The following is a 57,671-nucleotide window of genomic DNA, read 5'->3' on the forward strand; positions in this document are numbered from 1 at the left end:
TTTACCTAGCTTTTCGCCCTGAATGTACTTTTGCGTAAGTACGGTGCCTTTGCACAGCTTGTGCCACCGAATAACAATCGCCTTATCATTAAGCCTATTCGCTTTTTTATTATCAACATACAGTACTAAATGGGTATGGTTACTCATTTCGGCATAAGCGCACACATCAATACAAAATATCTTGGCTAATTCAAGTAGCTTATCTTCAACCCAGCCTCGTCGATGCGCGTAAGATTGACCTGTAATGTGGTCTTCGCCACACAGAAAAGCACGTCGAACACAGCGCGAGACACAGTGGTAATATTTTGTATCAACCAAACTTACTTGTCGCTTTCTTGCAATTGCCATAAGACACACTACTTGTTTTTTATACTGATGAAAGCCTAGTACTACGTTTGCTAAACTGCAAAATTAAGATGGGTGTCTTGTTTATTCATTCCCTAAACTGCAAAATTAAGATGGGTGTCTTGTTTATTCATTCCCTTCACTTCAAAAACATGTACTAATCACCACACTCGTTGATAAAAAGCTCTACAGCGTTAATTTAGAAAATGGCCAATTCACCCAATTGCATATCTTTCCAGAAGCACCAAGACGATTAAGAGACGTGTATATCACAGCCGAAGGTAACGTAGCGGTATTAATGGATGGAAAAGATGCTGAGCTGATGTTGTTTAGAGAAAATTAATTTAAATGAAATAACCAACAATAAAGCTAATGGTAAAAAGAAAGACCTGACCCCATTATTTTTTGTCTCTATATTTTTTTAACCAAGCATTATATTTTCTTTTGTTTTTGTATTTTACTTCTAACATATCAGCAGAAATCATTGCCTGACCAAGTGTGGCTAATGCTTGGCCACATCTATTTAAATGGACAGATTCATCATCACCTTGATCATGGTGCTTGACTAAATTTCTAGCGCTATTTCTAATTTTACGAAATTTACCTCTAGGTATTTTTTGATGACCTTCCTCCGCTAAATCGTAGTTCATTAACTCATGTATCAAGTTAAAAGAGTTCTTACCAAGCTTTGCATCAGCCAAAGCAGTAAAGACTTCTTCAGCCGCACCAGCTAGAGTTAAGCAAGATATATATCTTCCATTTACTAGCATATCTATCGCATCTTCTAATTGCTCTTTAGCCAAATTTATTTTTTTACTATGGTTAGCCAATTAAAACCTCACAGTCGATAGATTGAATAGACACATAACGCCTGAATAATATGTGAGCTAGTTTGGCAGTTTTATTGCGGTGTTTGCAACTAAAAATGACAAACTAAAGTGAATCCCTATTTATTCTCTTGTTATGTTTTTTTGTACAAATAATACCTAAACTAAAAAGCTTGAAGCAATGCTGCTAAGCCTAATATTTGAGGGGTGTTATTAAATAAGCCAGCAACCACAACTGTTAATGATATTGCGATATAAAAAGCATAAAAGCCGCTAGTGTATTTTTTACAAACCAATGAACTGAAAAGCCAACCACTACTCAACCAACGATTGAAATTAGTAGATAAACGCTAATATAAAGTAAAAAAGTAACGGCAGTCCAAATATATCATCAAGTTATGAAGGTGCCAGTCCATTAAATAAAAACCAAACGGCGATTCCTATACCAACATAGCCAATACTTTTTATTACAGCACTATCCCAGTTACTTGAACTCAACTACGACTCCCTGAAAACATAACGCTTTTTATAAACGGCGCTTTTTTTTGCGCGTCCAGTGAAGGCCGTTTTTTTGGCCGTAATGATGTTTACATTGCATTATTTTTTAACAGTAAATGAGACAATAACAGTGGCAGTAAATTCTCAATTAATTGAGAATTTCTTTCGCTAGTTTTATCTAATAAAACCCAACCATCAGTTCCCAAAACTTCGATTGATTTAAGGGTTATACTTTCAACTTTAGGACTTTTAAAGCACCAATCACCTGATACCCGAAAGATTCCAAAATCTGTATTTATGCGGCTAATATTAAATAATTGCACAAACCCTCTGTGTAAATATAACATTGCGTTAAGCAGACAAAAATAGCTCGCTATTAACATGTTAGATGCTCGTTTATAGCTAAACATTGCTAGTAAAGCGAACACTGTAAACAAAACTACATACAAGAAACCTTCAAAACTACTATTTAAAAAACTGTCGTCTATTTTTTTGTCCGACAAACTGAGAAAGCGTAGCTGAAAGTTGAAAATTAATAGATACAGCCCCCAAAAAGAGCCTATTATCCATTTGTAGAACTTCACTCTAGCGTTAATACGTTGTTCGACTTTCTCAAGGTTATTTTCTAAAAGTTTTATGTCTGACTCACTTTGCACTCCATTTTTATCAAGTATATCGACAATTTTATTAACACTAACCTCAGTCGCTCCATAAAATGCGTAACTACTAGGTGTTGAAAAAGTTTTTAATAACAATATCCCCCATATGCACATATTGAATAATATGAGAAATACCTCTTGAGGCATTTCCATGTTCGATGAAAACAGTGTCAATAGCATCATTAATGCAAAGCTTGTAAAAGACCACACAGCCATAGGTTTGGTAAAGTCACCGAAGCCTACCTTTAGATAGGCTAAAGGATAAACAAAAAGTCGTTGAACTGGTTTCAGCAAACTTCGATTTACAGAAAATCCTAATAAAGCGGATTCTGAAGCTTCTAATATTTCTTTTGTTTTTATAAACACTTGACCAAATCCTATTACAGCTTAACGCCTACTTAAGCGGAAAAATATAGTTGGCTAAAATGTTGAACGGAGTGAAAACAGCCAACTGTATTTTTTCCGTTAGAAGTTCTTGTTAGCATTTATTTGCACTGAATTTCGGCTTTTAACCAAGGATGATCTATCGAAGTGATACCACCAAGGAAAATACCGCCATCCGTTTTTCCTTTATCTTCACTTACAACATCATAACCATTAGGACACAATTCTGAAGCACGTTTACTCCAAAACGTTTTAAGCATTTCGGTTGAAGTTGTGCCATTCCCATAGTACTCAACCATGTAATTGTTTTCGCCTAGTTCTTTATCTTTGTAACCACCAGACCAAGTATGTGCTTGATAGCCTGTTGCACATCCAGTTAATAATAAACATCCTGTAATTAGGGCTAAATATTTCATTTTTACTCCATACTCGATTTGAATGCTAACAACTTTGTATCCGACATTTGTCGCTTTATAAACCGACAAATGTCCAAATATTACGAAGTATCTAATTTAACCAGCGAATAGACACATGTAAACAACTAGTTAGCTGTCATTTAAATTTACTAGATGTGGGAAAACACCAAAATGGTAGAGATCAGTAATATTGAACAAAAGAGTAATGTACTAATAAATAACAAAACATAGATTTTTTCTTTCCCCATTAACCTCGAACCTTTACTTTTACCCATAACAAAAAGCCGCTGTTCGTTTAAAACAGCGGCTTTTCTACTTAAAGCTGATAGCTAAAAACTGACAGCTTGTATTTTAAGCTTTACCAATCACTTCAAGCCCACCCATGTATGGCCGTAATACTTCTGGTACGACTACTGAACCATCTGCTTGTTGGTAGTTTTCTAGTATGGCGACTAGTGTACGACCAACCGCTAAACCTGAACCATTTAGTGTATGGAGTAACTCTGGTTTTTTAGCGCCTTCACGGCGAAAACGTGCCTGCATACGGCGCGCTTGGAAATCGACCATGTTTGAACAAGACGAAATTTCGCGGTAAGTATCTTGCGCCGGTAACCATACTTCTAAGTCGTATGTTTTAGCTGCGCCAAAGCCCATGTCGCCCATACATAAAATTACTTTACGGTATGGTAGTTCTAGTGCTTGTAGTATTTGCTCTGCGTGGCCTGTTAGCTCTTCAAGCGCTTGCATTGAATCTTCAGGTTTTACTAGTTGTACTAGTTCAACTTTATCAAACTGGTGCTGGCGAATTAAGCCGCGTGTATCGCGACCGTAGCTACCTGCTTCACTTCTAAAACATGGCGTGTGCGCAGTTAAGCGAATTGGTAAATCACTTTCTTCGTAAATTTCGTCGCGTGCGCTGTTTGTAAGCGGTACTTCTGCTGTAGGGATTAAGCTAAAGCCAGCTTGTTGTTCGCCGTCGTCGTTTACTAGGCCTAATGTATGGAATAAATCGCCTGCAAACTTAGGTAATTGGCTTGTGCCGTAAAGGCTTGCGCTATTTACTAAGTACGGTACATACATTTCTGTATAGCCGTTTTTGTCTGTGTGGGTATCTAGCATGTATTGCGTAAGTGCACGGTGCATACGCGCTACTTGGCCACGCATTACTGTAAAGCGTGCGCCACTAATTTTAACGCCCATTTCAAAGTCTAGGCCGTTTAGGTCTTGGCCTACGTCTACGTGATCTTTTACTTCAAAGTCGTACTTTTTAGGCGTGCCCCAAGTAAGTATTTCAACGTTGTCGTCTTCATCAGCGCCTTCTGGTACTGATTCGTCTGGCAAGTTTGGAATTGCTAATGCAATGTCGTTAATGGCGTTTAATACTTCGTCTTGCGCTTTTTTAGTTGCGTCTAATTCGCTACCTAAATTTGCCACTGCGTCTAATAGTGGCTGTGCGTCTTCGCCTTTCGCTTTTGCTTGACCAATGGCTTTAGCACTGGCGTTACGTTGACTTTGAAGCTCTTGCGTTTTTACTTGTAATGTTTTGCGTTGCTCTTCAAGTTCTGTCACTTTTGCAACATCAAGCTCGTAGCCACGAGCCGCTAGGCGTGCTGCAGTTTGCTCAACGTCTTGTCGTAAATATTTAGAATCTAACATGTTAGTTTTTAACCTTTTTGCATTACCAGCTGAAGGCCCAGCCAAGCCATAAAAATACAGATCATCACATTTAAGATGATATTGAGGGCCATTTTAATAAAGTGACCTTGTTGTAACAACAACAACGAGTCCATTGAGAATGTTGAGAAGGTGGTTAACGCACCTAAAAAGCCAATACCAATAAGGGTTTTAGCGGGGCTTGCGGTGATAATTTCTTTATCTATCAAACCGTACAAAATGCCCATTAACAATGAACCCAGAATATTAACCGTCAACGTGCCAAAAGGGAATCCCCTACCGAGGAGTTTTAGCATGCTTTCGCTAATAAAAAACCGTAAACACGCACCTGAGGCTCCGCCAAGGGCGATCATCATATAAAGTTTAATCATTTTCGTATCGTTTATGTGGGCTTTGCGCATCGCGCTCTTTTAGGTAAGCGAGTTTTTGTTTAATTTTTTGCTCAAGGCCGCGCTCGCTCGGTAAGTAATATTTCTTACCTTCCATTTCTGGTGGTAAGTATTTTTCACCTGCGGCAAAGGCGCCCTCTTCGTTATGCGCATAACGATACTCGGCGCCATAGCCTAAATCTTTCATTAGGTTTGTAGGCGCGTTTCGTAAATGCTCAGGCACTGGGTAACTTGGCTCATTTTTGGCATCTGCCTTTGCTTGGTTAAACGCCATATAAACGGCATTACTTTTAGGTGCGCTGGCTAAATATAAGGTAGCTTGTGCAATGGCGCGCTCGCCCTCACTTGGGCCTACACGCTGAAATATATCCCATGCGTTTAACGCCACTTCCATTGCCCGCGGGTCGGCGTTCCCTATGTCTTCTGTGGCAATGGCAAGTAAACGCCGTGCTACATAAAGTGGGTCACCGCCGCCGGCTAAAATACGGCAATACCAATACAGCGCGCCATCGGGTGAGCTGCCTCGTACTGATTTATGAAAAGCCGATATTAAATCGTAAAATTCATCGCCGCCTTTATCGTATTTAGCTAAATGGGTTGGCAGTACTTGGCTTAATACGTGCTCATCTACGTTGTATGTGCCGTTTTGCTCACTCGTTAAATCAACCGCTTGCTCAAGTAAGTTTAATACTTTACGGGCATCGCCGCCGCTTGCTTGGCAAAGCGCCTGTTTGGCGTTATCGGCAATAACAATGTTTTTTTGGTTTAGTTGCTCATCTTGCTTAAGTGCGCGCTCTATCACAGTGTATAAGTCGGTATCGGCTAGCGACTTTAAAACATACACGCGTGCACGCGACAAAATAGCGTTGTTAAGTGCAAATGAGGGGTTTTCGGTTGTCGCGCCTACAAATATAAAAGTGCCGTCTTCTATGTGAGGTAAAAATGCATCTTGCTGCGATTTATTAAAACGGTGTACTTCGTCAACAAACATAAGCGTGCGCTGCCCGCGGCTTTGTAGGTTATCGTGCGCTTGCGTTACGCTGTCGCGAATATCTTTTACGCCTGCGGTCACAGCCGACATTTGTATAAGTTCGGCATCGGCGTGGTTTGAAATAATTTGCGCAAGGGTGGTTTTACCTACCCCAGGCGGCCCCCACAAAATTAAGCTGTGGCAACGCCCTGCAACAATGGCTTGGTGCAAGGGCTTGTCGCTACTTAGTAAATGCTGCTGACCTATGTATTCGTCAAGCGTTGTTGGGCGCATACGCGCCGCAAGTGGGCGTACATCGGGCCCAAAGTTAAAGCCTAAATTACTCACCGTTACTCTGATCGTCTATTTCTACACCCTCTGGTGGGGTAAATTCAAAGGTGCTTGTATCAAGCGCGGTATTTACTTGTGCATTGTTAAAACTAAACGATGAAAGCTGACCAGAATTATCCGTCACAACTAACTTAGCAAGGCCTTGCTCGTTACCTGCAAAGGTAATATCAAGTTGCTCTACTTGGCTTTCTACGCCTTTATTTGGCGTTACACTAAAGCCAGAGTCTGTGGCTTGAACACTGTATTTTTCCCATTGTGCAGGGTCTTTTGAGGTAAGCAATACAAACGGTGTTGAGTCTATAAGGCTGTGGGTATCCATAATAGTTACTTGCTCAGCAAAGCTGTCGAAGTAATAGGTTTTGTCGCCATTTGATACAAATAAGGTATCATCTGGGTTTGTTTGCTGCCAGCGGATCATCATTGGCTGTTTAAGGGCAATTGTGCCCTCGCCTTGCATAACCGATTGGCCTTGCGAGTCGGTTACGTTTTGAGAAAACTGCGCTTTAAAACTTTTAAGGGTGGCGAGTTTGTCTTGCAGTGCTTGGCTGTCGTCAGCAAAGCTAGGCGTGGTAATTAAACTGCCAAGCACTAATAATAAACTGTTTAATTTTTTCATTAATTTGCTCCATTAGGTACTAATACATCGCGAGCGCCGTTGTGGCCAGGCGAACTCACGATACCCGATGTTTCCATTTGTTCTACTAGTCGTGCTGCACGGTTATAGCCAACACGCAATTTACGTTGTACTGACGATACCGATACTTTGCCAGTTTCGATTACAAACGCAACGGCTTCGTCGTAAAGTGGATCTGATTCGTCATCTGCGTTTTCATTGGTTTCACCTGGTAATAAAACATCTTCTGTTGCATCACCATTTAAAATTTCATCAATGTAATTAGGTTTACCACGTGCTTTCCAATCGTTAACTACCGCATGTACTTCATGGTCGTCAACAAATGCGCCATGCACACGTTCAGGTACGCTTGTGCCTGGCGGTAAATAAAGCATGTCACCCATACCTAATAGGTTTTCGGCGCCTTGCTGGTCGAGTATGGTACGCGAGTCTATTTTACTCGACACCTGAAATGCCATTCTCGTAGGTATATTGGCTTTAATTAAGCCGGTAATTACATCTACCGATGGGCGCTGTGTTGCCAGTACTAAGTGTATACCTGCGGCACGTGCTTTTTGCGCAATACGGGCAATTAGCTCTTCAACTTTTTTACCTACAATCATCATCATGTCGGCAAATTCGTCAATAACCACCACTATACTCGGTAGTTTGTCTAGCTCGTCAGGGCCTTCTTTCATGCCGTCGGTGTCTTTGAATAATGGGTCAAGGATTGGGTAACCCGCCTCTTTGGCTTCCATCACTTTTTGGTTGTAACCTTTTAAGTTACGCACGCCCAGCGCCGACATTAACTTATAACGGCGCTCCATTTCGCCTACACACCAACGCAGCGCGTTGGCCGCTTCTTTCATATCGGTAACAACTTCACACAATAGGTGCGGAATACCTTCATAAACCGAAAGCTCAAGCATTTTCGGGTCAATCATGATCATCCGAACATCATCAGGGCCCGATTTGTACAGTAAGCTTAATATCATTACATTAACGCCCACTGACTTACCTGAACCTGTGGTACCCGCTACCAGTAAGTGGGGCATTTTACCTAAATCGGCACACACAGGTTGCCCTGCAATATCTTTACCTAATACCATGGTTAGAGGCGATGGATTTTGCTCAAATTTAGGGGCGTTAATGACCTCAGATAAACGTACGATTTCGCGGTATTTATTAGGCAGCTCTATCCCTATATATGTTTTACCCGGGATCACCTCAACCACACGTACGCTAATAGCAGAAAGCGAACGGGCTAAATCTTTTGATAAGCCCGTAATTTTAGACACCTTAATACCTGGCGCTAAATCAAGCTCAAAACGTGTTACAACTGGCCCTGGGTACACCCCTACTACAGTGGCTTGTACGTTAAAGTCGAGTAATTTTGTTTCAACCAGGCGCGATACACTTTCAAGCTCTTCTTGTGATATCGGGTTTTTTGCTTTGTCGGGTCTGTCGAGTAAATCAAGCGACGGTAATGGCCCTGGCGGTGGCTCTTTATCAAGTAACTCTTCAAATTTTTCTTTGGCTGTTGGCGGTGGCTGATACGCAGGTTTTGGCTTAGGCATTGGCCTTGCTGGCGATACCACCGTGGTAACTGGTTTTTCAGGCTCAACAACTTGGCTTTGATCCAGTGCATTTAACGCAGCCGCTGTATCCATCGGCTCATCGTCTATGGCGCTAAAGCCAATTTCTTGGTCGAGTATATCGTCTAGCTCATCAAATGGGCTGTAGTCATCACTAATTTGCGGCTCGCTAAAGGTAGGCTGCTCTTTAGTAATAGCTTTTTGTTTAGCTGGTTTTTTACTTTTAGCAAGCTCTTGTTCAAATTCTGATGATTGCTCGTGTGTGGTATCGCTTTGCTCATAATCGTCAGGGTCATCATTAAATTGGGCATCGGCCTGTACAGGGCTTGCCGCAATGCGCTCTCGTTGCATCCAACCTTGGGCGTAATTAAAAGCATAGCGGTAGCCTCTAACCACTAAATCACCAAGGTAGTCTACAAATTCAACCCATGACACGCCGGTTAATAAGGTAAGCCCAGCAAAAAAGAAGCACAATAATAAAATAGAGGTACCGGTAAAGTTAAATGCTGGCATCATGGCCGATGCAATCACATCACCCACTACCCCACCGGATGAAAAGTTATAAATATCATCGAAGTTAATGCTGCTAATTGCCGTTGCCGAGGTAATAAATAATGCAAAGCCAATAACACGCAAGGCAAGTGTGGTGTAATCGAGCTGTAAAATACGATGAGGTTGCTTAAACAGTAAATAGCCAAACAGCTGAATAGCGGCCGGCACTAAATAAGCAAGCCAGCCAAATGAAAGTAATAATATATCGGCCACCCAAGCACCAGCAGTGCCTGTAATATTTTTTACGTTTCTAAATTCACCCGTTTGCGACCACGCAGGGTCAGCGGGATCAAAGCTGATTAAAGCACATAAAATGAATATTGCCGCAAAGGTGCTGATGATCAGCCCTGTTTCTAATAGTCTTTGCACACCGTTTAGGCGCATAACTTCCTATCCCTCTTTATTGTTCTATTGGCACTTGCTTGCAATCAAATACCTTAGCAGGAAATGCAATTTGATGCACTTTATCTTAATGTGTATGGCCTGATTATGAACAAGTTTTTATAAATTAGAGTGTGTTTATCTTTTGCGGTTAAATTTACGCAATGTAAGGGCGAATAATTACGCCGTCTTCACCTTTTACTTCTTCCATTACTACATAGGTGCGGCTTTCACTCACGTTTGGCAGCTTTAAAAGAATGTCGCCTAGTACACCGCGGTATTCTGACATATCGTTTACGCGTGTTTTTAATAAAAAATCAAAATTACCCGATACCAAGTGACACTCTATTATCTCTTCGTGCTGTTTAACCGCCGCACTAAACTCATCAAATACGTCGGGCGATGTTTTGGTAATGGTTACCTCAACATACACCGATAAGCCTTGGCCAAGCTTTGCCGGATCTACCACTGCTTTGTAGCCAAGTATGTAGCCTTCACGTTCTAACTTTTTTACGCGCTCCAGACAGGGCGTGGCGCTCAGGCCAACTCGTCGGGCCAGTTCTACATTAGAAAGGCGTCCATCGTGCTGTAATTCCATTAAAATTTTACGGTCAATTCTATCTAATAACTGATGCATACACCCAACTAGTTTAATATTCTGTTTATTTTTATTATTTAGATAATAACACTGGTTACCCTTTTAAAAAAGGTGAGACACACTGCCTTATGATGAATATAATAGTGAAAAATGTTAATCCGTTCTTAATAAGGCAAATTTTATGATTATTGGTGTACCTAAAGAAATTAAAAACCATGAATACCGTGTAGGTATGGTTCCTGCGAGTGTTCGTGAATTAGTAAATCACGGCCACCAAGTGATTGTTGAAACAGATGCAGGTATGGGCATTGGTTTTACTAACGAAGATTACACACAAGCTGGCGCTGAAATTTTAGCCACTGCAGCTGATGTTTTTGCAAAAGCAGACATGATCGTAAAAGTAAAAGAGCCGCAAGCTGTTGAGCGTGCAATGCTACGCGAAGACCAAATTTTATTTACTTACCTTCACCTTGCACCTGATCTTCCGCAAACTGAAGACCTTGTTAAAAGCAAAGCGATTTGTATTGCTTACGAAACAGTGACTGATGCACGTGGCGGCTTACCGCTTCTTGCACCAATGAGTGAAGTAGCAGGTCGTATGTCTATTCAGGCCGGTGCACAAGCGCTTGAAAAATCTAACCACGGCCGTGGCATGCTACTTGGCGGCGTACCAGGTGTTGAAGCTGCAAAAGTTGTTGTTATTGGCGGCGGCATGGTGGGTCGTAGTGCAGCGCAAATGGCTGTTGGCATGGGCGCAGACGTTGTTGTACTTGACCGCAACATCGATGTACTTCGTGCACTAGACGCGCAGTTTGGTAACAAAGTTAAAGCGATTTACTCAACTGCCGATGCACTTGAAAAACATGTACTAGAAGCAGACCTAGTAATTGGTGGCGTACTAATCCCAGGTGCAGCGGCACCTAAGCTTGTTACAGCTGATCACATTAAAGCCATGAAGCCAGGCGCTGCAATTGTGGATGTTGCTATTGACCAAGGTGGCTGTATTGCTACTTCTAAAGCAACTACACACGCTGATCCAACATACATTGTTGATGACGTTGTGCACTACTGTGTAGCTAACATGCCTGGCGCTGTTCCACGTACATCTACGTTTGCACTTAACAATGCAACATTGCCGTTTATTATTAACCTTGCAAACAAAGGTTACAAAAAGGCACTACTAGATGACGCGCACTTCTTAAAAGGCTTAAACGTAATTAAAGGCCAAGTAACTTACAAAGAAGTAGCTGAAGCGTTCAACATGGAATATGTTGACCCACGTACTGCAGTAGAAAACGCGTAATTTTGCGTTTAGTCGTTAGGTGTTATTTAATAAAATAGTTACCTAACTACAAACAATAAAAAAGCAGCTAATTAGCTGCTTTTTTTGTATCTAAATTTCGACTATATAAAGTAATTTATATAAAACGCTTAATTATAAAATCCACTTTTACGCGTTTAGCCTGACCAAGTAGCTTTTTAACCGGCTGTGGGTAGTCTTCTACTGTTTCTAAATCATTTGGACCAGTTAAACGGCGGCAGTGTTTTAAAATTTCCTGCTTTTCATTATCTATGGCTTGCATAATACTTTGCTGTGGGTCTTCAATTAAAATACCGTTTTCAATATCAAGCCCCCACGCCCGCGGATTAAGATTGTGGCCGCTTAATAAGTGGCGTTGTCGGTCTGCGCAAATACCTTTTAAGTGAAACGAGTTACTCTCGTGCTTCCATAAGTACACATTTAAATTGCCGTTATCTATATGGCGCTTTTGCGATTTTACAAATTTATGCAAAATGGTTTCGTATAAATACGGTAATGCACCAATTTTACTAAACGGCTCACTTGGCGGCAGGTAAAAATCGTTCGCCGTTTTATCACCTACTACAATGGTTACCTGCTTACCTTGTTTTAATAATCTACGAAGCGAGCGCATAAGCGGCGCCGGAAAATTAAAATACGGTGTGTAAAGTACAAGCTCTTGCTCTGTGGTATCAAACAAATTTTTAATTAATCGGTTAAGGCTATTATTACGACGCCCTAAACCTAAAAACAAACGCACACCGAGTGGGTCGGTATTGGCCGTAGTTGGGTTTGCATAACTGGCCGACTTTAGCTCGCGCATTAATTGCTTTTGTTCAAACTTAAAGTCTATTAAGCGCTTAAGCGGGCGTGTATCAATACGTGGCACGGCTTGCGAGCCTATTAGCTTAGACTCAATAAAATCAACCACAGAGTCGCACAGTGCTGCTTGGTCAACTAAAAAATAACGGTCGAGCCTGTAGCGTTCGTGATATTGTAAGTACACGTTATTTAAGCTGGCGCCGCTGTATAATAAAGTATCATCTACAACAAAGCCTTTAAGGTGTAACACACCAAACAACTCTTTGGCTTTGACCGGTACACCGTAAACCTGTACGTTCGATTTAAATTTTTCTAAATAGTCACAATATAAACTTGCGTTACCGTCTGATTTTGCTGCACCAATAAGACCACGTTGAGCACGATGAAAATCAACCAACACTTTTATTTCAAGGTTGGGGTTTGCCAACGACACACGATGCAGCGCTTCGAGTATTTCACGCCCTGCTTCGTCATCTTGTAAATAAAGTGCCGTAATGTAGATTCTTTGTTTTGCATTGCTAATTAAACGTAGCAATTGCGTACGGTACTCTTGTGCGTTGGTTAAGACGTTAACGTCTTTTGAAGTCAACCCAAATGCGGGTTTTTCCTGCCAAAATAACATAGTTGCCTATTCACTAAGGTCACATAATCTATCAGTGACAAATAAAATTAGGTAAAACATATCAAAAAAATACTAACGGGTCATGAATTAACGAAGCTTTGTTGCTCATCTGTTTGTTTTTTAACCTTAACACAGGCTTTTTTTTCATTTACTGCAAGGTCAGTACATAATATTGCACAGCTTTTAATTTTGTCAGAAAAAAATATTCACATAATTTGTTTACTTGTGCCTTGTTTTTCTTAGAATCGAAGCCATTAAGTTCAGTATTAAACGTTTAGGAAAAGATCATGACTGAAGCAAAACACTCTAAGTTACTAATTTTAGGCTCTGGCCCTGCGGGTTACACTGCCGCAGTATATGCCGCACGTGCAAATTTAAACCCAGTTTTAATTACCGGTATTCAACAAGGTGGCCAATTAACGACCACAACTGAAGTTGAAAACTGGCCAGGCGATGCGCACGGTTTAACAGGCCCTGCATTAATGGACCGTATGAAAGAGCACGCTGAGCGCTTTGAAACGGAAATTGTGTTTGACCACATTAATAAAGTAGATGTGTCTAAGCGCCCTTTCACGCTTACTGGCGACCAAGGTACTTACACATGTGATGCATTAATTATTGCCACAGGTGCGTCGGCTAAATACTTAGGCTTAGAGTCTGAAACTAACTTTCAAGGTCGTGGTGTATCTGCATGTGCTACGTGTGATGGTTTTTTCTATAAAGGGCGTAAAGTTGCCGTTGTAGGGGGTGGTAACACAGCAGTAGAAGAAGCGCTTTACTTATCTAACATTGCGGATGAAGTACACGTTATTCACCGTCGTGATAGCTTCCGCAGTGAAAAAATTCTTGCTGATCGCCTTAACGAAAAAGCGCAAAATGGTAACGTAGTATTGCATTACAACCGAACGCTAGACGAAGTTCTTGGCGATGACATGGGCGTAACTGGCGTTCGTATTAAAGATACGCAATCTGATTCAACCGAAGAGCTTGACTTAGCCGGTGTGTTTATTGCTATCGGCCATAAGCCAAACACCGACATGTTTGAAGGCCAACTAGAGATGAAAGACGGCTATTTAGTGGTTGAGTCTGGTCTTAACGGTAACGCTACTCAAACAAGCGTATCTGGCGTATTTGCCGCAGGTGACGTGTCTGATCACATTTACCGTCAAGCAATTACATCTGCAGGTACAGGTTGTATGGCAGCCCTGGATGCAGAACGTTTCTTAGATAATCTGTAATCACGTTAAATATTTTAAAAGAGGCTGATAATTCAGCCTTTTTTTATGCCTAAAATGTAGTTACACTTTTATGATAATTAATAAATTAAGCCCTCTATGAGAAACCAGCTATACCAACTCAGTGAAACCGATATAGCATTTCCAAATCCCGAATATGCACTTACCTCCCCCGATGGACTGCTTGCCATAGGCGGCGATTTATCTGTAAAGCGATTAAGTAACGCCTATAAAATGGGGATTTTTCCGTGGTTTAGCGAAGGTGAGCCCATTATGTGGTGGTCGCCAAGTGAACGCGGAATTGTAGAGCTAAATGACTTTCATATAAGTAAAAGCTTGCGTAAACATTTAAAAAAGCACCCAGTAAAAGTAACCATTAACAATGCCTTTGCTGAGGTGATAGAAGCGTGCTGTGAGCAACGTATAGACACCGAAGGCACGTGGATAACAAACGACATGTTAAGCGCTTATATTGCTGCACATGACGCTAAAATTGCGCATAGTGTTGAGGTATGGCAAAACGGCGAACTTGCCGGTGGGCTTTATGGCATTATGCAAAATGGCATATTTTGTGGCGAGTCGATGTTTCATCATCAAACTAATTGCTCAAAACTCGCCATGTGGGCGTTAGTAAATTGGTTAAAACGACATAACGCACATTTTATTGACTGCCAACTAGAAAACCCCTATTTAACCTCTTTAGGTGCAAAAGTGATCCCTCGCTCAGAGTTTTTGACTAGACTTAAATTAGCAGGTTCTTACAGCCTCAACCCGATGATGTGGCAGCCACAGGAGTTAATAGCAATTTATGAGTGAGCACATACCTTCTCGCGTAGGCCTTAGCCAAGAGTTTGCTTGTAGCTATTTACCTGACAGGCAAGAACAATTATTGGTAATACTTGACCCTACCTGTTACAGCACGCAAAAATTTGAGATGCTTTTATCGCTCGGCTTTAGGCGTAGCGGTAACCAAATTTACCGACCTCATTGCCCTTCGTGTAGTGCCTGTAATTCTGTACGCGTGTTAGCTCAAGAGTTTGTTCCGTCAAAATCCCAAAAACGAAAACTTAATAAAGTAAAAGCACACTTTGAAGTTAAATACACCCAGGCTAAGCGCGAAGAATATTACCCACTTTATAGTAAATACATTTCATTACGTCACAGCGATGGCACTATGTTCCCCCCTAATATAGAGCAATTTCAAAGTTTTTTATTTTGTAGCTGGCTAGAAATAACGTTTATTGAACTTTGGCACCAAGACACTTTAGTTGCAGTAGCCGTAACCGATTGTATGGATAACGCTGTTTCAGCTATTTATACGTTTTTCGATCCCGACTTTGAGCACTACAGTTTAGGCACTGTGATGATTTTACAGCAGCTCGAATTTGCCAAACAACAAAATAAAGAATTTGTGTATTTGGGCTACCAAATCGATGAATGCACCAAAATGAAATACAAAACTCAGTTTTTACCCGCGCAAAAACACGTTAATGACCAGTGGTTGGCTATTTAATTTGCAAAAATGCCCGCTGCGCCTTTACTTATTGGCGTATTTTGGGCAAAATCTGCAGCGTTTAACTATTAAAGAGGTGTTACGCTAAACATGGCGAAAGAAGACGTAATCGAAATGCAAGGGACAGTCCTTGATACTTTACCAAATACAATGTTCCGAGTTGAGCTAGAAAATGGTCACGTAGTTGTGGCTCATATTTCAGGTAAAATGCGCAAAAACTACATCCGTATTTTAACCGGCGATAAAGTAACGGTAGAAATGACGCCTTACGATTTATCGAAAGGTCGTATCGTATTCCGTGCTCGCTAAGTGCGTAAACGAGATTTAGTTTTTGGCTAGTGAATAACTAGCTTAAAGCGTTTATTAAATGTAATTGATGGTGCTGACTAGCAATTACATTTAATAAACAAAAAACCCAGCTTTTGCTGGGTTTTTTGTTGCCTATAAAAAGGCAAAAAAAGCCCACGCGTATCGCGCAGGCTAGTTTGTATACCCATTCGCATAATTAAGTTACTGTTTAGCGGATGGGTATTATAAGTGAATGCTCTTATTTAAGCGGGTGTTAAATTGCTTTCATAGTCAAAGTTAATTTTCTTATCTTTAACTGACACTTTAACAGTACCGCCATCAACCAGCTCACCAAAGAGTATTTCATTAGCCAACGGCTTTTTAAGCTCATCTTGAATAACACGTGCCATTGGGCGTGCCCCCATCGCTTTGTCGTAGCCTTTGTCTGCTAACCATTCACGCGCTTTAGAGGTCAGTTCAAGGTTAACCGACTTTTTATCTAGTTGTGCTTGCAGCTCAACTACAAACTTGTCAACCACTTGCAAGATAACCTCTTTTTCAAGGTGGTTAAACCAAATAATATTATCTAAGCGGTTTCTAAATTCGGGTGAAAATACCTTGTTAATTTCGCTCATTGCATCATGCGTATGATCTTGCTCGGTAAAGCCAATCGATTTGCGTGTTGTTTCTTGCACACCGGCATTGGTTGTCATAACCACAACCACGTTTCTAAAGTCCGCTTTACGACCATTGTTATCGGTTAACGTACCGTGATCCATGACTTGCAGTAGTATGTTGTAAATATCTGGATGCGCTTTTTCAATTTCATCCAATAACACAACTGCATGGGGATTTTTAATAACGGCTTCGGTGAGTAAACCACCTTGTTCAAAACCAACATACCCAGGAGGCGCACCAATTAGACGGCTCACTGCATGGCGCTCAACGTACTCTGACATATCAAAGCGAATAAACTCTACGCCCATACACTTAGCAAGCTGTTTAGTCACCTCTGTTTTACCAACACCCGTTGGCCCAGCAAATAAGAACGAGCCTACTGGCTTATCTTCGTTTGCAAGCCCCGAGCGAGATAAACGAATCGCAGACGTTAGCGCGTCGATAGACTGATCTTGCCCAAACACCAACATTTTAAGATTACGATCAAGATTTTTGAGGGTTTCTTTATCAGTAGATGACACACTTTGCGCCGGAATACGGGCCATTTTGGCAATGATTGATTCAATATCTGATACACCAATGGTTTTTTTGCGCTTAGAGCTTGGCTGTAAACGCTGGTTAGCACCGGCTTCGTCTATTACATCAATGGCTTTATCAGGTAAGTGACGCTCATTAATGTATTTAGCACTTAACTCTGCAGCTGCTTTTAGTGCTTTTTGCGTGTAACGAATGCCATGGTGTTCTTCATAACGCTCTTTTAAACCATTTAAAATTTTAGTGGTATCAGCCACACTCGGTTCAAGTACATCAATTTTTTGGAAACGGCGTACTAACGCACGGTCTTTTTCAAAAATATTTTTGTACTCATTGTAAGTGGTTGAGCCCATACAACGTAACTGCCCGCTCGAAAGTAGCGGTTTAAGTAAGTTAGATGCATCCATAACACCACCCGATGCAGCACCTGCACCAATAATAGTGTGTATTTCATCAATAAATAATATTGAGTTAGGTTTAGCTTGTAACTCTTTTAACAGGCTCTTAAAGCGTTTTTCAAAGTCGCCGCGGTATTTAGTGCCGGCAAGCAATGCGCCTATATCAAGTGAGTAGACAACAGCATCGGCAATCACTTCAGGCACTTGCTCGTTAACAATACGATACGCAAGGCCCTCTGCAATGGCTGTTTTACCAACGCCGGCTTCACCAACAAGCAATGGGTTATTCTTTTTACGGCGACATAAAACCTGCACCGTACGCTCTACTTCACTGTCACGACCTACTAATGGATCTATGTTGCCGTCTTTAGCTTGCGCATTTAAGTTAGTGGTAAAGCTATCTAACTTACTTGCTTCTTCGTTTTGAACCTCTTGTACTTCTTCATGAATATCGTCAGTGTCATCACCTAACTCATCATCGGATTTAGAAATACCATGAGAAATAAAATTCACTATATCTAAGCGAGAAATATCACTTTTCTTAAGTAGATATACCGCTTGGCTTTCCTGTTCAGAAAAGATAGCAACAAGGACGTTTACACCCGTTACTTCGTTTTTACCTGATGATTGAACATGAAAAACTGCACGCTGAAGCACGCGCTGAAAGCCCAGTGTTGGTTGGGTTTCGCGTTCTTCTTCTAAGTCGGGAATAACCGGTGTGGTTTCGTCTATGAATTCTAATAGCTCGGTTTTTAAACCTGAAATATCAACCCCACAGGCGTTTAACGCTTCGCCTGCTGAAGGGTTATCTAAAAGCGCAAGTAAAAGGTGTTCTACCGTCATAAACTCATGGCGGCGTGTGCGCGCTTCACGAAACGCGGCATTTAACGTTAGTTCTAAGTCTTTGTTTAGCATTGGCAACCCCTTACTGAGATAATTATTTTATACCATAACAATGAGATGATTGATCACCTAATTGGTATTTATTCCTGCTCACAACTACAAAGCAGTGGATGCTCGTTATCCCGTGCATAACGGTTAACTTGTTCCGCTTTGGTATGGGCTACATCGGCGCTAAATACACCGCATATCCCCTTCCCTTTTTCGTGAACTTGTAGCATCACATCAGTTGCTCTATCGCTATCCATATTGAAAAACGTCATTAGAACTTCTATTACAAAGTCCATTGGCGTGTAGTCGTCGTTATTTAAAACAACTTTGTATTTTCGCGGTGGTTGCAGCTTTTGCTTTTCACTATCGCGAACTGTGTCTATGACACCTGAATCTTTCATACCACTCATAATTAAATATAGTCTTGTCTTTAGAACTCAAGCAAACTTGAATAAAAAATAAATAAAATGTTAAAAAAATAACACAAAACACTTGACTGACTGGCCAAATAAACTACAGTCAGAAGTAGATTGATTAATCCTTAGTCAGTCTAGCAAATTATACGGTTTAGAATAACTAAATTAGTCAACTTATAGAAGGATGTAGAAGTATGGCTTGTGGTAAAGTCAAATGGTTCAACAACGCCAAAGGTTTTGGTTTCATCGTAGAAGACGGCTGCGAGAATGATATTTTCGCTCATTACTCAACGATTGTAATGGACGGTTATAAGACACTTAAAGCTGGTCAAGATGTAACATTCGAGCTAGAACAAGGCCCTAAGGGCTTACACGCTAAAAACATAGCCCCTAACGGCGACATTTTAGAGTGATCAAAAATTTGTTCGACTAAAGCGAGCGACCTAATTTAGATCCTCGCTTAATTCCCCACTTACCATTCAACTCTCTTCTTATTATTAAATTGCTCCTGTACACGCTAAATTCAACCCTTTTCCTTGATTTTATTTTATATACCCCAATGTTCTAACAGTTACCTGCTAATTTAGGCTGTACAAAAGCGCAAGCGCTAGCCCTTTTTAAACAAGCTTGTTACACTCTTGTTGCTAAATTACGCGATCACATATTAGCTTATGCGTTTACGCGGCTAACATACGTGTACTTTGCAACCTATAAAAATCAGTTAGTCAGGTGTGACTATTCTGCCTTTGGCACATTAAGAGTACCGACACCTAACAAACTGCTTATTAACGCAGTCATGCGCTAATGAGTTTCTTTGCATTGTTGAATACGGCCACTGCGGCCTACTATCTAGGAATGATGATGACATCAAAAATTATCTACACTAAAACGGACGAAGCTCCGGCGCTAGCAACCTACTCGTTGCTACCAATTATCCAAGCCTATACAAATGCGGCAGGTGTTGAAGTTGAAACTCGCGATATCTCATTAGCAGGTCGTGTAATTGCAAACTTCGCTGATTACCTTACTGAAGAACAACGTATTGGCGATGCGCTTGCAGAACTTGGCGAACTTGCAAAAACACCAGAAGCAAACATCATCAAATTACCAAATATCAGTGCGTCTGTACCGCAATTACGCGCTGTGATTAAAGAGCTTCAAGAAAAAGGTTACGCACTACCAGAATACCCGGCTGAGCCTAAAAATGATGAAGAAGCTAAAATTAAAGCAACTTATGACAAAATTAAAGGCAGCGCTGTAAACCCAGTATTGCGTGAAGGTAATTCAGATCGTCGTGCGCCTGGCTCTGTTAAAGAATATGCACGTAATAACCCGCATTCTATGGGTGCATGGAGCAAAGACTCACAATCATACGTTGCAAGCATGAGCGAAGGCGATTTCTTTGGTTCTGAGCAATCAGTAACCGTTGATGCAGCAACTGATGTACGTATTGAACACGTAGCGACTAATGGCGAAGTAACTGTACTTAAGCAAAGCACACCGCTAATCGCTGGCGAAGTAATTGATGCGTCGCGCATTAGCGCAGCTAAACTACAAGCGTTTTTAGCAGCAGAAATTGATGCCGCTAAAGAAAAAGGCGTATTATTTTCGCTTCACATGAAAGCGACAATGATGAAAGTATCTGACCCTATTATTTTTGGTCACGCGGTAAAAGTTTTCTACAAAGACGTATTTGCTAAACACGGCGAGCTTTTTGAAGAGCTAGGTGTTGATGTAAATAACGGTTTAGGCGACGTTTATTCTAAAATTCAAACATTAGATGATGCTAAGCGTGAAGAAATTGAAGCAGACATTCAAGCGGTTTACGCTGAGCGTCCTGCCATTGCAATGGTTGATTCTGACCGTGGTATTACTAATTTACATGTACCAAGCGATGTGATCATTGATGCATCTATGCCTGCTGCTATTCGTTCAAGCGGTCAAATGTGGAACAACGACGGTAAACTACAAGACACTAGCTTTGTGATCCCAGATCGTAGCTACTCAAGCGTTTACCAAGCGACTATTGATTTTTGTAAAGAAAATGGCGCATTTGATCCTACCACTATGGGTAGCGTTCCAAACGTAGGCTTAATGGCTCAAAAAGCAGAAGAATATGGTTCTCACGATAAAACGTTTGAAGCAAAAGCGGATGGCTCTATCCGTGTTGTTGATGCAAATGGCACTACGCTACTTGAGCACACTGTTGAGCAAGGCGATATTTGGAGAATGTGTCAGGTTAAAGACGCACCAATCCAAGATTGGGTTAAACTTGCTGTAAACCGTGCACGTGCTACGGGCGTACCTGCTGTTTTCTGGTTAGATGAAAATCGTGCTCACGATGCTCAGCTTATTAAAAAGGTAAACAAATACTTACCAGATCACGATACAGATGGCCTAGACATTCAAATTTTAGCGCCGCTTGAAGCAACTTTATTCTCATTAGCGCGTATTAAAGAAGGTAAAGACACTATTTCTGTAACAGGTAACGTATTACGTGACTACCTAACAGATTTATTCCCAATTTTAGAGCTGGGTACTAGTGCTAAAATGCTTTCAATTGTACCTCTTATGAACGGCGGTGGCTTATTTGAAACTGGTGCAGGTGGTTCAGCACCTAAGCATGTTCAACAGTTCGAAAAAGAAAACCACTTACGTTGGGATTCGTTAGGCGAGTTTTTAGCACTAGCGGCTTCGCTTGAGCACCTAAGTGTGAATACAGGCAATAAAAAAGCTCAAGTACTTGCTGATACACTAGATAAAGCAACCGGTACGTTCTTAGCTGAAAACAAGTCGCCTTCACGTAAAGTAAAAGAAATTGATAACCGTGGCTCTCACTTCTTCTTATCTTTATTCTGGGCACAAGAGCTGGCTAAGCAAGACGAAGACAGTGAGCTTAAAGCGCAATTTACACAAATTGCCAACGATTTAGAAACGCAAAAAGAGCAAATCGTAAACGAGCTTAACGATGCGCAAGGTCCTTCAATGGATATTGGTGGTTACTTCCAACCAAGTGATGAGGCAGCGTTTAAAGCAATGCGCCCAAGCGCAACCTTTAACGAAATTTTATCTAAATTAGTATAATTTTAGATTAAATTTAAAAACCGCTTACGTAAAAAGTAAGCGGTTTTTTTGTGCCTGCCTTTTGTATAAAAAAGCCGCTATTTATAAAATAGCGGCCTGTAAACAATTAAAGCTATTTTAATTATTTTGTATAATACCAATCCGCATAAGTAAGTGATCTATTTTGAGGATGGAAAAACGTGTTGATAGCAAGGCAAAAAATTCGCTATTTAGTTGTTCTAAATGAGAATTTTTTAACGCTGATAACAACACGTTTAGCTCCGCAAAATGATTAGATACTATTTCGGATTGGTATAAGCTCTAGGCATAGATGACTCAGTAGTGTAGCGCTCCCGTAGTTTATCTTGGCGAGACTGTATAGATACTTCTTCACCATTAATAATCATTTTACTTACATGACTGCTTAACTCAAACGGGTCATTGCTCCACATCACTACATCAGCGGCTTTTCCAACTTCAATACTGCCAGCGTTAATATTAAACACACTTGCCACATTAGATGTAACGGCCTTTAATGCACCTTGTTGGCTCATGCCATATGAAACGGCATTGCCTGCATCAAAACGAAGTTGGTAAATATTATGACTGGCATCGCCGCCCACGGTTAAAATAACCTTAACCCCTGCTTTTTCTAGCACGGCTGCGTTATCTAAACTGGCATGTAGCGAGTCAAAGCTTGAGGGTAAGCTATCCATAGCACTCATAATTATGGGTACTTGCGCTTTAGCAATCTGCTCTTTAACAACAACCGCATCTTGTGCGCCATTGAGCACTAAATTAATACCAAATTGCGCTTTAACTTTAAGGAGCTCAATAATATCGGCCGCACGAGATACGCCAACTACCAGTGGCATATCGCCGCTAAGTACTTTACGCATGACTTTATCTTCAGTGCTAGGCTTGCTGTCGTCGTCTTTTTTAGGCTTTTTAGCTGCTTTTGTTTGGTGCTCTTCAAGCTTATTAATGAGGGTTTGCAATGTAAATGCGCGCGACCCCTTGCTGCGCTCACCCAAATAAACCACTAAAGCAGCTTGCTTTTGTATATCGCTTTGTAAATCACCGCTTAAATCAACAACACTTGCTAGGCCTGCAAAAATACTATCGGCCCCATGTGGGGTAATAACATCGCGAGTTACACCACCTTTACGTGCATAAGGGATTAGGCTTGAGTGAGCGTTGTAAGCAAGGCTTACGTCAAAATCAATACCTGCTTTTTCTTCGCCAGCATCACGTGAGCCTGCAACCGCACTGACTTCTACTAAGCCAAGTTGGTTAATACTGGCAATAAACCCTGGTGTAACAATGCGGCCTTGAGCATCGATAACTTGGTCTGCATATACTTGTTGCGGGTTAATAGCGGTAATTTTACCGTTATCCATTATAATACTTGCGTTCTCTAGCACACCTTGCTCAGTAGCGGTATGAAGCGTTGCATTCACAATGGCAAGCGAGCGCGCATCCACTGTAGCTGAGGCTAACAATCCGGCAGCAACCAGAGATAGCGAAAACGAACGTGATAAATTTTTCATTCTGGGCTCCTTATTGTTGGCCTAACATAAAATCACTTTGTGCCTGAAATGCGCTGTCGTTTCTATCGTAAACTTTTGCGCCATCAATAAATACTTGTTCAGCTTTTGCGTAAACGCTAAATGGGTTTTGGTTCCAAATAACAACATCGCCTTGCTTACCTGCTTCAAGCGATCCCGTTTTATCTTCAATACCCAATGATTTTGCCGCGTTAGAGGTGATCCACTTAATGGCGTGCTGCTCCGAAATATCAAAACCATTTTCGTTTGCACGGTACATTACTTTACCCGCTTCTTGGTTTAAGCGCTGAATAGTGGTGTCTGAGTCAGAATGCACAATAGCGCACGAATTTTTTACCGCATCAACAATAGCTACGTTTTCTTGAACCATGTCATAAGCTTCCATTTTAAAGCCCCACCAATCTGGCCAAAGTGCAGCACACGAACCATTTTCAGCCAGTAAATCTGCAATTTTATAAGCTTCTACACCGTGATGGAAAGTACCTGCGTGATAGCCAAATTCTTTTGACAGATCGATCATCATCGCCATTTCTTCAGCTTTATAACAATGATTATGAATTAACACTTCCCCTTCAATAACCGCTTTTAGTGTATCGTGCTTAATGTCGCGAGCCGGTGCTTGTGGGTTTAAGCCTGCTTCGTAATCAGCATCGTACTTGTCCCATGCACGTTTGTACTCTTGTGCTTCTGCCCACGCCATTCTGTAGCCGGCCATGTTACCCATACGGGTTGAAGGTAAAGTACCTTGGCGGCCATATACGCGTTTGGGGTTTTCACCACAGGCCATTTTTAAGCCATTAGGTGCATCAGGAAATTTCATTGCTTGCATTGTATGCGCAGGAATGTTTTTGAGTGTTACGCCACGCCCGCCAAATAAGTTAGCTGAACCTGGTAAAATTTGTAGTGAAGTAATACCGCCTTCGCGGGCGCGGTTAAAGCCAGGATCTTGAGGCCATACAGAATGCTCTACCCACACCTCGGCAGTATTTGGGCTGGTCATTTCGTTACCATCTTGATGAGACTCAACTGATGGGCTTGGGTAGGCACCTAAGTGAGAGTGTACATCAATAATACCTGGGGTAACCCATTTACCCTGTGCATCAATGGTTAAATCTGCATTGGCCGATAAGTCTTTACCTACTTGTTGTACTTTACCATCAACAAGTAGTACATCAGCATCATTTAAACGCTCGCCTGTACCGGTAAGTACGGTTGCATTGGTAATTAAAGTGCTTTTACTTGCCAGCGGTGTGTAAGTGCTTGGGTATGGGTTTTTATTAATGGTGATTTTTGCATCTTGCGGGCCGTTTTCTTGGCAACCAACAAGCGCAGCAGCTAAACCAACTGCTAACAATGAGGGTGCAAATTTTTGCATGTTGTTAGGTTCTCCTGTTTTTTTGCTACTTTAGCTAAAGCGGCGTAATAAAGCTAAAAAAACAGGTAAAAAAGCGATTAATTGAGTTAAACGGCTGTCATTATTTTTTTATATAATTGTTATACAACTTTTCTAGCGCGCCTTCGGTAGTAAGGGAAGGATCTTTGTTTATAAAGTGTTTAACCGTGCGTGTCACAAAGTCTGAATTTTGCTTATGTTGCTTAGCAAAATCCTTAATTAAAGTATTGCCATCGCTTGCTGTTGTTACTTTATTATGGCGATGACGATACTGGCTAAGCGCCCTGTTAAAATCGCCATTATAATCCTCAACCAGTATTTTATAAAAATCACTTTTTTGAACTTTAAGCACGTTAATACAGTAATTTAATGCCTCTTTAAAGTCGGTAAAAACGGTGCCTTCTACATCAAACTCTTTGGTTTTTTCGCGTACGGTTACACGGGCTTCTTCGGTGGCATATGTAAAGCCTGTAAATGCTAAACGCTCAGATGCCTCTTTACCTAATTTCATACCCGCTTGAATGCTGTGCGCAAATTCATCGCTCATTTCGCTTAATTCGTTTTCTTCCCACATGTTATAAACGCGCAGCGCTTTAGCATACTTATTAGAGAGATTTTTTTTAAGTTTTGTAAAGCGCTCATCTATTGTCATTAGCCTTTCATTATGTAATAAGGCATGGCACTCGTAACATGCTGCAATTGATATAAAATCGGCCTCTTCGCCTAAATCAATAATGCTCTGTAACATGTGCAGGGGCGGGCAATGGTCGCGCTCTGTGGCTTCGCACCCACAATAAAAACATTGGTTAAAATGTTTGTGCTCGCAGGCATACGCTTGCTGGTAATAGCTGGCTAACGTTTTGCTCACTGGTTCTCCTAAAAATTAAGCGCGTAAATATTGGGGGCGATGATAGCAGGCTGAGAAAATATGTCAGTAGCTGTAAAATAATTTTACCTAAGTGTGTCAAAAAACACACTTATTAGGGCTTAAATTCAGTCACTTAGGTTAAATGTGTATTTTTAAACATACCTGCTTACACCTTGTTGCGTTTGGTTAACAGCTTTTTAGTTTTAATCGCTCAATAATAAAGCTGAACCACAAACAATGAGGACTAATTATGAACACGTTAAAAGCGACTTTTTGCACAACTATGGTACTAGGGGCAACTTTACTAATGGCAAAACCAGCATTAGCAACGCAGTTTATCGCGGCTGATTCTTCGCCAGGTACACAGGCTTGTATGGCTGTTGCAGCGAATAAATCGTACAGTTTGCGTAAAGCGTTACGCGATTTAAATATAAGCAAAGCGGTAATGAGCAAAAAACTGCACTGTAATAACTTATCAATGGGCGACTTTGTTAGTTTGTATAACCTTGATAAAAGCGCTAATTATTTAAATATTGATACCAGTACTCGCACATCAATTAAAGATTTAGCTAAATCGTACAACCCAGAAAAAGTCATTATCACAGGGCCAAAATAGTATGGCGTTAACACAAAACTAAGTCTGCTTTGTAAGCAGGCTTAGTTTATTAAATAATGGCCGCAATTAAGCCAAATAAACCGCCAAACACACCGCCCCACACTACTAGCCAACCTAAATGCTCACGTATCATCGTTTGAATAATGTCTTTAACCATTTTAGGGGTGAGTTCATTTAAACGCTCATCAACTAATTTAAGTACCGTAGCATGTAAGCTTTGTGCGCTATTGCCTTGCGACAACGTATCGTTTACTAGCGCTTTAAAATCGTCTGTTTGGCTAATTTGCGCAAGTGATAGCTGCATTTTTTCAATAAACTTTTCTCGCATTGGCTCTATAGCCGCTGTGCCACCAAACATACCTAACATACTGCCAAACTGAGATTGCTCTATTACTTGAAGTAGGTTGTCGAATGCAGGGTTTAAATCAACCTTAGTAATAATGCCCTCAAAGTCGATATTAGGTTGTGCTTTGCTAAGTAGGTTATTAATTTTTTGCTCGGAAAAAAACTCAGTCAAAATTAAATTACGAATAGCCACTTTAAAACTTTCAAATTTTAGAGCAATAACACCCGAGCCGTATAACAAAGGTACTTTTTCAAATAACATATGAACAGCCAATAAGTTTGTGACAGCTCCAGATAGCGCAAATAACCCCACCGATAACACAATAGCTTGGTTAAAAAAGTAGCCTATCACGACACACAAAACCGCAAGCAAATTGGTGATAAAACTTTTGTTCATTGTTACTCCATAAGCATTTTTTATATCGTTAATTTTACAACGATTAGTTTGTTAAATTAATACTTTTTTGCCATAGTTTAAGTATCTGTTTAAAAGGCGAGCAATTGATATGTGGAAAACAGTAAACGAGCACATTAGCCAAGCCATTCATTATGACTTTAAACATACTTACAAACGCCAGCTGCAAAGTACAAATACCGATAAACTCTATCAATTAACTGATGGTAAGCACAATTACCTGGTTAAAATTGCCCTTAAAAACGAGCTAGATCGTCTAGAAAGCGAAGCGATTGGGCTTAAACAGCTTACCCAAAATAGTGTTTTTATGGTGCCTGACTGCATTGTAACAGGTGCTAATATTGAATTTTCGTTTATTGTACTTGAGTGGTTAGTACTTGATAAACAGCCCCACACTCATTGGCATGATATGGGAAAGCAACTGGCTATGCTGCATCAAAAGCACGACCAAGCAATGTTTGGCTTTGACGAAGATAACTACCTAGCCACAACCGTGCAACCAAACCAATGGCATAAAAAATGGGATTTATTTTACGCAGAAGAGCGCATAGGCTGGCAACTGCAACTATTAGCCGAGAAAGGTATTGAGCTTGTAGAGCCTGAACTATTAATTAACTTGATAAAAGAGCAACTACATAGCCATGTAGTTGAGCCCTCTTTAGTACATGGTGATTTTTGGCGTGGAAATATGGGTTTTATTAAAAATGTACCCACCTTATTTAACCCAGCATGCTATTACGGCGACCGCGAGGTCGATATCGCAATGAGTGAGCTATTTGCCCCCTTACCAGATGATTTTTATAACGCCTATAACGCGCAATACCCACTAAGCGATAACTATAAAAAGCGTAAAGCGATATACCAGCTTTACCCTATTTTAAATCACGCAAATATTTTTGCAGGGCATTACCTTACTCAAGCTAAGAAACATATTGATACGCTGCTATCGCTTTAAATAATAATGCCTCTAAGGCGTAAAGTTACTGTCATAAACGTCGCTTCAGCACTATAGTTAAAAGGATATAATTAAGGCTCAATACCTTGTTGTTTAGTTCAGTTTTGAGCCATCAAGTTGTTGCTAGTATAACGGCACAACTTAATTAATGCGTATCAACAAGTTAATTCTTACCTTGGTACTATTGGAGTGATTATGAAAGATTTTTTATCACAACGTATCACCTGCCCTCACTGTGGCAACCACATACACCTAGATATCGACGCAAGCATGGGAGATCAAGACTACATTGAAGAATGCAGTGCCTGTTGTAACCCTATTCATTTAAATATGCATATAGACCATGCTCATAAAAAATTAGAGTTACACATAGACAGCGACGATGAGCAAATTTTTTAGCCCTGGTGGCGTAAGTAATTTTCTACCGTGTTAACAATGGTATAAGTTTGTTGATCAACTTCTATATTTAGTTCATCACCCTCTTGTGCGTTACCTAAATTTGTAATGGCCAGCGTTTCGGGGATCAAGTGTAACCAAAACCCCTGCTCGTCAATTTCGCCCACGGTTAAACTTGCGCCATTTATTGCTACAAAGCCTTTGTATAAAACATACTTTTGCCATTTAGACGGTAGGCTTAACTGAATTTTACAGTTGTTTTGCTCTTTGACTATTTGCCTGATTTGGGCAGTACAGTGAATGTGCCCAGATACAATATGGCCACCTAGTTCAGTACCAAAAGTGACTGAACGCTCGTAATTGACTAAACTACCTACTGCAAGCTTGCCTAAATTGGTAAGTAATAATGTTTCATCGATTACATCAAAGTGCACTTGTGCCACAACATCATGGTTACTTAATTCTACTTTAACCACTGTTAGGCAACAGCCATTAATAGCAATACTGGCACCTAAATCAAGGTGTTTAACGTATTCATCACCTACCGATACAACCAAGCGTAAAACCCCTTCAGTGTGTGTGGTAGATACAACAGTGGCTTGAGTTTGAACGATTCCTGTAAACATAAAATCACTTAAAATTATTACAAAGTGCTAGTTTAACGTATCAACGGGTAAAATCATTCACTACAGTGATTTTTATTTGAAACACAATCGATTACAATTGCGCCCTGTTTTATCAAATAGCTGTTTTTATGACCTTTAGTAGCTGGGAAGCCAAACGTTTAATTACCCTTGCCGTACCTGTATTTTTAGCACAAGTAACACTCGTTTTAATGTCGGTGGTCGACACTATTATGGCAGGCCAAGTAAGCCCCACAGATTTAGCTGCGCTATCGATTGCAACCGGTATATGGAACCCGTTATTACTGGCACTGCAAGGTATTTTGCTCGCGTTAACCGGGATTATTGCCCAATTTGCGGGTGCTAATGATAAAAAAGGCATTAGCCATTATTTTCAGCAAGCACTGTATTTAACCGCAATTTTAAGCACAATTGGTTTTGGTATCGCCAACCTAGCCGATATTGTTATTTTAAAACTCGATACAACCCCCGCTATTGCAAGCCTTGCGCATGACTATATTCATTTTGTGAAATGGGGCGCCTTTGGTTTTTTAATTTTTACCGTTTATCGCAATATGACCGAAGGCATGGGGATGACAAAACCGGCTTTTTATATCAGTTTGCTGGGCCTTGGCGTTAATATTCCGGCTAACTATATTTTTATAAATGGGTTATTTGGCTTACCAGCTTTAGGCGGTGCGGGGTGTGGCATTGCTACGGCATTGGTGCTAACGGTAATGGCTGTTGCACAAGTAACCTATTGCCAGTTTAGTAAAAAAATAGATGCAAAAGCCCTGCTGGCAAATTTTGAAAAGCCCAATATTAAAACCATTGGCATTATTACCAAATTAGGTATACCCATTTCGTTGGCCACCTTTTTTGAAATTACGCTATTTGCGTGCATACCTTTGTTTATTGCACATTTAGGCGCTGTTGCAGTGTCGGGCCATCAAATTGCAGGAAGCGTAACTGCATTATTATTTATGATGCCACTGAGCTTATCTATCGCCATTAGTATTCGTATTGGTAATTTATTTGGTCAAAACCATTTAAGTCAATTAAAAACTGCTATATCAACCAGCTACATTTTGGCCATTGCTATTGCGTTATTTTTAGCTTTTATAACCTTTATTGGCCGCGATTTAATAAGCCAACTATACACCGACAGCCCTGCTGTTATTGCCTTAGCTAGCTCTATTATGATTTTAGCCTGTATTTATCAAATTCCTGATGCACTGCAAGTCGCTGCCAATGGCATATTAAGGGGTTTAAAGCATACTCAGCCTATATCGTATATCACGTTTATATCGTACTGGTTAATCGGTTTTGCTTCAGGCTACGTATTAGGAAGAACAGATTTAATTGTGCCCGCCATGGGGCCGCACGGTTTTTGGATAGGTATTATTTTTGGTTTAACCGTTGCTGCTGTGTGGCTTATGTTCACCGTTAATAAGCGATTAAAGCAGGCGCCATTTGTATAAAAAAGCCCTTACATTATTATCTAGCAAAACATGGTTAAGCTATTTATTAGCTGTGTGTTGCGCCGTGCTTGCTGGGTGTTCAAAAGCGCCCAGCACCACGTATCAAACATACACAGAACGCTTAAGTAATACCCTTGAAACCCAAGCTCCAAGCTTAAGTAAGCCTGCACCAATTAGCCCGCTATTACCCCCAAATACGCTTACTAAAGGCAGTACTATCAGCTTAGTAGAACTTGCCAGTTTAAGCCATTGTAAACTCAGCTTACTTATTAGCGAGCATAATAATCAGCTAGGCAAAACGGCAGGCTATGCCAGTGTTTTAAAGTATCAAATAGAGTTTGTGCAAAATGCGCAGCAGTGCTTAAGCACACTTAAGCCTGACTCAAACATTTACAAAACCCTATTAAATGCAAAAGCGCAAAAAGAGCAAACACTAAACCACTACTTTAATTTAATGCTGTATAACGAATTTGAGCTTAAAAACACGTGGCAAGCTAGCAGCGCAGAGCTTGCTGTGTCGCCGGCTGGGTATAGCGACACCGTAGCGGCCATGCAGAAGCTTGTACAGTTAAAGCGCCACATACTCAATAAACACTATTTAAAAATCAACTCCGCAGACATATTTAACGCGTTAGAGCAGCTTAACAAGTACCGTTTTAACCAATTACTTATTTACTCTGCGCGTTTGCAAATAGCATTTAATAATTCAGCAACGCAATTTATTCAGTCGCAATCAATTGATGAGATATGCCCAGCAGGAAAAAATAAAAAAGTAGCGACAATAGTTAGCAACGTCTTCCAAAAGTTTTACCTCAAAAAAATACAGCCTTATCAGGCTAATTTAGCAGGCTACCTTGAAACACTACTACCTCTGTATAGCCAACTTTGGCTTGACGAACCCATAACAAATAGCCAAATAAACACTTTGATAGCGCAGAATTCGCAAAATAATCTATTAAACCAGCTTAAAGGCTCAGCAAAAAAACACGTAACCTGGTGGCAAAACTTTTATAAAACGTGTGAAATCAGCCCAATGTGAATAAAAAAACGGCAAATAAACCTAAAAGCAACAAACTTGCTTGATTCACCACTCACCACGCTATATATTAGCGGCCGCTGGTAAATTATATTCACCGCATCTTAATTAGGTAATACGACCGTAGCTCAGTTGGTTAGAGCGCTACCTTGACATGGTAGAGGTCGGTGGTTCGAATCCACTCGGTCGTACCAAATTTATTCTTCCCTATGAATAAATATAATTAAGATATTATTTGTACGACTGTAGCTCAGTTGGTTAGAGCGCTACCTTGACATGGTAGAGGTCGGTGGTTCGAATCCACTCAGTCGTACCAAAACTATTCTTCCTTTTGAATAAATATATATTTGTACGACTGTAGCTCATTTGGTTAGCACTACCAACTCTCTATGCCCACGCCGAAATCGGTGGTTCGAATACACTCAGTCGTACCAAAACTACTCCCCTTCGAAAAAATACTTACAGTAAGTATAAAATTGTTTAAATATATATGTCGCCGTATTACGTATGAATTAATGCAGCTTGCTCTTTAATGCCAAGTAAAGCGGTTACTTTAGGGCACTAATTTTGATTGATTTATATACTATTTATTAAGAGTTTGATTATAATCACTTAGCGGTTTTTTTAAGTGAGTTTAGGTATGGTGCGGATTGGTAAATTAACAGTGTTGTTCTTTTGCATTTTGTTTAGCCCGCTAGTACATGCATACCCACTAAATACTGATAAAATTACGCTAAAAGATGATGACCTGTGGCGCCCTGTCACAGCATTTAATACCACACCTTCTGCTCAACAAGTCATTACATCATATAAAAACAGTTCTGAAATAAGCACTCTGCTCGGTAAAAGTGGCGCTGTAGTGACAAAAGTGGCACTAAATAGCCCCACCACTGGAGATTGGTATGTGCTTCCTCAGGCCAATTTTATCGATGTTGGCCTAGCCTTTTGGCAAACAGCTGAAGGGGATATAGTTAAGCTTGCTGATTTTTCGCAGTCACACGTTAATCAACCGGCTATTTTAATGCATGGTCAGGCATTTAAACTGCCCTTTTTTGAACCAAGCAAGGGCTATTTGTGGATATATTTAGAAGCCAAACATTACCCTACCCCAGTTGATCTGACTATTTTAGATGAGGGTGCATTTTTACATCATCAATTTTATATAAACTCAGTAAGCCTTATTGCTATTTCAGTCATGCTTACTTTAGCAATATTGGCCTTGGTAATGTTTTTAAATGTAAAACAAAAAGTGGCCTTATTTTGTGCTGGCTATGTTGGTTTACATGGCTTTGGTTGGGCGTTTGCCTCAGGTGCTGTCAATGCAGTTTACGCCAGTCCCACTTTTAATAAACATTACTTAGGTATGTATTTATTCGCCTTTGCTGTGAGTTGCGCTGGCGCATTTACCTACTACCTATTTAACTTTGATAAAGAAAAAACAAACAAGCTGGCACGCGCATTAAAATACTTCTCTATTACTGCCCTTGTATGTGGCGTTTGCAGTCTATTAATGCCCTTTTATGTGGTGTTTTATACCGCGCATTTTTTAGCAGCAATATGGGTTACGCTTAGTTTAACTACCGGGTTTGCTATGCTTAGCCTGAACGATTTTAGAGCCAAGTATTTTTTATTTGGCAATGTGCTCTATAGCCTCTCATTAGTAGTCTACGTTGCGTTTCATTTTAATTTAATAAATGCAACCTCAGCAGAAATCTTTGTGCTGTTCGCTTTAGCAATAGATTGCGTGTGTATATTATTATCTTTATCTGAGTGGCTGAAGTTAAAGCATCAAGCGTTTAATACCTTATTGTATGAATCTCGCTTTGACCCTCTAACCCAAGTTGGCAACCGATTATTATTAGATGATGAGCTGGTTAAACTTGCACATAGTGCTTACATCATTGTGTTTATAGATTGTGATGGAATAAAAAAAATAAACGATGGGCTTGGGCACGCCAAAGGGGATGCGTTTTTAATTAATGCAGCAAAATTAATGACACAGCATTTAGCGCAAGACGGCACCGTATTTAGAACCGGGGGCGATGAATTTATTTGGTTATGTAAAGTCAAAAACAAATCACACCTCCCCCAGCTAAAAACCACGCTCACCCAAAAGCTCAACGCATTACATAACACTATACAGCGACAGTGGCCGCAATCAGGTATTAGTTATGGCATAGCATCAAGCGATGAATGCCAAAGCCATACCGAGTGTTTAACCTTAGCGGATCAGCGCATGTATAACTTAAAATCAGCCCATAAACTCAAAGTATGCTGAGTTAATAGTGTTCACTTTTGGGTTTGTTACTTACCATAGTGTATTTAGATCATTAACCGTGTTAAGTACACTCGTGTATCCACCAGTAACTACGTACCACTGTGTTGGATTTAGATAATAAACATGATTTTTTTGCCAAGCGTTTGAATTTTTTATATAGGGTGAACTAGTTAATGCTTGCTTAATATTACTTTGTCCTGCGGTTGCTAGCCCTCTGTCGAGTATAAATAACCAATCAGGTTTTTTTTCTATGTATGCTTTTGTAAGGGTTGCAGCATGTTTGGCTTTTTGTGCTTTAGTTTGCTTTTTATTTGCTTTGCTATCGGTTTGTTTATTAATTTTACCAACGCTTGGAATACCTAACAGGTCATACACCATACCAAACCTATCGCCGGGTAAGTGTGCAATAAACACATCTTTTACGGTAAATAAAACTAGCCCTGCACCTTTACTTTTTGCTTTACCTGCAAAGTTAGGATTTTACTGTTTAGCTTTTCCCACAGTGACTTTGCTTGTTGTTTTTTATCAAAAATACTGCCCAGTAATAAAACATTTCTTTTAACGCTAGGCACAAAGGTATCGGCATTAACGGTTAAATCAATAGTTGGCGCAATACCCGATAGTTTATCAAGGGCCTTACGGCTTCGGCCACCCACAATAATAAGATCAGGTTTTATATCTTTGAGCTTTGCATAGTCGGGTTTAAATAAACTACCCGCTATTGCTTTATCAGAGGTGTTATAACCTGCCAAATAATCTGGGAACACGCCCTTAGCTACAGCGGTTACTTCAACATCAAGGGCTGTTATGGTATCGAGTACACCTAAATCAAAAACAACCACTTTTTTAGGTTTTTGTTTTATAACAACAGGCTTCTTTCCTGCATGCTCTATTGTTAAAGGGTAGTTGGCAAAACTTGCCACTGAATAAAAGCCGAACACTAAAATTATAAGTATATTTAAAAAATGACCGTATATTATTACTATTTCCTTTTGTGTAAGTATAGGTAATTGGTAGGCCATGCTATCACGCACACCTAAAAATGATAATGAGTCGTATTTGTTTTGTTTGGTATAAAAGCGGTTTTTTGCGTTGCAGTTTCTAAAACACTAAGACATTTCTTCGCGTTTGTGAGGGTCAGTTGATCTTTGCGGACTGAAATTTGTTTAAACTAGGGGCTATTTAATCACGGCGCGATTTTTGTAACATAATGGATTAAGCAAAAGCCGAGTTACAAAGAGTAAATAGTCTCCAGGGAGACCCTTTGGGCAGCGGCTGTTTATAGGGAATAACGAGATAGGCTCGGCTTTGCCTAAATACCATACAGACTGATGAGAAGTTAACTTAAAAGCTCAACATACTCTAATTACTATTACATACTTTGGCATATTTCAGTATTCCAGGCTTTAGGTAAATTACCTTTAATATGATCTATAAAGGCGCGTTGCTTTTTCGCTAATTTACCAAATGGGTAACATAGCCAAATAGGCAGTGGATCCGCTACCCAGTCGTTTAAACAACGCTCAAAACACCCAGGATGAGCATTGAGCCGCATGCTGGCTTGCCACAGTGGTAATAAACCCAGCCCATGCCCGTGGCTTATTGCATCCCCCTGTAACACTAGCTGATCAGACTGAATGCGTGACGAAGGTACTGGCACACTTAATGTCGTTCCACGCTGATCAGTCATCACTAGCTGCTCGCTTTTATTCCCAAGTAATTGAAGCCATTGTGTGTTTATCAAATCTTCCGGTGATTGTGGGTAGCCGTTACGGCTAAAATACTCTTTACTACCAAATACGCCTTGCCATAACATGCAGAGTTTTTCTTGGCGTTGGCTGGTCTCTGGGAGAGAGCCCATACAAAGTAAAATATGATCTCGCCACTGATTTGAATTTGCCTTTATATCTGTTTTTAAAGTCACGCTCACATCAGGAAAGCGCGTTAAAAACTGAGCAACCACATCGCCAAGCCAACCTCTTAATAAACCATTATCAACATACACAACCACCTCGCCTTGTATCTTTTCATCAAGTGTAGCTAGTTCATGTTTGGCCTCATTAGCAATGCGAAGTATTTGCTCGCAATAACTATAAAAACGCAGCCCTGCCTCCGTAGGGACTAAGCTTTTAGGCATTCTTTTTAATAAAGTATAACCTGTATCTTGCTCTAAATTTTTTAGGTGTCGGCTAAGAGTAGATTTAGATAACTGAAGCGTTTTTGCAGAACTTGATAAACTGCCCGAACTGACAACAGACACAAAACTATGTAATTCTTTAAACTGTAACACTATAACCTCCTGCAACGTTTGAAATACAAAACAGGCTTACACCTTCAGTTAAACCTGTTTGTTATAAACAAACGAGTGCAATGTGTTGCGGCTTTTGCAACACATTGTTCCATTCAATTTTCTTTACATGATAACAATAAGAATTATCATTTGCACTTTATAAATAAAGGTCTACACGTAAAGGAGAACATTTTAATGTGCAACCGCTCATTGTTTAAGCAAGCACCATTGACCTGTAAAAAGTTACCTTTGGCTATTTTTATCCCTTTAGCCATGGGAGCTTCGGCCACAGAAAATAACAACGAAATGGAAACAATGGTTGTAACAGCAACCGGTTACCAACAAAAAATTATAGACGCCCCTGCTTCTATCTCGGTCATATTACAAGAAGAGTTACGTAAACAGTCTTATACCACTGTGGTGGATGCTGTTCGCGATATACCCGGCGTATACGTCAATGGTGGCGGTAATATGCAAGATATTAGTATTCGCGGTATGGATGATCAGTACACCCTATACCTTGTTGATGGCCGCCCTATTTCAGCGGGTCGCTCTGTCAATACCAACGGTGCCGATGGAGGCAAACAAATTGGTATACCACCGCTTGCAATGATTGAACGTGTAGAAGTTATTCGCGGCCCTATGTCATCGCTTTATGGCTCAGAGGCAATGGGGGGTGTAATTAATATTATTACCCGTGCAGCCCCTCAACACTGGTCAGGCAGTTTGGCGGCCAGTTATACCTCATCGATGAATGATGTAAGTAATGATGAGTACAATAGTGACTTTTATCTGGGCGGCGCTTTAATAAAAGACGTATTAGGCGTTGAGCTTACAGGGTCTTTACAGCATACCGATGAAAGTGGTTATTCAGGCGGTGGTGACTCTGCTGCAAGCCGCCCTGATTCGGATACAACGCAATTAGGTGTAAAATTTAATTGGGCTGTAAATGCTAAAAACCGAATGAGCTTAGCTTACAATACATCAAACATTGATTTTAAGCATACGCCAGGTGAGTCTATTGCGGCTGATGCCGAAGGGTCTCAATACGAATATGAGAAGCAAATGTATGTGGTTACCCATAATGGTAATTATGGCAAGCTAACTACAAATACGTATCTTCAGCAAGACTTATCGGAACGTGTTCAAAATGAAGATAAAAAAGAAGAAGTGATCACGCTAAATAGTTCGGCAACTTACGCAGGCGATAAGCACATTTATACTGTTGGCGCACGCTATAAAACAGAAGAGCTCGTTGATGAAACCAACGGTTTACTTGATGCTAATGTTGCTATTGCAAGTGACACGGTAGATCGGTGGATTGGTGCTTTATTCACAGAGGTTGAGTGGAACTTTATTGACGACTTAGCCATAACAACAGGCTTAAGATACGATAACGACGAACAATTTGGCTCGCATTGGTCACCCCGCCTGTATGCCAACTGGCATACCACTAATAATTTTACTATTAAGGGCGGTGTTTCTACAGGGTATACGCAACCTTCACTCTCTCAAGCCACAGCTGGCTTTGGACGCGGTACTGGTGGCGGCGGGTCGCCTAATTTATCTGCAGATGGGACATCGATTTCACGTGCCTTGATCATAGGTAATCCTGATCTAGAGCCTGAAACCAGCGTAAACTACGAAGTAGGTTTTATTTATAACGACCCCAAAGTAGGTCTATCCACTAGCTTAACGCTTTATCAGACAAACTTTGATGATAAAATTGCAGAAGATCGATACTGTGTTAGCGAAAATATTGATAGGAATGACTTTGAAAACTACCAATGTGAATTCAGCGGCAATACCTATCAGTTTTTAAGTACGCAAAAAAATATCTCAAAAGCACAGATGCAAGGGTTAGAAGCAACGATAAGCTACCGTATTAACCAAAGTTTACGTGTTAAAGGCGACTATTCTTACACTGATTCTGAGCAAAAAACCGGTGACTTTGCAGGCGAGCCTTTAAATAAAATACCAAAGAGCATGGCTAACATTAGCTTAAATTGGGACGCCAGCGATACTGTAAATTTATGGAGCCGTGTAAATTATCGTGGCGAAACAACCGACTACTTAAGTCGTACCAGCCTAAGTGATGGTACTCCGGGTTACACCATGATGGATATAGGTGCTCGTTATTGGGTTACTGATGACTTAAAACTCATGGCTGGCTTATATAACGTAACAGACCGTGTAGTTACCAACGAGACTTATGGCGTTGTATTAGATGGTAGAAGGCTTACTCTAAGCTTTAACTATGACTTTTAATAAACTCTAATTGAATAGGGGCGTTTAACACGCTCCTACCTTCCCTATTTTGCCAATTTATTTAAATAACCTTACAAATCCCTATCCCCGTTGATTCATTATAAAACTTGCCATTAATGGCTTTGATAACCTACCGCCCCTTATGCAGCATTTAATTAAATTACATGAAATTTATTAAACGGCTAAACAGTACAAAAAAAATAAGAACAAAGTTATACTGGCGCTAATTTGTCTGGCGAATAAAGCTATAAGTAATACGATTAAATTACCCCAATTAGGAGTTGTACATGGAACATATTATTTCGGGCGTGGCTAAGTTTCAAAAAGAAGTTTACCCATCAAAAAAAGCAGCGTTTCAAAAACTAGCCAATGGTCAAAACCCAGAAGTGTTATTTATCACCTGTGCCGACTCACGTATCGACCCTAACTTAGTAACTCAAACCGAACCCGGTGAATTATTTATTTGCCGTAACGCGGGCAATATTATCCCGCCGCACAGTAATCAAACCGGTGGCATGACTGCCTCAATTGAATTTGCAGTGGCAGCGCTGGGCGTATCACACATTATTATTTGTGGACACTCAGACTGTGGAGCTATGAAAGGCGCTATAAATACTGAGGGTTTATCAAGCTTGCCGCACGTTAAAGAGTGGCTTGGTCACAGCCGCGTAGCAACAGAAGTTGTAAAAGAAAAATGCGGTTGCGCAGAGCTAAATAATAACGAACACCTAGGCTTGGTAATTGAAGAGAACGTAGTACAACAGTTACAGCATATAAAAACACACCCTGCTGTGGCTGCAAAAATTGCAACTGGTCAAATTAAGCTACACGGCTGGGTATATGATATTGAATCTGCAGAAATTAAAACCTACGATGAAGCAACAAGCAGCTTTAAACCTGTTGAAGATACCGATGTAGAAACCCTGGCAAAGCAAAGTAAGTAAGCCGCTTTACAGTATTAATACGCCTAGTGTTTTTTATCTCAAAATAACATTAGGCGTATTTTTTATTCATACCCTAAACGTCTCCCCCGTTATTAGTTAACGGCACAAAATGCACTTTTGTTGACTACTTAGCACGTCGTAGCCTCTTTATTTGCACTTCTATAGTGCTAGCACCGCACCAAAACCACTCAAATATGTGTAAATAAAACCATTCAAAAGCAGTGTAGCTTTTAAAAAACAAACACTTATAAAATTGGTCGTATTTTTGCTTACAAGATAACCATACTGTTCGTTATTAAAACGACACACATTTAGGTTGTTATGACCACAGGCAAAGAAGCCCGCTCGCAGTTACATTAACTTGTATCTGTGGCGGGCTTTTTTGTTTTAAATTAAACCGTCATTGAGGGGATACCAATGCAAACACCAACAAAAATACTCATTATTGGTAATGGGATGGTTGGGCACCATTTTGTAGAGCAAATGCGCCAAAGCGACGCTAATGCACACATTACCGTACTGTGCGGGGAAGCAAATTTAGCATATGACCGTGTTTACTTATCCAGCGTATTTGATGGTAAAACAGCCGCCGATTTAGCCCTCACCACCTTTGATAATTATCAGCAGTTAAATATAAATGTACATACTAATCAGTGGGTTAATGAAATAGATAAAACAAACAAAGTAGTTAACACTCAAACTGGTGATACGTTTAGTTACGATAAGCTTATTTTAGCAACAGGGTCGTACCCGTTTGTACCGCCTATTAAAGGGAATGACCAACCCCATTGCTTGGTTTACCGTACCCTAGAGGATTTAGAGCAAATAAAAGCAAGCGCCGCTCAAAGTAAAAGTGGCGTTGTTATAGGTGGCGGTTTATTAGGACTTGAAGCGGCCAATGCAATTAAGCAACTTGGACTTGATACACATGTTGTTGAATTTGCACCTCAACTTATGGCAGTCCAACTCGACTCTCAAGGTGGCACGCTGTTAAAAAATAAAATAGAAAAGCTGGGCGTAAGCGTGCATACCGCTAAGGCCACCAGCGAAATAGTAAAAGGCGAAACAAGCCGTTACAGACTAAATTTTTCAGATGACACGTTTTTAGAAACCGACTTAATTTTGTTCTCGGCCGGTATTCGCCCTTACGATGAGTTAGGTAAAGTAGCCGAGCTAGAATTAGGAGAGCGCGGCGGTATTATAATCAATAATCAATGCCAAACATCAGACCCTGATATTTATGCCATTGGTGAGTGCGCCCTTTGGGATAAAAAACTTTTTGGTTTAGTAGCACCTGGCTACAACATGGCCCGCGTTGCAGCAAGTCAACTCACAGGCGGCAACCTTGAGTTTTTAGGCGCCGATATGAGCACAAAATTAAAGCTCCTTGGTGTAGAGGTAGGTTCTATTGGCGATGCGCACGCTAAAACCCCTGATTGCAAAGCGCTCATTTATCAAGATCCTATTCGTGATTGTTATAAAAAAATTATTTTAAATGAGGCCGGCAATAAGTTATTAGGCGCAGTACTTGTTGGCGATACAAGCGATTACGACACCTTGCTACAATACATGTTAAACGACATGGAGTTACCGGCTCATCCTGAGTGCCTCATTTTACCTGACAGCGAAGGCGCACCTGTTTTAGCTGGGAATGCCCTGCCCGATACTGCCACTATTTGTTCATGCCACAATGTAAGTAAAGGCGATATAGTGGGTGCCATTGATAGCGGCTCATGCGATTTATCTGCAGTTAAAGCGTGCACCAAAGCCGCCAGTGGCTGTGGCGGCTGTGCCGCGTTATTAAAATCGGTAGTCGACAGTGAGCTTGAAAGCCGTGGCGTTGAAGTAAATAACCATGTGTGTGAGCATTTTGCTTATTCACGCCAAGAGCTGCTACATATAGTAAAAGTCGAAAGCATTAAAACCTTTGATGATTTACTCACTAAGCATGGCAGCGGTCATCACGGCTGTGAAATATGTAAACCCGCAGTGGCTTCTATTTTAGCCTCAACATGGAACGACTTTATTTTAGAGCCTGCTCATGTTGGCCTGCAAGACACTAACGACACTTACCTAGCTAATATGCAAAAAGATGGATCCTACTCTGTAGTACCACGTATTGCTGGTGGTGAAATTACCCCCGACAAACTCATTGTCATTGGCCAAGTGGCCAAAGACTTTAACCTGTATTGTAAAGTCACCGGTGGGCAGCGTATTGATTTATTTGGTGCACGCCTTGAAGAGCTCCCTATTATTTGGGAAAGACTTATAGCCGCAGGTTTTGAAACCGGCCATGCGTATGGTAAATCGCTCAGAACGGTTAAATCGTGTGTTGGCAGTACGTGGTGTCGCTATGGTGTACAAGACAGTGTTGGCCACGCAATTGCGATTGAAGAGCGCTACAAAGGATTACGCGCACCGCATAAAATTAAAATGGCCGTTTCTGGCTGTACTCGCGAATGTGCTGAGGCACAAAGCAAAGATATAGGCGTAATAGCGACCGAAAATGGCTGGAATTTATACGTGTGTGGTAACGGCGGTATGCGTCCACGCCATGCTGATTTATTTGCGACCGACTTAGATACCGACACACTCATTAAATACATTGACCGTGTGCTCATGTTTTACATTAAAACCGCCGATAAGCTACAGCGCACCTCAGTGTGGTTGGAAAATTTAGAGGGCGGGTTAGATTATTTAAAAAGCGTAGTAATAGACGACAGCTTAGGTATTTGCCACGAACTTGAAATGCAAATGGCGCTTATAACTAAAACTTATGCCTGCGAATGGAAAAAAGCAGTCGAAAGTCCTGAGGCCTCAAAACGGTTCCGCCAATTTATTAATAGCCCAGATGCCGATAGCAATATTTTATTTGTACAAGAGCGCGACCAAATTCGCCCTGCTACTGAGTCTGAAAAACGGAACCAACAAAATTCAACAAACCGTATCCCCGTAATGGAAATTGAGCAGGAGCAAGCTGATGTATTGGCATAAAATTGGAACAATCGATGATCTAGTTGCTAATAGTGGCGTATGCGCATTAGTAAACAACCAGCAAGTGGCCATATTTTATGTTCCACAAAATAGTGAGCCTGTGTTAGCCATTAGCAACTACGACCCGATAGGCAAAGCCAATGTACTATCGCGCGGTATTATTGGCTCTATTGATGGCAAATTAGTAGTGGCCTCCCCTTTGTATAAGCAACATTTTTGTTTAAATACTGGCGAATGCCTAGAAGCAGAGGCAATACAGCTACCCGTATTTGAAGCCAAAATAGACAATGGCAATGTTTTTGTTAGTGCTGAGCCAAAAGCCATTACAGCGTTAGCATGAGGAGCATAAAATGAGTGTTCTTTCATATTTTTCGGGTATTGAAAGCCCATGGCTAAACAAATTTGTTAATAAGCTAACTCAAGATACAAAGCACAAAGCTGAACACCCAAAAAGCGGCCACGTGTATTTAATTGGAGCAGGCCCGGGCGATGCTGAGCTTATAACGGTTAAAGCGCAGCGCCTGATTGCAGCAGCCGACGTGGTATTGTACGACAGCTTAGTAAGCGAAGCGCTTTTAAATACCATACCTAAACATGCACAGCGTGTATATGTAGGTAAACGCGCTGGTAAACATTCTATGCCCCAAGCTGCCATAAGTGCCCTATTAGTAAAATATGCACAACAAGGGTGTAAAGTTGTTCGTTTAAAAGGGGGTGATCCGAGTATTTTTGCGCGAATCAATGAAGAGGCGAGCGCCCTAACAGAGCACAATATTAATTTTGCTATTATACCTGGCGTTACCACAGCCTGTGCTGCTTCAGCGTATACCGGTATCCCCCTTACCGCCCGCGATGTGGCCCGAAGTGTTACGTTTTTAACGGCACAATTTGCCGATCCTAATAAACTCCCTAATTGGCACAACTACAGCTATGTGCAAAACGCCAATAATCCCACATTAGTCGTTTATATGGGGTTAGCGCGATTAAACGCATTAAGCACGGGCTTGCTATCAGTTGGCTGGCCTAAAACAACCCCTATCGCACTAATAGAAAATGCGACAACGAATAAACAAAAGATAATAACCAGCACGCTTGAGCATATTGTCAGTGAAGGTGCAGTTCATACATTAACAGGCCCTACGCTCATTATGGTTGGCGAGGTAATAAATCATAAAATGGCTGTTAGCCCAGAGCTGCTTAAGTATAGCGAGGTATAAATTCCCCCTCTGGTGTTTGCTTTGTGTAGTTTACAGAGTAAACACTTTTTTTTCTTATTTTACAAAGGACGCAATGGGGTGCATAAATCACAAATTTTGCACCAAAAAGGTTTATTACTGTATTAAATACACAACAGTTAATAGGCAAACAAATAAAAACAATGGCTTTAAGAGACTGTTTTAATTTAGTTTTAAATTCAATCAATGCATTTTTAAATGTTTGGAACAGTGGTTGCACTTTAAAAACAAAACAGTGCGGAACAAGTCCTATGTTATCGAGCAACCCTCTCACAAAACAGTTTTTATTAGCAGCAAAATACCAAGAGATTCATGCCTTAAAACAGCTTCAAAAAAGCTGTGCATCACTTACTAAACTGGGCGATTTTATACATCAGTTACAAAAAGAGCGCGGCATGAGCAATATTTATCTCGCCTCAAACCGCAAGCGTTTTACTTCGCAGCTAAAGCAACAGATTAGCTTAACAGAACAAACGCAAACACAGTTTTACCAGTCAATAAAAACGACTTTTATTACCGATAACGCCGACACAGGCCACACCCGTTTATACAATTTAATTACCCATAGTTTGCAATCGTTAGATGCGCTACCAAACCTTAGAGTACAAATAGCAAATCAAAAAGTGAGTCCTGTGCATGCTACCCAATCATACACACAGCTTATATCGTATTTACTTAATATTATTTTAGAAGCCGCCGATGGCGCAAGCGATCCGCGCGTTACTCGCTTGCTTGTTGCCTACTTTAACTTTATGCAAGGTAAAGAATATGCTGGGCAAGAACGTGCATGCGGCGCGCAAGCGTTTGCATCAAGTAAGTTTACTGTAGAGCAAAAACAACAGCTTGCGCATTTTGTTCAACAACAGCACCACAGCTTTACGTTTTTTAACGAGTACGCCGACGACCATGTATTAAAATGCTACCGATCTTTAACTGATCACCCCGTCAATAAACAGGTAGATCAGCTGAGGGGGCTTTTACAAAATTTAGATGACGAAAACGCGCAGCCGCTCTCTCAACTTAGTGAAGTGTGGTACGAGGTGACAACAACGCGCATAGATATTATGCATAAGATTGAGCAAAACCTCAGTGACTACCTTATTGACACTGCAGCAATGCAAATAGCTCAGGCACAGCGAACTTTAAATTCAAACAAACAGGTTATAAGCAGCCTAGAAGAGCAATACATGCCAATTACTGATGGCCAACTCGCGTTTAAGCAAAGCACACCCCAAAATACCGCCGCCAATAAACTCAATAGTAATAAAAGTATGTACGACTTAATCATGGAGCAAAGCCAGCATATTAAGCAAATAAATCAGGCTTTAGTTGATGCTAAACGAGTAATAACAGAACAAAAAATAATACATCAGGCAAAATATATTTTAATTGAACAGTTAAGCCTTAGCGAAGAGCAAGCTCATAAAAAATTACAACAGCAAGCAATGAACTCGCACTGCTCGCTTTATAATATTGCACAAAAAATTGTAGAGCTAAGCGATTAAAATCGGGCGTGTGGTTAGCGCCCAAAACCGCCTTAAAGTAAGGGTTTTAAAAAGCGGTTTTTACGCGGTAAGTAATAATCGTCGTAATCAAGCGACACAATAATGCGCTCTGCTTTGCCAAGTAGTTCGCTGCGAGGAATTAAACCAATCACACGCGAGTCAGCACTGTGGTCGCGGTTATCACCCATTGCTAAATAATAATCATCTGGAATGGTTATTTTATTAAAACCCGATAGCTGCGAAGGCGTATGCGCAACACGAATCATGTGCTTATGACCATTTAAGTCTTCTATTTTATCTAAAGAATCAATATTGCTTTGCAGATTATTGTAATTAACTTTAACGCCATTAATGACAAGCTCGTTATTGTAAAGTGCAACAGTATCGCCAGGTACACCAATTACGCGTTTAATTAACCGATTTTCTGCAGCTTGAGAATCAAATACAATAATATCGCCTGTTTTTGGGTCGGCTAATTTTACTAAAGGTATATGCGTAAACGGAATGCGAATATCGTAGGCCATTTTATCAGTTAATATTCTATCGCCTTCTAAAATAGTGGGTTTCATCGAGCCTGTCGGTACTTCATACCAATCGGCAACCGCGCTTCTAAACACGCTCATAAGCGCAATAAATAAAATTAACGAACGGTTATTTTTCCAAAATTTATAAAGTGCCTTCATACCTAGTCCCTATCTATCATAAGTACTAGTATGACTCGCTTAATACCAAGCAGTTCAATGAACAATGTAACAAAAAGTGTGTGGAACTTAAGGCAAGATTACCAAGGCTTATGCCTTGGTAATGAGTAACTTGTTGGGCTTATTGCTGGTTTAGCTTATCTTTCGCTTCTTTTACCTTTTCAAAGTCTAAGCCTAGCTCGTCGGTAGCCTCTTTAATTAAATGCGGTTGAGTCATTACCACCGCCATTAATTGCTGTAGTTTTTCAGGTGGAATACCAAGCTCTTGCACTAGTGCCATAGCCATCATTGGGTTTTGCGTAAAGGCTTCGAATAGTGCTTTTACTTTTTCGTCGCTTACGTTGTGCTCTTTAAGTATTGCTAGTATTGGATTCATTATTAACCTTATGTGTTTTTTATAGGGCTTAGTATATGGGCTAAACCCTAAAATTAAAGAGTTACTCTACCAGTAGTACCACTTTACCTGCATTTTCATTACGCTCTAATATTGCGTGCGCTTCGCTTGCATCGCTCCACGGTAGTGTTTTATAAACGTTAAACTCGTACTTTCTAGTTGCAATATCATTGTAAAAACGCGCGACTAAATCATCGCGTAATTGGCGTTTAAACTCAATGCTCCGGTTTCTAAGTGTTGAGGCATGAAACGAAATACGTTTGCGTAACAACGCTGCAAAATCAACCTCAGCAAAACGCCCATCTAAAAAAGCAAGCATAATAATTTGGCAATCCATGGCCGCAATAGCCGCATTTTTATTTAAATAACTGCCCGAAACAGGATCTACGATTACATTTGCTGAAAGCTCATTTGCTTGCATATATTCTACAAAGTCAGTTGTTTTGTAGTTAATGGCATGATCGGCGCCAAGCGCTTTTGCATGTTGGCATTTTTCATCTGAGCCGGCAGTAATAACCACCGTTGCACCTGCACTTTTAGCCATTTGAATAGCCGCACCACCTACTCCACTTGCCCCTGCATGAATAAGCGCTGTTTGGCCTTGTTGTAATTTACCAAGTTCAAAAAGCGCACCAAATGCTGTTAGGTATACTTCGCTAATGGCAGCACCTTCTACCATGGTTAGCTCATCGGGTAATGCCATTAATTGTTTGGCATCTATAGCTACGTACTCGCTGTAAGCCCCGCCTGCGCACAAGCTAAAAATACGTTTATGAAGCCAGCTTTTATCCACTTCACTGCCAAGCTCAACCACTGTGCCTGCACACTCTAAACCTAAAATGGGGCTATCCCCAGCTGGCGCTGGATATTTACCTTGGCGCTGCATGCAATCAGCGCGATTTACACCTATAGCAGATACTTTTACTAGCACTTCGTGGCTTTTTATAACCGGTTTATCGGTTTCACTTAATGCAAGGGTGCCATCCTCATGAGAAATATATTTCATTAATGCTCCGTATTAAGTTTTATAAAAATTTATAATAGTTAAGACATGGGGTTGGTTATTTTTATTTAAACCGCCAACTTTTTTTATACGGGTACACATCGGGCAAATAGCCTGATTTGATTTGTTGTTGGCAAGCTTGCCAAAAATCGGCTAAAAACAGATCGCTATGTTCATCGTTAAAATAGTTAAATGCCGTTTCGTTTGCACTAAAAAAAACCTTAAACTGGCTGGGGAATATATCGTTTTCTGCTATATCAAAGTAAGTATTACTACTTAACTCCTCAAGCGCGTTTTGCGCAGTAGGCACATCTCTAAAGTGACAATCAGTAAGCGGGCAAATTTCATCATAGTCGTAAAAAACCACACGACCCCAACGGGTTACACCAAAGTTTTTCATTAGCATATCCCCTGGGAATATATTAGCACCCGCTAAGTCTTTAATCGCTTTACCGTAATCGGTCATAACCTGTTGTAATGCTTTGTCAGAGCAGTGATTAATGTATAAATTAAGCGGCGTCATTTTTCGCTCAACATACACATGCTTTAAAATAAGCGCCTTACCCGATATAACCATGCTACTGCCAATTTGTGCCTTCATTTGCTTAAGTAACTCGTCGCTAAAGCGGCTGAGGTCGAACGCTAAATACCTAAATTCATGTGTATCAACTAAGCGCCCTACGCGGTCGGCTTGCTTTACAAAATTGTACTTGGCTTTTACTTGTGCTTTTGTTGCTGTTTTGGGTGCGCTAAATTTATCTTTTATTACTTTATAAACGTAGTCTAGCCCTTCAATGGTAAATACCAGCATAACCATGCCGGGTGTACCTGGTGCTGTCACGTATTTAAAATGAGTCGGGCTATTTTTAGTGGTATCAACTTTGTAACGATAAAACTCTGTTTTAGCGTGCTTAATAAAGCCAATCGCATTAAATAATTCAAACCGTTTTTTATGAGGCATCAGCACGCTTAAGTAATCTACATAGCGCGCGGGCTGGTCGGTATCCACCATAAAATAGGTGCGAGAAAAACCAAACAGTAAACTTAACTGATCAGCGCCCATCATTACGGCATCAAGCTTTAACCCTTTATTAGTATTTAATATGGCGATAGCAAAAGGCATATTATCGCCATTTGTAGCGATACAGCGCCCTATTAAGTAACAGGCTTTGTTTCTAAAAAATAATGAATTTGCGTATTCTATATATCCATTATTTAAATTTATAAGTTCATACACTTGTTTACATTGCTGCTTTGCACCAGCCATTAAGGTTGTTTGCAATGCGTGTAAATCGGCATCTAAATGACTAAACGGTACTCTAAATGCTTGGCGGGTAATGAGCGTTTTTACAGCATGGTTAAACCCATCTTTAAACGATATTCTCCTTACTAAGTTTTCATACGAACGCGGCTCGCTTCTATATTTTGCTTTTAATACAAACAAATGTACGGTACGTATTTTTTTATCGTCCCAAATTGCACCAAAGGTAGAATTAAAAAAGGTATGCGCTATGGGTTTATTTTCATGATTTTGCACCATATCGCCGTATATATTTTTAGCTAGCTGCCATGTTTGCGGGCAACTCAGTTCAGCGTAAGCAATTACTCTGACAGCTTCACTGACATTTTTTACTTCCCGTTCGTACACTTGTAAGCGCTCTCGCATGGCACTTTGCACATCGTGATACTTTTGTTGTTCAAACCGGCTTTGCGCACCTAGCGTAATATTTAAAAACTGCGCAAACATGGCTTCAAAGCCTGCAAAAACAGCGCGGGCCAACTTGGTAGCAATAACTTGCTGTAGCGCATTATTGGATTGATTAGTTAACGATTTTGACATGATTACAGCACTTTTATTTTTACCACTTATAGCGGTTATTTTTTATTAATTGTTTACACCTTAGCAAGCAGGCTTTAATTTAGGTAATTAATAAAGCATATAAATAAAATTTATTGGGCGTATTGACCTTTCGAGGTTAATTTTGCAGCCGTGAATTTGGCTTTTAAGCAAGGCAAAGCACATGTAGTGTGGTTACTCCCCATAAATGTACTTTAACGCCGCATAAAGGCCAAATACACACTGCCCAGAGGGTTCTTCCTAGGGACGATTAACTCTTTGTTGCACGATTTTTACTTATTCTTACATGGATGTAAGTCATTAGAATAACGCAGGAGCAGTTATCGAGCCCACTAGGTGGCAAATCTCGCGCCGCGATTTAACCGTCCCTAGATTGAACAAATTTCAACCCTGAAAGGCCAACACGCCCACATGAATATACGTAACGTCGATCTCAACTTATTAGTGTACTTAAATGTGCTCATTGATGAAAAAAGTGTTTCAAAAGCGGCTAATAAACTCGCGCTAACACAACCTGCCATGAGTAACGCACTTAAACGATTACGTGATTTATTTGACGACCCGCTACTTGTGCGTGCCGCAGGCTCTATGACCCCCACCAGCAAAGCACTTAGCTTAAAGCCTGAAATAGAGTCTCTTTTAAAAATGGCAGAGGCAATTACTCAGCCCAGTGAGCAATTTAACCCAGCAACGGCAGAGGTGACCTTTAGAATAATGGCAAACGACTACATGGAGTCGACCCTAATTGCCCCCTTTATTACTGAGCAGTTAACTAAAAACCCAGGGATTAATTTTGATGTACTTAGCCCAAGCGATGTAAACCTGCAAGATATGGAAAAAGGCACTATCGATTTAGCTATTAATCGATTTAACGGTCTACCACGCTCGTTTCATCAAGCCAGCGTTTGGCGAGATAATTACTGCTGTTTAACCCATCCTAAAAATACCTTTTTACAGCATTCAAGCCTTGATGATTACCTACAAAAAGAACACATTTGGGTAAACCGTGCTGGTTGGGGGCCTGAAGCCGCCGTTACCAATAAATCAGGCAAGCAAAAGCTCGGCTGGGTAGATGAAGCACTTTGGCAGTTAGAGCAAACCCGAAAAATACGGGTGTTTACACGCCACTACATGATTGCAAGTTTGCTATGCCAATCAGAGCAACTTATTGCTACTTTACCGCGCAGGCAGGCTAAATTATTAACCACGCATACCGATTTAGTCATTAGCCCAGTACCGTTTCAAATAGTCCCTATTGAGGTAAAAATGATATGGAGCCCGCTACTTCACCATGCTCCCGCACACCAATGGCTTCGCCGTGAGTTACTTGAGTTTGCTAAAACAATTGCTGATAGGTAGTTAGTAATTTTCTTTAATTTAAAATTCTGACTACAGCTTAAAATATATTTAAAAAAGTGTTTAAGGAAAGTCACTATCAACATTGATTATTCTAATTATTCTCTTAAAGAATTACATGAAGCACTTGAAACTATTGATGCAAACAAGTACCCACAAAGATACAAGCGCATAATAGAGGAGCTAAATAACCCAAAGAGAGTGGATCCTAAAGTTTTAAAGCAATTAGAAATATCAGAGCAAAACTCAAAGCAAGAAACTAAAGCATACGTAACTATTTTACTGGGCTTGTTTTTCATTCTATGGAGCTACTTTACTTATAACGATGGCGTTATACATAATAAAGGAGGGGAACGGGTAATTGCTTCTATCGAATCGAGTCCCAAAAAGTTCTATTTTTTTATTTTTGGTGGAATAGGCTTAGGGTGTATAACCGTCGCGCACGGCATAGAAACGTTAGTAAAGCAAAAAAAAGCTCACATGAATAACAATTATGAAGAATAAAAAAGAATACCCTTACCTGTGCGACAGCCGCCTTAGCTATATTTATAGATTTGTTGAATATGGTGCTTTTATTAAAAAAGGTATACAAGAGTGCTACCGATGTGAACATATTTTTTCAAAAGACGATGTTGATATTATGATCAAACAGTATCGAAAAAATTATAAGTCAAACTGGCATCATAAACTTTATTTCGTCGTTTTTATCACAACCATTATATGCGCAATGCTCTTTTAAAAATAAAAAAGCGCCATGGTATTCAACTTTGGGAAAATACCATGGCGCTTTTGAAATCGTAGAAATAGGAGTGAACCCTACCCTTTACATTTAGCAACCTTGATGCCAACCCTCCACATAAATAAAAAACATTTAAAATCAATAACCTAATTAAATTATGCTTTTAACTATTATTTAGTGTGTCCCAGTTTTGTGCATTTTTATAAGTTTTTGCACCACTTTAATTAAGCATGCTAGGTGAGTATTAGTAAGCTTTCATTTACTATTGATAAAATCAATATCAGTTATTGAAAACAACAATTTCATAAATAATACACTTAGCGCTAAAGTGAAGTTAAGCCAACAAACTAAGAGTAATGATTATGACAACATCAAGCTTTACACAACAAGACGGGTTATTTATTGATGCTAATTTACATCAGTTTATTACCCAGCAGTTATGCACTAAAACCAATACCGCTGAGACATACCAAGCACTTGCGACCTTGGTTGACGAGTTTGGTTGTAAATGCCGTAAAACAAAGCACCAGCCCGATGACATTTTAGAAGTAGATACGCTACTGCATGCATACCAGCGTAAAGACCACCCGCTTTGTCATGTAGATGCACAAACAACCGAGGCCGTACTTGATGAATACTGCTGCCAAGTACCAGCAATTATAGTGGTTGCATTAATGGATACACTTAGCGGTACGCAGTGTGATGAACCTAATGCACACGATATTTACCACCGCGCTGCACAGCTTACTAATCGCCCATGTGTACACAAGGCAAAAACAGCCACAGCGGCCTAATAATGGAGCTGCTTAAAAATACTCGATAACCTTTTGTGCAAAGTCATTGCAACTTAGGGTTATCGAGTTATTGCTATTCTGCGCTAAATCAAAAGTTACATTACCGCTTTTGAGTGCTTGTTCCAGCGCGTGTTCAATCAGCGTTGCTGCCTCATCCCAGCCCATAAACTTAAGCATTAAAACGCCACTTAAAATACTGCTGCTTGGATTTGCTTTGTTTTGCCCTGCTATTCGCTCAAACGTGCCATGGGTTGGCTCAAAAAAAGCCACATCGTTATTTAAATTGGCTGCAGGCATTATTCCTACCCCCCCCACTTGTGCGCTAAGCATGTCGGCCAAAAAGTCGCCATTTTGATTTGTTGTTGCCACTACATCAAATTGCTCTGGGTTCATTAGGCATTGCTGCAGCATATTATCGGCTATCACTTCTTTAATGATTAAAGGCGGTTTATTTGCGCGTGCTATTTTAAGCCAGCGTCCGTTTTCGTGTGGGGTAGCGCTAAACTCATTTTGCGCTAAAGCAAACCCCCAACGTTTAAAGGCGCCATCGGTAAATTTAAGCACGTTCCCTTTATGGACAAGCGTTAACGATTCGCTGTTATTTTTAAGGGCGTAATTAATTGCATAGCGTACTAGGCGCTCGGAGCCTTCTTTAGATATATTTTTTATACCTATGCCACACTCTTGCGAAAACCTTAGACGCGTTACGCCCATTTCTTCACATAAAAAGTCGAGCATTTTCTCACTCTCTACGCTGCCGGCTTGCCACTCTATTCCTGAATAGACATCTTCGCTGCTATCTCGCAACACTGTTATGTTAGTTAAAAATGGATTTTTTAACGGCGATGGCAACGCACTTAATCCTTTAACAGTGCGCATATTTACAAATAAATCCATTTCATGCCTTAGCGCCACATTTAGTGAGCGAAAACCGCCGCCAAGAGGTGTCGTTAACGGCCCTTTAATTGCTATTTTACAGGCTCGAACGGCGTTAATCGTCTCCTCTGGGAACCAATCGCCATCATATAACTTTGCTGCTTGCTCGCCATTATATACTTGCATCCAATGAATTTTTCGCTCCCCGCAGTAACAGTGTGCAATGGCATTATTGACCACATGCTGCATGGCAGGGGTGACCTCTTGCCCGACCCCGTCACCATTAATATAAGCAATAATAGGATTTACAGGCACATGCCACTGGCCTTTAGCATCAATAGTAATATTTTGTCCGTGCTCAGGGATTTTAATATGCTGATAAGCCATGCTTAATACCTATACTAAAAATAGTGTTAGTTGATTAAATCATGCTTGCTTGTGCATGTATGCAATTTGCTTTTTATAATTGATATTAGTTAAAAAAATAGCAAATTACATGTGCTTAATTAATTGAAAAGTGGGTCTTGTATAAAGCGCGTATTTAGGAGGTATAAATGAAGTATTTTTGGCTATTATTGTTAACCTACTCTTTGCAAGTCTCAGCGGCCGATGTGGTTATTCATAATTTAGACTCGCTCACGACTAAGGGCCAAAAAACAGTGGCTACTTGGATAAATCAAAGCCTTACAAAAACACAAAATACGTTAGGTCCATTACAACAAAGCACCTTACCTATTTATTTAAAGCCACAATATTTTGCTTTTGAACCCGTGCCATGGGCAAGTGTAAAACGCAATAACCCAGATGGCTTAGAGCTGCATATTGACCGCTATGCAAGTTTAAAAGCTTTTACAAAAGATTGGACGCTCTACCATGAGCTTTCACATTTATATCTACCATTGCTGCCTTACTCAGGCTTTTGGCTCAGCGAAGGGTTTGCTAGCTACATGCAAAACGTCATAATGCGCGACAGCGGTGTGATCAGCCAAGCGCAATTTGTTCAGCGCTTGAACGCAGGGTTTGAGCGAGCACGCTTACAGACCAAAACAAAACAGCAACCGCTTAATAAGCTTTCAAGTGATATGTGGAAACAGCGCGCACAACAGCTCGTATATTGGACGGGAGCTGCATTTTTTGCAGAGGCTGATTTAGCTCTTCAAAAGCAAGGTAAAAGCGTCGCCACTGTAATAAAGCAATACCAAAAATGCTGCAGAACTGTACGCGCGAGTGCCAAAACACTTATAAAAGATTTAGATAAGCTCTCGCGCAGTAGTATTTTTACCACCTTGTACGCACAATATAATACACGTATCGACTTTCCTGTTATTACTAAAACGCAGTTAAATTCACTTTAAAGGCTTTTAATAAGTGCGCAATATTCATCATACGCATTGCCATCGTAATTAGCTGAGTACGCATTCATAAACCCGTGTAAAAATGGTGTTTTGTTACACGTAACTTGGCTTTTACTGGCTAAAGCACTTATCACTTCATCTACATTAAAATGCATTTCTGTATGTGGAAAAATAAACGTGCAAGGTACTTTTGCCGAAATATCTAAATGATTTCTAATTTGCGAAGGGTAAAAGCCGAACAGCTTTTTTAGGTGTGGATTGCCTGTTAATAACTGCGCACGCCATGCAGCACTTGCCCCTGCACTAAACCCTATGCACGTTGTGGGCTCTTTAAGGTTATTAAATACATTTAAAAGTTTTGCGGCATAATTATCATGACCACAGTCATTTATAAATTTAGTATAATAATATTTTTCACTATCAATGGGTTGAAGCTGACCATTGTAGGGGTCTATGGCCACTGAAGTGACTTGTATATTATTTAATAACCGCTTGAAAGGTGCCGTTAAACCATAAATATCACTGACTATTATGTAATTCATACTTACCTTTTTAAGATTAAAATCTATGCGTTTAAGCAGTTGATAAAATTAAGTATAAATAATTTTTAAATAAATAGCTTGCACACATTTTTAATTTAGGTTACCTTTCCTCTCTGGTTTAAATAAACCATCGCGGTTAACCTTTTTACCCTGATCCAGTAAGCCCCGCAAAACGTATATTTTAAAGCTAAGTTATCGTACGGCGAGAACCCCTATTAATACCTTGATGATTTTTTTATATCATCGCAAAAGTGTCATAAAGATCGTCAACACTGTAATGAAGCTAAACACAACATCGTTAATTTATTAACTGCATTTGGCTATAAAAAATAGCGCAGAGTAAATAACAAGAATAAAGTGAGTTTTATTATGTCTTATAAATACAATGGATCTATGATCCAAATTGCCCATCCGGTGCAATCAATTTCTGTAAACAAACAACGTGTTATTTTTAGTGATACGCAAGGTTTGAAAAACGCAATGTTTCAAAAAGCAAGCGAAGCACGCGAGTTTGTAAAATGGTTAAAAGCCAACTAAACATTGCGAGAAATTAACTGCCCAGACAGTTAGTGTTAAAAAAATGTGCCAGCTTTGTAGCTGGCATTTTACTTTGTTGCACTTAATTGACTACAATAGCAATAATTTCGTTGTTTTAGGTTGTTGTAGTAATGCTCCGTGCATTTTTGTGTATCACCTTTTATTTAAGTATTTCTTTACCGAGTTACGCCCATACTATTAACTGGCTAACGCACGACTTTGCGCCCTATTACATTTTAAATGGAAAATACCAACACCAGGGCCGTGATGAAAGCGTTATAACCTTACTTGAACAACAACTTCCTCACATCACGTTTAATCGCCTTGTTATCCCCTCTGGCAAAGTTACGCAAGAACTAGCCAATAAATCAGCCACACATTGCGCCCTATCACTTTATAAAAATACATTTAGAGAACAATTTATTCATTTTAGCGAACAAAGTTCAACTACTGGGCTCTCACCCTCTATTGCTATGCACAAAGGCTTGGCAGACTCGCTTGAAGTGCCTAGCGATAAAGCGGTGTCATTATATGATTTATTAGCAGAGAAAAAGCTCACGTTAGGTGTCTCTATGAACCGCTCATACGGCGAACAACTCGATAGTGTAATAAATAACACCCCCGATGTTGATATTGTTATTCGCCCAACACGAAATAGTTTAGCAAGCCTTACTTATATGCTTAATTTAAAGCGCTTAGATATTTTATTAGGCTACCCAAGTGAGCATCATTACTTAGCTAAATCTATGTACTTTGAAGAAAATCTCACTCAGCGAGCGATTGTTGAAGCGCCACCGTTGAGCTATGGCTATATTGGCTGCACTAAAAATGAACAAGGCGCTAAAAATATTCAACTATTAGGTGAACAATTAAAAAAAATTAAGCAAACCGAGCAATATCACAACGTAATGTTACGCTGGTTACCAGCGCATTTAAAACCCTTATTAGAATCAAGAATTCACGCTACAAAAAGCAAAAACGCCACGCCTAAATTATAATACCCCCTTAATCGGCCGGTTTTAAACTCATTTCGCCCTCAAAACCAGCACGGTAGCCGCCCCATAGACCTTGCCCTTAGCTACTTTACCTAATTCAAACGTAATGCGTTTAGTTACGCCACGTAAATTAAAGGCTGTTGGGTGTATCGGTGAGGTTTATATAAATTAGGCTATCAGGTGAGACCTGCAAACAGCTTATTAAACCTTCTTTTATAAGCTCAAGCATAGCAATAAAGCTCACCACTACACCGCTTCGGCCTTCACTAAGAGTGAATAAATCGCTAAACGGCAGTGCTTTTTTAGCGTTACTCAGCTGGGCTAAAATTTGGCTCATCCGCTCCCGTGTAGAGAGTACTTCGGCTGTTACTTGGTGATGCTCAAATGTTTTGGCGCGCCCCATCACGTCGCTCAGTGCTAACATTAAATCTTTTAATTCAAGCTCTGGCAGATTTTGAGCGGTATTTTCAATAACTGGCATAGTTGCATTAGCTACAAAAATATCACGGCCTACGCGGGGAATGGCATCTATATTTTCGGCTGCTTTTTTAAACTGCTCGTATTCTTTTAAACGCTTAATTAGTTCTGCGCGGGGGTCTTCCTCTTCTTCGAGCTCCTCGTGTACAGGCAATAACAGACGCGATTTTATTTGCGCCAATAACGCGGCCATTACTAAGTACTCACCGGCAAGCTCTAACTGAAACTCACTCATCATTTCTACATAACTGACATATTGCTCAGTAATACTAAAAATAGAGAGTTCGAGTACATCTAACTTATGCTTTTTTATCAGATACAACAGTAAATCAAGCGGGCCTTCAAAGGTTTCCAAAATAATTTCAAGTGCATCGGGCGGAATGTATAAATCTTCGGGTTTATCTACAACGGCTTTGCCATGCAAAAAAGCCAGTGGCAGCTTTTGCTGCACTGGCTCGCTTTGAGTATTATCAACGCTCGGTGTTGTATCACTCACACAGGTTACTCAAACGGACTGGTGTCGCCACAGCCTACACGCAAAATATGAATATCATCTTCTGATAGATCAATAACCGTGGTTGCTTGCTCTGCAAGGTGTCCGCCGTCAATAATTAAATCGACGTGTTTATCTAAACGCGTTAAAATTTCATCTGGATCTGATTCTGTAAACTCTTCTCCAGGTAAAATTAACGAGCACGACATTAACGGCTCCCCAAGCTCTGCAAGTAATGCACATGCAATAGGGTGTTCTATAACGCGCATACCAATGGTTTTTTTCTTATCGTTTAATAAACGCTTTGGCACCTCTTTTGTGCCTTTAAA

Annotated in this window: 53 protein-coding genes, 3 tRNA genes and 2 pseudogenes (1 of these 58 running past the window's edge); 29 read left to right on the forward strand and 29 right to left on the reverse strand. The window is 40.4% G+C overall.

Annotated elements, in window-relative coordinates:
• Positions 1-348: pseudogene (locus tag CWC16_RS08340) on the reverse strand (transposase); the annotation flags it as partial.
• Positions 349-475: 127 nt separating this feature from the next.
• On the opposite strand from CWC16_RS08340, the pseudogene CWC16_RS08345 reads away from it, so the two are divergent.
• Positions 476-688 (forward strand): annotated as a pseudogene (locus CWC16_RS08345) (PQQ-dependent sugar dehydrogenase); the annotation flags it as partial.
• Positions 689-743: 55 nt separating this feature from the next.
• Here the strand turns inward: CWC16_RS08345 and CWC16_RS08350 are convergent.
• The 9 genes from CWC16_RS08350 to lrp all read right to left on the reverse strand — a co-directional run bounded on the left by CWC16_RS08350 (position 744) and on the right by lrp (position 10,291).
• Positions 744-1,175 (reverse strand): hypothetical protein, encoded by a 432-nt coding sequence (locus CWC16_RS08350; RefSeq protein ID WP_138541208.1) that lies wholly within the window; start codon positions 1,173-1,175, stop codon positions 744-746.
• A gap of 584 nt (positions 1,176-1,759) precedes the next feature.
• Positions 1,760-2,695, reverse strand: coding sequence for a hypothetical protein (locus CWC16_RS20235; protein ID WP_249929197.1), 936 nt, complete (start codon positions 2,693-2,695; stop codon positions 1,760-1,762).
• 119 nt (positions 2,696-2,814) lie between these two features.
• Positions 2,815-3,129, reverse strand: coding sequence for a CC0125/CC1285 family lipoprotein (locus CWC16_RS08365; RefSeq protein WP_138541209.1), 315 nt, complete (start codon positions 3,127-3,129; stop codon positions 2,815-2,817).
• 351 nt (positions 3,130-3,480) lie between these two features.
• The gene (gene serS / locus CWC16_RS08370; RefSeq protein ID WP_055014307.1) at positions 3,481-4,785 is read right to left on the reverse strand and encodes a serine--tRNA ligase; all 1,305 of its coding nucleotides are present in this window, start codon (positions 4,783-4,785) and stop codon (positions 3,481-3,483) included.
• A gap of 8 nt (positions 4,786-4,793) precedes the next feature.
• The gene (gene crcB / locus CWC16_RS08375; protein WP_138541210.1) at positions 4,794-5,174 is read right to left on the reverse strand and encodes a fluoride efflux transporter CrcB; all 381 of its coding nucleotides are present in this window, start codon (positions 5,172-5,174) and stop codon (positions 4,794-4,796) included.
• On the reverse strand, positions 5,167-6,510 hold the full coding sequence (locus tag CWC16_RS08380) for a replication-associated recombination protein A (RefSeq protein WP_138541211.1): 1,344 nt from the start codon (positions 6,508-6,510) through the stop codon (positions 5,167-5,169). The genes crcB and CWC16_RS08380 overlap by 8 nt, the downstream gene beginning before the upstream one ends.
• Entirely contained in the window at positions 6,503-7,129 is a 627-nt protein-coding gene (gene lolA, locus CWC16_RS08385; RefSeq protein WP_138541212.1) for an outer membrane lipoprotein periplasmic chaperone LolA, read from the reverse strand. The genes CWC16_RS08380 and lolA overlap by 8 nt, the downstream gene beginning before the upstream one ends.
• A complete protein-coding gene (locus tag CWC16_RS08390) occupies positions 7,129-9,657 on the reverse strand; it encodes a DNA translocase FtsK (protein WP_138541213.1) in 2,529 nt (842 codons plus the stop codon). The genes lolA and CWC16_RS08390 overlap by 1 nt, the downstream gene beginning before the upstream one ends.
• A 154-nt stretch (positions 9,658-9,811) precedes the next feature.
• A complete protein-coding gene (lrp, locus tag CWC16_RS08395) occupies positions 9,812-10,291 on the reverse strand; it encodes a leucine-responsive transcriptional regulator Lrp (protein WP_004586747.1) in 480 nt (159 codons plus the stop codon).
• Between the two features lie 142 nt (positions 10,292-10,433).
• Between lrp and ald the strand changes: the two genes are divergently transcribed.
• Positions 10,434-11,555 (forward strand): alanine dehydrogenase, encoded by a 1,122-nt coding sequence (gene ald, locus CWC16_RS08400; protein ID WP_138541214.1) that lies wholly within the window; start codon positions 10,434-10,436, stop codon positions 11,553-11,555.
• Positions 11,556-11,670: 115 nt separating this feature from the next.
• Here ald and pssA read toward each other — a convergent pair whose 3' ends face one another.
• The gene (gene pssA, locus CWC16_RS08405) at positions 11,671-12,996 is read right to left on the reverse strand and encodes a CDP-diacylglycerol--serine O-phosphatidyltransferase (protein ID WP_138541215.1); all 1,326 of its coding nucleotides are present in this window, start codon (positions 12,994-12,996) and stop codon (positions 11,671-11,673) included.
• 287 nt (positions 12,997-13,283) lie between these two features.
• On the opposite strand from pssA, the gene trxB reads away from it, so the two are divergent.
• The 4 genes from trxB to infA all read left to right on the forward strand — a co-directional run bounded on the left by trxB (position 13,284) and on the right by infA (position 16,053).
• On the forward strand, positions 13,284-14,234 hold the full coding sequence (trxB, locus tag CWC16_RS08410) for a thioredoxin-disulfide reductase (RefSeq protein ID WP_138541216.1): 951 nt from the start codon (positions 13,284-13,286) through the stop codon (positions 14,232-14,234).
• 96 nt (positions 14,235-14,330) lie between these two features.
• Positions 14,331-15,047 carry a leucyl/phenylalanyl-tRNA--protein transferase gene (gene aat, locus CWC16_RS08415; protein WP_138541217.1) on the forward strand — a complete coding sequence of 239 codons (717 nt, stop codon included), beginning with the start codon at positions 14,331-14,333 and terminating at the stop codon, positions 15,045-15,047.
• Positions 15,040-15,744, forward strand: coding sequence for an arginyltransferase (locus CWC16_RS08420; RefSeq protein ID WP_138541218.1), 705 nt, complete (start codon positions 15,040-15,042; stop codon positions 15,742-15,744). The genes aat and CWC16_RS08420 overlap by 8 nt, the downstream gene beginning before the upstream one ends.
• Before the next feature lie 90 nt (positions 15,745-15,834).
• On the forward strand, positions 15,835-16,053 hold the full coding sequence (gene infA, locus CWC16_RS08425; RefSeq protein ID WP_002962494.1) for a translation initiation factor IF-1: 219 nt from the start codon (positions 15,835-15,837) through the stop codon (positions 16,051-16,053).
• A gap of 242 nt (positions 16,054-16,295) precedes the next feature.
• Here infA and clpA read toward each other — a convergent pair whose 3' ends face one another.
• Positions 16,296-18,557, reverse strand: a complete 2,262-nt coding sequence (gene clpA / locus CWC16_RS08430) for an ATP-dependent Clp protease ATP-binding subunit ClpA (protein ID WP_138541219.1) — start codon at positions 18,555-18,557, stop codon at positions 16,296-16,298.
• Between the two features lie 68 nt (positions 18,558-18,625).
• Positions 18,626-18,934: an ATP-dependent Clp protease adapter ClpS gene (clpS, locus tag CWC16_RS08435; protein ID WP_004586754.1), complete on the reverse strand. Its 309-nt coding sequence runs from the start codon at positions 18,932-18,934 to the stop codon at positions 18,626-18,628.
• Positions 18,935-19,143: 209 nt separating this feature from the next.
• Between clpS and cspD the strand changes: the two genes are divergently transcribed.
• On the forward strand, positions 19,144-19,362 hold the full coding sequence (gene cspD, locus CWC16_RS08440; RefSeq protein WP_004586755.1) for a cold shock domain-containing protein CspD: 219 nt from the start codon (positions 19,144-19,146) through the stop codon (positions 19,360-19,362).
• Positions 19,363-19,810: 448 nt separating this feature from the next.
• The gene (locus CWC16_RS08445) at positions 19,811-22,033 is read left to right on the forward strand and encodes an NADP-dependent isocitrate dehydrogenase (RefSeq protein ID WP_138541220.1); all 2,223 of its coding nucleotides are present in this window, start codon (positions 19,811-19,813) and stop codon (positions 22,031-22,033) included.
• A 278-nt stretch (positions 22,034-22,311) separates the two neighbouring features.
• Here CWC16_RS08445 and CWC16_RS08450 read toward each other — a convergent pair whose 3' ends face one another.
• From CWC16_RS08450 to CWC16_RS08460, 3 genes are all read right to left on the reverse strand, one after another.
• On the reverse strand, positions 22,312-23,562 hold the full coding sequence (locus CWC16_RS08450) for an amidohydrolase family protein (protein WP_138541221.1): 1,251 nt from the start codon (positions 23,560-23,562) through the stop codon (positions 22,312-22,314).
• A 10-nt stretch (positions 23,563-23,572) separates the two neighbouring features.
• On the reverse strand, positions 23,573-24,955 hold the full coding sequence (locus CWC16_RS08455) for an amidohydrolase (protein WP_138541222.1): 1,383 nt from the start codon (positions 24,953-24,955) through the stop codon (positions 23,573-23,575).
• Between the two features lie 100 nt (positions 24,956-25,055).
• Positions 25,056-25,841, reverse strand: a complete 786-nt coding sequence (locus CWC16_RS08460; RefSeq protein ID WP_138541223.1) for a hypothetical protein — start codon at positions 25,839-25,841, stop codon at positions 25,056-25,058.
• Positions 25,842-26,091: 250 nt separating this feature from the next.
• On the opposite strand from CWC16_RS08460, the gene CWC16_RS08465 reads away from it, so the two are divergent.
• A complete protein-coding gene (locus tag CWC16_RS08465; RefSeq protein ID WP_138541224.1) occupies positions 26,092-26,457 on the forward strand; it encodes a DUF3718 domain-containing protein in 366 nt (121 codons plus the stop codon).
• 49 nt (positions 26,458-26,506) lie between these two features.
• Here CWC16_RS08465 and CWC16_RS08470 read toward each other — a convergent pair whose 3' ends face one another.
• Positions 26,507-27,199 carry a DUF445 domain-containing protein gene (locus tag CWC16_RS08470; RefSeq protein ID WP_138541225.1) on the reverse strand — a complete coding sequence of 231 codons (693 nt, stop codon included), beginning with the start codon at positions 27,197-27,199 and terminating at the stop codon, positions 26,507-26,509.
• Positions 27,200-27,308: 109 nt separating this feature from the next.
• On the opposite strand from CWC16_RS08470, the gene CWC16_RS08475 reads away from it, so the two are divergent.
• A complete protein-coding gene (locus CWC16_RS08475) occupies positions 27,309-28,172 on the forward strand; it encodes a fructosamine kinase family protein (RefSeq protein WP_138541226.1) in 864 nt (287 codons plus the stop codon).
• A gap of 195 nt (positions 28,173-28,367) precedes the next feature.
• The gene (locus CWC16_RS08480) at positions 28,368-28,571 is read left to right on the forward strand and encodes a CPXCG motif-containing cysteine-rich protein (protein ID WP_055014323.1); all 204 of its coding nucleotides are present in this window, start codon (positions 28,368-28,370) and stop codon (positions 28,569-28,571) included.
• Here CWC16_RS08480 and CWC16_RS08485 read toward each other — a convergent pair.
• Positions 28,568-29,194 (reverse strand): riboflavin synthase subunit alpha, encoded by a 627-nt coding sequence (locus CWC16_RS08485; RefSeq protein WP_138541227.1) that lies wholly within the window; start codon positions 29,192-29,194, stop codon positions 28,568-28,570. The two genes, CWC16_RS08480 and CWC16_RS08485, sit on opposite strands and share 4 nt — an antisense overlap.
• Positions 29,195-29,322: 128 nt before the next feature.
• Here CWC16_RS08485 and CWC16_RS08490 point away from each other — a divergent pair, with 128 nt between their 5' ends.
• From CWC16_RS08490 to CWC16_RS08510, 6 genes are all read left to right on the forward strand, one after another.
• Positions 29,323-30,672, forward strand: a complete 1,350-nt coding sequence (locus CWC16_RS08490; RefSeq protein WP_138541228.1) for an MATE family efflux transporter — start codon at positions 29,323-29,325, stop codon at positions 30,670-30,672.
• A complete protein-coding gene (locus CWC16_RS08495) occupies positions 30,665-31,711 on the forward strand; it encodes a DUF3080 family protein (protein WP_138541229.1) in 1,047 nt (348 codons plus the stop codon). The genes CWC16_RS08490 and CWC16_RS08495 overlap by 8 nt, the downstream gene beginning before the upstream one ends.
• A gap of 114 nt (positions 31,712-31,825) precedes the next feature.
• Positions 31,826-31,902, forward strand: a tRNA-Val gene (locus CWC16_RS08500).
• Positions 31,903-31,947: 45 nt separating this feature from the next.
• Positions 31,948-32,024 (forward strand) — tRNA-Val (locus CWC16_RS08505).
• A gap of 35 nt (positions 32,025-32,059) precedes the next feature.
• A tRNA-OTHER gene (locus tag CWC16_RS19860) sits at positions 32,060-32,142 on the forward strand.
• A gap of 194 nt (positions 32,143-32,336) precedes the next feature.
• A complete protein-coding gene (locus tag CWC16_RS08510) occupies positions 32,337-33,986 on the forward strand; it encodes a sensor domain-containing diguanylate cyclase (RefSeq protein WP_138541230.1) in 1,650 nt (549 codons plus the stop codon).
• Between the two features lie 30 nt (positions 33,987-34,016).
• Here CWC16_RS08510 and CWC16_RS08515 read toward each other — a convergent pair whose 3' ends face one another.
• The 3 genes from CWC16_RS08515 to CWC16_RS08525 form a co-directional block, all read right to left on the reverse strand.
• Positions 34,017-34,400 (reverse strand): substrate-binding domain-containing protein, encoded by a 384-nt coding sequence (locus tag CWC16_RS08515; protein WP_138541231.1) that lies wholly within the window; start codon positions 34,398-34,400, stop codon positions 34,017-34,019.
• A gap of 20 nt (positions 34,401-34,420) precedes the next feature.
• Positions 34,421-35,008, reverse strand: a complete 588-nt coding sequence (locus CWC16_RS08520) for an ABC transporter substrate-binding protein (protein WP_138541232.1) — start codon at positions 35,006-35,008, stop codon at positions 34,421-34,423.
• A gap of 350 nt (positions 35,009-35,358) precedes the next feature.
• Positions 35,359-36,276 (reverse strand): LysR family transcriptional regulator, encoded by a 918-nt coding sequence (locus CWC16_RS08525; protein WP_004586768.1) that lies wholly within the window; start codon positions 36,274-36,276, stop codon positions 35,359-35,361.
• Positions 36,277-36,471: 195 nt separating this feature from the next.
• Here CWC16_RS08525 and CWC16_RS08530 point away from each other — a divergent pair, with 195 nt between their 5' ends.
• The 6 genes from CWC16_RS08530 to CWC16_RS08560 all read left to right on the forward strand — a co-directional run bounded on the left by CWC16_RS08530 (position 36,472) and on the right by CWC16_RS08560 (position 45,222).
• On the forward strand, positions 36,472-38,544 hold the full coding sequence (locus CWC16_RS08530) for a TonB-dependent receptor domain-containing protein (RefSeq protein ID WP_138541233.1): 2,073 nt from the start codon (positions 36,472-36,474) through the stop codon (positions 38,542-38,544).
• Between the two features lie 287 nt (positions 38,545-38,831).
• Positions 38,832-39,488 (forward strand): carbonic anhydrase, encoded by a 657-nt coding sequence (locus tag CWC16_RS08535; protein ID WP_138541234.1) that lies wholly within the window; start codon positions 38,832-38,834, stop codon positions 39,486-39,488.
• A 417-nt stretch (positions 39,489-39,905) separates the two neighbouring features.
• Positions 39,906-42,482, forward strand: a complete 2,577-nt coding sequence (nirB, locus tag CWC16_RS08540; RefSeq protein ID WP_138541235.1) for a nitrite reductase large subunit NirB — start codon at positions 39,906-39,908, stop codon at positions 42,480-42,482.
• A complete protein-coding gene (nirD, locus tag CWC16_RS08545) occupies positions 42,469-42,822 on the forward strand; it encodes a nitrite reductase small subunit NirD (protein ID WP_138541236.1) in 354 nt (117 codons plus the stop codon). Before nirB ends, nirD begins: the two co-directional genes overlap by 14 nt.
• A 10-nt stretch (positions 42,823-42,832) precedes the next feature.
• Positions 42,833-43,699 carry a uroporphyrinogen-III C-methyltransferase gene (gene cobA, locus CWC16_RS08550; RefSeq protein WP_138541237.1) on the forward strand — a complete coding sequence of 289 codons (867 nt, stop codon included), beginning with the start codon at positions 42,833-42,835 and terminating at the stop codon, positions 43,697-43,699.
• Between the two features lie 269 nt (positions 43,700-43,968).
• Positions 43,969-45,222 carry a nitrate regulatory protein gene (locus CWC16_RS08560; RefSeq protein WP_138541239.1) on the forward strand — a complete coding sequence of 418 codons (1,254 nt, stop codon included), beginning with the start codon at positions 43,969-43,971 and terminating at the stop codon, positions 45,220-45,222.
• Positions 45,223-45,254: 32 nt separating this feature from the next.
• On the opposite strand, the gene lepB is transcribed toward CWC16_RS08560, so the two are convergent.
• The 4 genes from lepB to aceK form a co-directional block, all read right to left on the reverse strand.
• Positions 45,255-45,905: a signal peptidase I gene (gene lepB / locus CWC16_RS08565; RefSeq protein WP_138541240.1), complete on the reverse strand. Its 651-nt coding sequence runs from the start codon at positions 45,903-45,905 to the stop codon at positions 45,255-45,257.
• 139 nt (positions 45,906-46,044) lie between these two features.
• Positions 46,045-46,299: a DUF2999 family protein gene (locus CWC16_RS08570; RefSeq protein WP_004586776.1), complete on the reverse strand. Its 255-nt coding sequence runs from the start codon at positions 46,297-46,299 to the stop codon at positions 46,045-46,047.
• Positions 46,300-46,360: 61 nt separating this feature from the next.
• The gene (locus CWC16_RS08575; RefSeq protein ID WP_138541241.1) at positions 46,361-47,323 is read right to left on the reverse strand and encodes a zinc-binding dehydrogenase; all 963 of its coding nucleotides are present in this window, start codon (positions 47,321-47,323) and stop codon (positions 46,361-46,363) included.
• Between the two features lie 61 nt (positions 47,324-47,384).
• A complete protein-coding gene (gene aceK / locus CWC16_RS08580) occupies positions 47,385-49,160 on the reverse strand; it encodes a bifunctional isocitrate dehydrogenase kinase/phosphatase (RefSeq protein WP_138541242.1) in 1,776 nt (591 codons plus the stop codon).
• Positions 49,161-49,589: 429 nt separating this feature from the next.
• Between aceK and CWC16_RS08585 the strand changes: the two genes are divergently transcribed.
• The 3 genes from CWC16_RS08585 to CWC16_RS08600 all read left to right on the forward strand — a co-directional run bounded on the left by CWC16_RS08585 (position 49,590) and on the right by CWC16_RS08600 (position 52,067).
• Positions 49,590-50,537 carry a LysR family transcriptional regulator gene (locus CWC16_RS08585; RefSeq protein WP_138541243.1) on the forward strand — a complete coding sequence of 316 codons (948 nt, stop codon included), beginning with the start codon at positions 49,590-49,592 and terminating at the stop codon, positions 50,535-50,537.
• Positions 50,538-50,735: 198 nt separating this feature from the next.
• Positions 50,736-51,038 carry a hypothetical protein gene (locus CWC16_RS08590; RefSeq protein ID WP_138541244.1) on the forward strand — a complete coding sequence of 101 codons (303 nt, stop codon included), beginning with the start codon at positions 50,736-50,738 and terminating at the stop codon, positions 51,036-51,038.
• 597 nt (positions 51,039-51,635) lie between these two features.
• Positions 51,636-52,067, forward strand: coding sequence for a hypothetical protein (locus CWC16_RS08600; protein WP_055014413.1), 432 nt, complete (start codon positions 51,636-51,638; stop codon positions 52,065-52,067).
• Positions 52,068-52,079: 12 nt separating this feature from the next.
• Here the strand turns inward: CWC16_RS08600 and icd are convergent, their stop codons facing one another.
• Entirely contained in the window at positions 52,080-53,330 is a 1,251-nt protein-coding gene (gene icd / locus CWC16_RS08605) for an NADP-dependent isocitrate dehydrogenase (protein ID WP_138541246.1), read from the reverse strand.
• Between the two features lie 167 nt (positions 53,331-53,497).
• On the opposite strand from icd, the gene CWC16_RS08610 reads away from it, so the two are divergent.
• Positions 53,498-54,298 (forward strand): M61 family metallopeptidase, encoded by an 801-nt coding sequence (locus tag CWC16_RS08610; protein ID WP_138541247.1) that lies wholly within the window; start codon positions 53,498-53,500, stop codon positions 54,296-54,298.
• Here the strand turns inward: CWC16_RS08610 and CWC16_RS08615 are convergent.
• On the reverse strand, positions 54,295-54,840 hold the full coding sequence (locus tag CWC16_RS08615) for a dienelactone hydrolase family protein (protein ID WP_138541248.1): 546 nt from the start codon (positions 54,838-54,840) through the stop codon (positions 54,295-54,297). The genes CWC16_RS08610 and CWC16_RS08615 overlap by 4 nt on opposite strands.
• A 369-nt stretch (positions 54,841-55,209) precedes the next feature.
• Here CWC16_RS08615 and CWC16_RS19865 point away from each other — a divergent pair, with 369 nt between their 5' ends.
• Both CWC16_RS19865 and CWC16_RS08620 read left to right on the forward strand, forming a co-directional pair.
• Positions 55,210-55,377, forward strand: coding sequence for a hypothetical protein (locus CWC16_RS19865; RefSeq protein WP_024033460.1), 168 nt, complete (start codon positions 55,210-55,212; stop codon positions 55,375-55,377).
• 131 nt (positions 55,378-55,508) lie between these two features.
• Positions 55,509-56,375 (forward strand): transporter substrate-binding domain-containing protein, encoded by an 867-nt coding sequence (locus CWC16_RS08620; protein WP_138541249.1) that lies wholly within the window; start codon positions 55,509-55,511, stop codon positions 56,373-56,375.
• Between the two features lie 127 nt (positions 56,376-56,502).
• On the opposite strand, the gene CWC16_RS08625 is transcribed toward CWC16_RS08620, so the two are convergent.
• Both CWC16_RS08625 and CWC16_RS08630 read right to left on the reverse strand, forming a co-directional pair.
• Positions 56,503-57,345 carry a segregation and condensation protein A gene (locus tag CWC16_RS08625; RefSeq protein ID WP_138541250.1) on the reverse strand — a complete coding sequence of 281 codons (843 nt, stop codon included), beginning with the start codon at positions 57,343-57,345 and terminating at the stop codon, positions 56,503-56,505.
• 5 nt (positions 57,346-57,350) lie between these two features.
• A protein-coding gene (locus CWC16_RS08630) for an L-threonylcarbamoyladenylate synthase (RefSeq protein ID WP_004586789.1) crosses the window boundary here: on the reverse strand, positions 57,351-57,671 show its 3' portion. Its footprint extends 300 nt past the window's final position; the window shows 321 of its 621 coding nt (coding positions 301-621); its start codon lies beyond the right edge, outside the window; the stop codon is at positions 57,351-57,353.

The sequence above is a fragment of the Pseudoalteromonas sp. S3776 genome (assembly GCF_005886915.1).
Lineage (GTDB): Bacteria > Pseudomonadota > Gammaproteobacteria > Enterobacterales > Alteromonadaceae > Pseudoalteromonas.

What these genes read in the sequence shown, in the direction of transcription:
- CWC16_RS08365 (WP_138541209.1), bottom strand. Translation starts at nt 3,129, where the DNA reads ATGAAATATTTAGCCCTAATTACAGGATGTTTATTATTAACTGGATGT.
- serS (WP_055014307.1), bottom strand. Translation starts at nt 4,785, where the DNA reads ATGTTAGATTCTAAATATTTACGACAAGACGTTGAGCAAACTGCAGCA.
- crcB (WP_138541210.1), bottom strand. Translation starts at nt 5,174, where the DNA reads ATGATTAAACTTTATATGATGATCGCCCTTGGCGGAGCCTCAGGTGCG.
- lolA (WP_138541212.1), bottom strand. Translation starts at nt 7,129, where the DNA reads ATGAAAAAATTAAACAGTTTATTATTAGTGCTTGGCAGTTTAATTACC.
- CWC16_RS08390 (WP_138541213.1), bottom strand. Translation starts at nt 9,657, where the DNA reads ATGCGCCTAAACGGTGTGCAAAGACTATTAGAAACAGGGCTGATCATC.
- lrp (WP_004586747.1), bottom strand. Translation starts at nt 10,291, where the DNA reads ATGCATCAGTTATTAGATAGAATTGACCGTAAAATTTTAATGGAATTA.
- ald (WP_138541214.1), top strand. Translation starts at nt 10,434, where the DNA reads ATGATTATTGGTGTACCTAAAGAAATTAAAAACCATGAATACCGTGTA.
- pssA (WP_138541215.1), bottom strand. Translation starts at nt 12,996, where the DNA reads ATGTTATTTTGGCAGGAAAAACCCGCATTTGGGTTGACTTCAAAAGAC.
- trxB (WP_138541216.1), top strand. Translation starts at nt 13,284, where the DNA reads ATGACTGAAGCAAAACACTCTAAGTTACTAATTTTAGGCTCTGGCCCT.
- aat (WP_138541217.1), top strand. Translation starts at nt 14,331, where the DNA reads ATGAGAAACCAGCTATACCAACTCAGTGAAACCGATATAGCATTTCCA.
- CWC16_RS08420 (WP_138541218.1), top strand. Translation starts at nt 15,040, where the DNA reads ATGAGTGAGCACATACCTTCTCGCGTAGGCCTTAGCCAAGAGTTTGCT.
- infA (WP_002962494.1), top strand. Translation starts at nt 15,835, where the DNA reads ATGGCGAAAGAAGACGTAATCGAAATGCAAGGGACAGTCCTTGATACT.
- clpA (WP_138541219.1), bottom strand. Translation starts at nt 18,557, where the DNA reads ATGCTAAACAAAGACTTAGAACTAACGTTAAATGCCGCGTTTCGTGAA.
- clpS (WP_004586754.1), bottom strand. Translation starts at nt 18,934, where the DNA reads ATGAAAGATTCAGGTGTCATAGACACAGTTCGCGATAGTGAAAAGCAA.
- cspD (WP_004586755.1), top strand. Translation starts at nt 19,144, where the DNA reads ATGGCTTGTGGTAAAGTCAAATGGTTCAACAACGCCAAAGGTTTTGGT.
- CWC16_RS08445 (WP_138541220.1), top strand. Translation starts at nt 19,811, where the DNA reads ATGACATCAAAAATTATCTACACTAAAACGGACGAAGCTCCGGCGCTA.
- CWC16_RS08450 (WP_138541221.1), bottom strand. Translation starts at nt 23,562, where the DNA reads ATGAAAAATTTATCACGTTCGTTTTCGCTATCTCTGGTTGCTGCCGGA.
- CWC16_RS08455 (WP_138541222.1), bottom strand. Translation starts at nt 24,955, where the DNA reads ATGCAAAAATTTGCACCCTCATTGTTAGCAGTTGGTTTAGCTGCTGCG.
- CWC16_RS08465 (WP_138541224.1), top strand. Translation starts at nt 26,092, where the DNA reads ATGAACACGTTAAAAGCGACTTTTTGCACAACTATGGTACTAGGGGCA.
- CWC16_RS08470 (WP_138541225.1), bottom strand. Translation starts at nt 27,199, where the DNA reads ATGAACAAAAGTTTTATCACCAATTTGCTTGCGGTTTTGTGTGTCGTG.
- CWC16_RS08475 (WP_138541226.1), top strand. Translation starts at nt 27,309, where the DNA reads ATGTGGAAAACAGTAAACGAGCACATTAGCCAAGCCATTCATTATGAC.
- CWC16_RS08480 (WP_055014323.1), top strand. Translation starts at nt 28,368, where the DNA reads ATGAAAGATTTTTTATCACAACGTATCACCTGCCCTCACTGTGGCAAC.
- CWC16_RS08485 (WP_138541227.1), bottom strand. Translation starts at nt 29,194, where the DNA reads ATGTTTACAGGAATCGTTCAAACTCAAGCCACTGTTGTATCTACCACA.
- CWC16_RS08490 (WP_138541228.1), top strand. Translation starts at nt 29,323, where the DNA reads ATGACCTTTAGTAGCTGGGAAGCCAAACGTTTAATTACCCTTGCCGTA.
- CWC16_RS08520 (WP_138541232.1), bottom strand. Translation starts at nt 35,008, where the DNA reads ATGGCCTACCAATTACCTATACTTACACAAAAGGAAATAGTAATAATA.
- CWC16_RS08530 (WP_138541233.1), top strand. Translation starts at nt 36,472, where the DNA reads ATGTGCAACCGCTCATTGTTTAAGCAAGCACCATTGACCTGTAAAAAG.
- CWC16_RS08535 (WP_138541234.1), top strand. Translation starts at nt 38,832, where the DNA reads ATGGAACATATTATTTCGGGCGTGGCTAAGTTTCAAAAAGAAGTTTAC.
- nirB (WP_138541235.1), top strand. Translation starts at nt 39,906, where the DNA reads ATGCAAACACCAACAAAAATACTCATTATTGGTAATGGGATGGTTGGG.
- nirD (WP_138541236.1), top strand. Translation starts at nt 42,469, where the DNA reads ATGTATTGGCATAAAATTGGAACAATCGATGATCTAGTTGCTAATAGT.
- cobA (WP_138541237.1), top strand. Translation starts at nt 42,833, where the DNA reads ATGAGTGTTCTTTCATATTTTTCGGGTATTGAAAGCCCATGGCTAAAC.
- CWC16_RS08560 (WP_138541239.1), top strand. Translation starts at nt 43,969, where the DNA reads ATGTTATCGAGCAACCCTCTCACAAAACAGTTTTTATTAGCAGCAAAA.
- lepB (WP_138541240.1), bottom strand. Translation starts at nt 45,905, where the DNA reads ATGAAGGCACTTTATAAATTTTGGAAAAATAACCGTTCGTTAATTTTA.
- CWC16_RS08570 (WP_004586776.1), bottom strand. Translation starts at nt 46,299, where the DNA reads ATGAATCCAATACTAGCAATACTTAAAGAGCACAACGTAAGCGACGAA.
- CWC16_RS08575 (WP_138541241.1), bottom strand. Translation starts at nt 47,323, where the DNA reads ATGAAATATATTTCTCATGAGGATGGCACCCTTGCATTAAGTGAAACC.
- aceK (WP_138541242.1), bottom strand. Translation starts at nt 49,160, where the DNA reads ATGTCAAAATCGTTAACTAATCAATCCAATAATGCGCTACAGCAAGTT.
- CWC16_RS08585 (WP_138541243.1), top strand. Translation starts at nt 49,590, where the DNA reads ATGAATATACGTAACGTCGATCTCAACTTATTAGTGTACTTAAATGTG.
- CWC16_RS08600 (WP_055014413.1), top strand. Translation starts at nt 51,636, where the DNA reads ATGACAACATCAAGCTTTACACAACAAGACGGGTTATTTATTGATGCT.
- icd (WP_138541246.1), bottom strand. Translation starts at nt 53,330, where the DNA reads ATGGCTTATCAGCATATTAAAATCCCTGAGCACGGACAAAATATTACT.
- CWC16_RS08610 (WP_138541247.1), top strand. Translation starts at nt 53,498, where the DNA reads ATGAAGTATTTTTGGCTATTATTGTTAACCTACTCTTTGCAAGTCTCA.
- CWC16_RS08615 (WP_138541248.1), bottom strand. Translation starts at nt 54,840, where the DNA reads ATGAATTACATAATAGTCAGTGATATTTATGGTTTAACGGCACCTTTC.
- CWC16_RS19865 (WP_024033460.1), top strand. Translation starts at nt 55,210, where the DNA reads ATGTCTTATAAATACAATGGATCTATGATCCAAATTGCCCATCCGGTG.
- CWC16_RS08620 (WP_138541249.1), top strand. Translation starts at nt 55,509, where the DNA reads ATGCTCCGTGCATTTTTGTGTATCACCTTTTATTTAAGTATTTCTTTA.